At 62.8% G+C, this 55,804-nt stretch carries 58 protein-coding genes (2 of these 58 cut by a window edge); 29 read left to right on the top strand and 29 right to left on the bottom strand.

Going from position 1 to position 55,804, the window contains the following annotated elements; all coding sequences use genetic code 11:
* The 4 genes from IQ26_RS01135 to IQ26_RS01120 form a co-directional block, all read left to right on the top strand.
* Positions 1-627: the 3' portion of a sugar ABC transporter substrate-binding protein gene (locus IQ26_RS01135; protein ID WP_145711489.1), read on the top strand. Its footprint begins 363 nt before the window's first position; only the last 627 of its 990 coding nucleotides appear in the window; its start codon lies off the left edge, out of view; the stop codon is at positions 625-627.
* Positions 624-1,625: an ABC transporter permease gene (locus IQ26_RS01130; RefSeq protein ID WP_145711487.1), complete on the top strand. Its 1,002-nt coding sequence runs from the start codon at positions 624-626 to the stop codon at positions 1,623-1,625. Before IQ26_RS01135 ends, IQ26_RS01130 begins: the two co-directional genes overlap by 4 nt.
* A complete protein-coding gene (locus IQ26_RS01125) occupies positions 1,622-2,386 on the top strand; it encodes an ATP-binding cassette domain-containing protein (RefSeq protein ID WP_145711485.1) in 765 nt (254 codons plus the stop codon). Before IQ26_RS01130 ends, IQ26_RS01125 begins: the two co-directional genes overlap by 4 nt.
* Positions 2,387-2,463: 77 nt before the next feature.
* Entirely contained in the window at positions 2,464-3,549 is a 1,086-nt protein-coding gene (locus IQ26_RS01120; protein WP_145711483.1) for a Gfo/Idh/MocA family protein, read from the top strand.
* A 9-nt stretch (positions 3,550-3,558) separates the two neighbouring features.
* On the opposite strand, the gene IQ26_RS01115 is transcribed toward IQ26_RS01120, so the two are convergent.
* A complete protein-coding gene (locus IQ26_RS01115; protein ID WP_145711482.1) occupies positions 3,559-3,828 on the bottom strand; it encodes a hypothetical protein in 270 nt (89 codons plus the stop codon).
* 233 nt (positions 3,829-4,061) lie between these two features.
* On the bottom strand, positions 4,062-4,598 hold the full coding sequence (locus IQ26_RS01110) for a TetR/AcrR family transcriptional regulator (RefSeq protein WP_145711479.1): 537 nt from the start codon (positions 4,596-4,598) through the stop codon (positions 4,062-4,064).
* A 149-nt stretch (positions 4,599-4,747) separates the two neighbouring features.
* Between IQ26_RS01110 and IQ26_RS01105 the strand changes: the two genes are divergently transcribed.
* Both IQ26_RS01105 and IQ26_RS01100 read left to right on the top strand, forming a co-directional pair.
* Positions 4,748-6,001, top strand: coding sequence for an efflux RND transporter periplasmic adaptor subunit (locus IQ26_RS01105; protein WP_407660300.1), 1,254 nt, complete (start codon positions 4,748-4,750; stop codon positions 5,999-6,001).
* Entirely contained in the window at positions 5,998-9,084 is a 3,087-nt protein-coding gene (locus tag IQ26_RS01100) for an efflux RND transporter permease subunit (protein WP_145711475.1), read from the top strand. Before IQ26_RS01105 ends, IQ26_RS01100 begins: the two co-directional genes overlap by 4 nt.
* A gap of 96 nt (positions 9,085-9,180) precedes the next feature.
* Here the strand turns inward: IQ26_RS01100 and IQ26_RS01095 are convergent, their stop codons facing one another.
* A complete protein-coding gene (locus tag IQ26_RS01095; protein WP_145711473.1) occupies positions 9,181-9,642 on the bottom strand; it encodes a L,D-transpeptidase in 462 nt (153 codons plus the stop codon).
* A gap of 376 nt (positions 9,643-10,018) precedes the next feature.
* Here IQ26_RS01095 and IQ26_RS01090 point away from each other — a divergent pair, with 376 nt between their 5' ends.
* Together IQ26_RS01090 and IQ26_RS01085 are read left to right on the top strand one after the other, a co-directional pair.
* Positions 10,019-10,345, top strand: a complete 327-nt coding sequence (locus tag IQ26_RS01090) for a hypothetical protein (protein WP_240546946.1) — start codon at positions 10,019-10,021, stop codon at positions 10,343-10,345.
* 110 nt (positions 10,346-10,455) lie between these two features.
* Positions 10,456-10,638, top strand: coding sequence for a hypothetical protein (locus tag IQ26_RS01085; protein WP_145711469.1), 183 nt, complete (start codon positions 10,456-10,458; stop codon positions 10,636-10,638).
* A gap of 39 nt (positions 10,639-10,677) precedes the next feature.
* Here IQ26_RS01085 and IQ26_RS01080 read toward each other — a convergent pair whose 3' ends face one another.
* Positions 10,678-11,364, bottom strand: coding sequence for a response regulator transcription factor (locus IQ26_RS01080; protein WP_145711467.1), 687 nt, complete (start codon positions 11,362-11,364; stop codon positions 10,678-10,680).
* A gap of 96 nt (positions 11,365-11,460) precedes the next feature.
* Here IQ26_RS01080 and IQ26_RS01075 point away from each other — a divergent pair, with 96 nt between their 5' ends.
* Together IQ26_RS01075 and IQ26_RS01070 are read left to right on the top strand one after the other, a co-directional pair.
* Positions 11,461-12,189, top strand: coding sequence for a response regulator (locus tag IQ26_RS01075; protein ID WP_162457831.1), 729 nt, complete (start codon positions 11,461-11,463; stop codon positions 12,187-12,189).
* 75 nt (positions 12,190-12,264) lie between these two features.
* Positions 12,265-14,352, top strand: a complete 2,088-nt coding sequence (locus IQ26_RS01070) for a PAS domain S-box protein (RefSeq protein ID WP_162457830.1) — start codon at positions 12,265-12,267, stop codon at positions 14,350-14,352.
* Between the two features lie 74 nt (positions 14,353-14,426).
* Here the strand turns inward: IQ26_RS01070 and IQ26_RS01065 are convergent, their stop codons facing one another.
* A complete protein-coding gene (locus IQ26_RS01065) occupies positions 14,427-14,837 on the bottom strand; it encodes a hypothetical protein (protein WP_145711463.1) in 411 nt (136 codons plus the stop codon).
* Positions 14,838-15,328: 491 nt separating this feature from the next.
* Between IQ26_RS01065 and IQ26_RS01060 the strand changes: the two genes are divergently transcribed.
* Positions 15,329-16,531, top strand: coding sequence for an aromatic ring-hydroxylating oxygenase subunit alpha (locus tag IQ26_RS01060; protein WP_145711461.1), 1,203 nt, complete (start codon positions 15,329-15,331; stop codon positions 16,529-16,531).
* A gap of 55 nt (positions 16,532-16,586) precedes the next feature.
* On the opposite strand, the gene IQ26_RS01055 is transcribed toward IQ26_RS01060, so the two are convergent.
* Together IQ26_RS01055 and IQ26_RS01050 are read right to left on the bottom strand one after the other, a co-directional pair.
* Positions 16,587-18,005: an aminotransferase gene (locus tag IQ26_RS01055; protein WP_145711458.1), complete on the bottom strand. Its 1,419-nt coding sequence runs from the start codon at positions 18,003-18,005 to the stop codon at positions 16,587-16,589.
* 29 nt (positions 18,006-18,034) lie between these two features.
* Positions 18,035-18,286 (bottom strand): hypothetical protein, encoded by a 252-nt coding sequence (locus IQ26_RS01050; RefSeq protein WP_145711456.1) that lies wholly within the window; start codon positions 18,284-18,286, stop codon positions 18,035-18,037.
* Positions 18,287-18,420: 134 nt separating this feature from the next.
* Here IQ26_RS01050 and IQ26_RS01045 point away from each other — a divergent pair, with 134 nt between their 5' ends.
* Genes IQ26_RS01045 through IQ26_RS01035 form a run of 3 tightly spaced genes read left to right on the top strand, consistent with a single transcriptional unit; the run spans position 18,421 to position 21,284 of the window.
* Positions 18,421-19,338, top strand: a complete 918-nt coding sequence (locus IQ26_RS01045; protein ID WP_145711454.1) for an ABC transporter permease — start codon at positions 18,421-18,423, stop codon at positions 19,336-19,338.
* 10 nt (positions 19,339-19,348) lie between these two features.
* Positions 19,349-20,173: an ABC transporter permease gene (locus IQ26_RS01040; protein WP_145711452.1), complete on the top strand. Its 825-nt coding sequence runs from the start codon at positions 19,349-19,351 to the stop codon at positions 20,171-20,173.
* A 37-nt stretch (positions 20,174-20,210) separates the two neighbouring features.
* Complete coding sequence (locus IQ26_RS01035) at positions 20,211-21,284, top strand: ABC transporter ATP-binding protein (protein WP_145711623.1); 1,074 nt, start codon at positions 20,211-20,213, stop codon at positions 21,282-21,284.
* Here IQ26_RS01035 and IQ26_RS01030 read toward each other — a convergent pair.
* From IQ26_RS01030 to IQ26_RS01015, 4 genes are read right to left on the bottom strand one after another with little or no spacing between them, the layout of a single operon-like run.
* Positions 21,248-22,558 (bottom strand): flavin monoamine oxidase family protein, encoded by a 1,311-nt coding sequence (locus tag IQ26_RS01030; protein ID WP_145711450.1) that lies wholly within the window; start codon positions 22,556-22,558, stop codon positions 21,248-21,250. The two genes, IQ26_RS01035 and IQ26_RS01030, sit on opposite strands and share 37 nt — an antisense overlap.
* On the bottom strand, positions 22,555-23,637 hold the full coding sequence (locus IQ26_RS01025; protein WP_145711448.1) for an ABC transporter substrate-binding protein: 1,083 nt from the start codon (positions 23,635-23,637) through the stop codon (positions 22,555-22,557). The genes IQ26_RS01030 and IQ26_RS01025 overlap by 4 nt, the downstream gene beginning before the upstream one ends.
* 30 nt (positions 23,638-23,667) lie before the next feature.
* Positions 23,668-24,375, bottom strand: a complete 708-nt coding sequence (gene betI / locus IQ26_RS01020) for a transcriptional regulator BetI (protein WP_145711446.1) — start codon at positions 24,373-24,375, stop codon at positions 23,668-23,670.
* Between the two features lie 6 nt (positions 24,376-24,381).
* Positions 24,382-25,176 (bottom strand): class I SAM-dependent methyltransferase, encoded by a 795-nt coding sequence (locus IQ26_RS01015; RefSeq protein ID WP_145711444.1) that lies wholly within the window; start codon positions 25,174-25,176, stop codon positions 24,382-24,384.
* 187 nt (positions 25,177-25,363) lie between these two features.
* Between IQ26_RS01015 and IQ26_RS01010 the strand changes: the two genes are divergently transcribed.
* From IQ26_RS01010 to IQ26_RS00995, 4 genes are read left to right on the top strand one after another with little or no spacing between them, the layout of a single operon-like run.
* Entirely contained in the window at positions 25,364-26,983 is a 1,620-nt protein-coding gene (locus IQ26_RS01010; protein ID WP_145711442.1) for a phytoene desaturase family protein, read from the top strand.
* Positions 26,970-28,535 (top strand): phytoene desaturase family protein, encoded by a 1,566-nt coding sequence (locus IQ26_RS01005; protein ID WP_145711437.1) that lies wholly within the window; start codon positions 26,970-26,972, stop codon positions 28,533-28,535. The genes IQ26_RS01010 and IQ26_RS01005 overlap by 14 nt, the downstream gene beginning before the upstream one ends.
* 4 nt (positions 28,536-28,539) lie before the next feature.
* Complete coding sequence (locus IQ26_RS01000; RefSeq protein ID WP_145711429.1) at positions 28,540-29,817, top strand: aminomethyl transferase family protein; 1,278 nt, start codon at positions 28,540-28,542, stop codon at positions 29,815-29,817.
* Between the two features lie 2 nt (positions 29,818-29,819).
* Positions 29,820-30,080, top strand: coding sequence for a hypothetical protein (locus IQ26_RS00995; RefSeq protein WP_145711423.1), 261 nt, complete (start codon positions 29,820-29,822; stop codon positions 30,078-30,080).
* A gap of 4 nt (positions 30,081-30,084) precedes the next feature.
* Here the strand turns inward: IQ26_RS00995 and IQ26_RS00990 are convergent, their stop codons facing one another.
* The 4 genes from IQ26_RS00990 to IQ26_RS00975 all read right to left on the bottom strand — a co-directional run bounded on the left by IQ26_RS00990 (position 30,085) and on the right by IQ26_RS00975 (position 33,299).
* Complete coding sequence (locus IQ26_RS00990) at positions 30,085-31,143, bottom strand: dipeptidase (protein WP_145711418.1); 1,059 nt, start codon at positions 31,141-31,143, stop codon at positions 30,085-30,087.
* Between the two features lie 186 nt (positions 31,144-31,329).
* Positions 31,330-31,629, bottom strand: coding sequence for a GNAT family N-acetyltransferase (locus tag IQ26_RS00985; protein ID WP_145711414.1), 300 nt, complete (start codon positions 31,627-31,629; stop codon positions 31,330-31,332).
* A 3-nt stretch (positions 31,630-31,632) separates the two neighbouring features.
* On the bottom strand, positions 31,633-32,256 hold the full coding sequence (locus tag IQ26_RS00980; RefSeq protein WP_145711412.1) for an alpha/beta hydrolase: 624 nt from the start codon (positions 32,254-32,256) through the stop codon (positions 31,633-31,635).
* A 110-nt stretch (positions 32,257-32,366) separates the two neighbouring features.
* Entirely contained in the window at positions 32,367-33,299 is a 933-nt protein-coding gene (locus IQ26_RS00975) for a VOC family protein (RefSeq protein WP_145711409.1), read from the bottom strand.
* 218 nt (positions 33,300-33,517) lie between these two features.
* Here IQ26_RS00975 and IQ26_RS00970 point away from each other — a divergent pair, with 218 nt between their 5' ends.
* Positions 33,518-35,086: an alkaline phosphatase family protein gene (locus IQ26_RS00970; RefSeq protein ID WP_145711407.1), complete on the top strand. Its 1,569-nt coding sequence runs from the start codon at positions 33,518-33,520 to the stop codon at positions 35,084-35,086.
* Between the two features lie 51 nt (positions 35,087-35,137).
* Here IQ26_RS00970 and IQ26_RS00965 read toward each other — a convergent pair whose 3' ends face one another.
* Positions 35,138-36,610 carry a PRC-barrel domain-containing protein gene (locus IQ26_RS00965; RefSeq protein WP_145711403.1) on the bottom strand — a complete coding sequence of 491 codons (1,473 nt, stop codon included), beginning with the start codon at positions 36,608-36,610 and terminating at the stop codon, positions 35,138-35,140.
* Positions 36,611-36,907: 297 nt separating this feature from the next.
* On the opposite strand from IQ26_RS00965, the gene IQ26_RS00960 reads away from it, so the two are divergent.
* Positions 36,908-37,828: a diacylglycerol/lipid kinase family protein gene (locus tag IQ26_RS00960; protein ID WP_145711400.1), complete on the top strand. Its 921-nt coding sequence runs from the start codon at positions 36,908-36,910 to the stop codon at positions 37,826-37,828.
* A gap of 29 nt (positions 37,829-37,857) precedes the next feature.
* On the opposite strand, the gene IQ26_RS00955 is transcribed toward IQ26_RS00960, so the two are convergent.
* Entirely contained in the window at positions 37,858-38,058 is a 201-nt protein-coding gene (locus IQ26_RS00955; protein ID WP_145711396.1) for a hypothetical protein, read from the bottom strand.
* 163 nt (positions 38,059-38,221) lie between these two features.
* On the opposite strand from IQ26_RS00955, the gene IQ26_RS00950 reads away from it, so the two are divergent.
* Positions 38,222-39,754 carry a sensor histidine kinase gene (locus IQ26_RS00950; RefSeq protein ID WP_145711621.1) on the top strand — a complete coding sequence of 511 codons (1,533 nt, stop codon included), beginning with the start codon at positions 38,222-38,224 and terminating at the stop codon, positions 39,752-39,754.
* 169 nt (positions 39,755-39,923) lie between these two features.
* Here IQ26_RS00950 and IQ26_RS00945 read toward each other — a convergent pair whose 3' ends face one another.
* The 3 genes from IQ26_RS00945 to IQ26_RS00935 form a co-directional block, all read right to left on the bottom strand.
* On the bottom strand, positions 39,924-40,388 hold the full coding sequence (locus IQ26_RS00945) for a hypothetical protein (RefSeq protein ID WP_145711394.1): 465 nt from the start codon (positions 40,386-40,388) through the stop codon (positions 39,924-39,926).
* A gap of 11 nt (positions 40,389-40,399) precedes the next feature.
* Positions 40,400-40,726, bottom strand: a complete 327-nt coding sequence (locus tag IQ26_RS00940) for an ElaB/YgaM/YqjD family protein (RefSeq protein ID WP_145711392.1) — start codon at positions 40,724-40,726, stop codon at positions 40,400-40,402.
* A gap of 131 nt (positions 40,727-40,857) precedes the next feature.
* Positions 40,858-41,610: a Crp/Fnr family transcriptional regulator gene (locus IQ26_RS00935; RefSeq protein ID WP_145711390.1), complete on the bottom strand. Its 753-nt coding sequence runs from the start codon at positions 41,608-41,610 to the stop codon at positions 40,858-40,860.
* A gap of 271 nt (positions 41,611-41,881) precedes the next feature.
* Between IQ26_RS00935 and IQ26_RS00930 the strand changes: the two genes are divergently transcribed.
* Positions 41,882-42,202, top strand: coding sequence for a response regulator (locus IQ26_RS00930; protein ID WP_407660306.1), 321 nt, complete (start codon positions 41,882-41,884; stop codon positions 42,200-42,202).
* A 22-nt stretch (positions 42,203-42,224) separates the two neighbouring features.
* Here IQ26_RS00930 and IQ26_RS00925 read toward each other — a convergent pair whose 3' ends face one another.
* Positions 42,225-42,776: an RNA polymerase sigma factor gene (locus tag IQ26_RS00925; RefSeq protein WP_145711386.1), complete on the bottom strand. Its 552-nt coding sequence runs from the start codon at positions 42,774-42,776 to the stop codon at positions 42,225-42,227.
* A 3-nt stretch (positions 42,777-42,779) separates the two neighbouring features.
* Entirely contained in the window at positions 42,780-42,974 is a 195-nt protein-coding gene (locus tag IQ26_RS00920) for a NepR family anti-sigma factor (protein WP_162457838.1), read from the bottom strand.
* A gap of 238 nt (positions 42,975-43,212) precedes the next feature.
* Here IQ26_RS00920 and IQ26_RS00915 point away from each other — a divergent pair, with 238 nt between their 5' ends.
* The 6 genes from IQ26_RS00915 to IQ26_RS00895 all read left to right on the top strand — a co-directional run bounded on the left by IQ26_RS00915 (position 43,213) and on the right by IQ26_RS00895 (position 46,689).
* Positions 43,213-44,007 (top strand): response regulator, encoded by a 795-nt coding sequence (locus IQ26_RS00915; protein ID WP_145711384.1) that lies wholly within the window; start codon positions 43,213-43,215, stop codon positions 44,005-44,007.
* Between the two features lie 221 nt (positions 44,008-44,228).
* Positions 44,229-44,396: a DUF1328 domain-containing protein gene (locus IQ26_RS00910; RefSeq protein WP_126035236.1), complete on the top strand. Its 168-nt coding sequence runs from the start codon at positions 44,229-44,231 to the stop codon at positions 44,394-44,396.
* Between the two features lie 155 nt (positions 44,397-44,551).
* Positions 44,552-45,583 (top strand): sensor histidine kinase, encoded by a 1,032-nt coding sequence (locus IQ26_RS00905; protein ID WP_145711382.1) that lies wholly within the window; start codon positions 44,552-44,554, stop codon positions 45,581-45,583.
* Positions 45,584-45,729: 146 nt separating this feature from the next.
* Entirely contained in the window at positions 45,730-45,912 is a 183-nt protein-coding gene (locus IQ26_RS39045; RefSeq protein ID WP_240546944.1) for a hypothetical protein, read from the top strand.
* Between the two features lie 127 nt (positions 45,913-46,039).
* A complete protein-coding gene (locus tag IQ26_RS00900) occupies positions 46,040-46,366 on the top strand; it encodes a hypothetical protein (RefSeq protein WP_145711617.1) in 327 nt (108 codons plus the stop codon).
* Between the two features lie 80 nt (positions 46,367-46,446).
* Positions 46,447-46,689 carry a YMGG-like glycine zipper-containing protein gene (locus tag IQ26_RS00895; RefSeq protein WP_126035241.1) on the top strand — a complete coding sequence of 81 codons (243 nt, stop codon included), beginning with the start codon at positions 46,447-46,449 and terminating at the stop codon, positions 46,687-46,689.
* A gap of 93 nt (positions 46,690-46,782) precedes the next feature.
* Here the strand turns inward: IQ26_RS00895 and IQ26_RS00890 are convergent, their stop codons facing one another.
* The 4 genes from IQ26_RS00890 to xylF form a co-directional block, all read right to left on the bottom strand.
* Complete coding sequence (locus IQ26_RS00890; protein WP_145711380.1) at positions 46,783-48,426, bottom strand: CHASE domain-containing protein; 1,644 nt, start codon at positions 48,424-48,426, stop codon at positions 46,783-46,785.
* A 143-nt stretch (positions 48,427-48,569) separates the two neighbouring features.
* Positions 48,570-49,364 carry an ATP-binding cassette domain-containing protein gene (locus tag IQ26_RS00885; protein ID WP_145711378.1) on the bottom strand — a complete coding sequence of 265 codons (795 nt, stop codon included), beginning with the start codon at positions 49,362-49,364 and terminating at the stop codon, positions 48,570-48,572.
* Positions 49,365-49,459: 95 nt separating this feature from the next.
* Positions 49,460-50,791: a sugar ABC transporter permease gene (locus tag IQ26_RS00880; RefSeq protein ID WP_145711376.1), complete on the bottom strand. Its 1,332-nt coding sequence runs from the start codon at positions 50,789-50,791 to the stop codon at positions 49,460-49,462.
* Between the two features lie 159 nt (positions 50,792-50,950).
* Entirely contained in the window at positions 50,951-51,991 is a 1,041-nt protein-coding gene (gene xylF / locus IQ26_RS00875) for a D-xylose ABC transporter substrate-binding protein (protein WP_145711374.1), read from the bottom strand.
* Positions 51,992-52,263: 272 nt separating this feature from the next.
* Between xylF and IQ26_RS00870 the strand changes: the two genes are divergently transcribed.
* A complete protein-coding gene (locus IQ26_RS00870) occupies positions 52,264-53,511 on the top strand; it encodes an ROK family protein (RefSeq protein WP_145711372.1) in 1,248 nt (415 codons plus the stop codon).
* A 294-nt stretch (positions 53,512-53,805) separates the two neighbouring features.
* Here the strand turns inward: IQ26_RS00870 and phoB are convergent, their stop codons facing one another.
* The 3 genes in view from phoB to pstB are tightly spaced (at most 38 nt apart) and all read right to left on the bottom strand, a layout consistent with a single transcriptional unit that may run on beyond the window.
* On the bottom strand, positions 53,806-54,495 hold the full coding sequence (phoB, locus tag IQ26_RS00865) for a phosphate regulon transcriptional regulator PhoB (protein ID WP_126035251.1): 690 nt from the start codon (positions 54,493-54,495) through the stop codon (positions 53,806-53,808).
* 16 nt (positions 54,496-54,511) lie between these two features.
* Positions 54,512-55,219 (bottom strand): phosphate signaling complex protein PhoU, encoded by a 708-nt coding sequence (gene phoU, locus IQ26_RS00860; protein ID WP_145711370.1) that lies wholly within the window; start codon positions 55,217-55,219, stop codon positions 54,512-54,514.
* 38 nt (positions 55,220-55,257) lie between these two features.
* A protein-coding gene (pstB, locus tag IQ26_RS00855; RefSeq protein WP_145711368.1) for a phosphate ABC transporter ATP-binding protein PstB crosses the window boundary here: on the bottom strand, positions 55,258-55,804 show its 3' portion. The gene runs 269 nt beyond the window's last position; only the last 547 of its 816 coding nucleotides appear in the window; its start codon lies off the right edge, out of view — the gene reads right to left on this strand; its stop codon occupies positions 55,258-55,260.

Below are 55,804 nucleotides of genomic sequence, written 5' to 3'. Positions count from 1 at the left end.
GCCGAGCAGGCCAAGGCGGCGGGCTTCGACATCTCGACTTATATCGGCACCGACAATGTCGCCGCCGGTGCGCTGGCCGGCGAGGAAATGTTGAAGCTGGTTCCGAACGGCTCCAAGGTCGCGCTTGTGGCTGGCATCGTCGGCGACGTCGGCAGCAACGCTCGCATCAAGGGCTTCAAGCAGGCCGTCGAAGGCAAGCTCGACGTCGTGGTGATGGTCAGCGCCGACTGGGACCGCGAAAAGGCCCTGACCGCAGCCACCGACATCCTCGCCGCCCATCCCGATCTCGCCGGCTTCTTCGCCGCCAACGACATTATGGCGCTCGGCGTCGAACGTGCCGTGCAGACCTCGGGCAAGGACGTCAAGGTGATCGGCCTCGACGGCATCGTCGACGCGCTGAAATCGGTCGCGGCCGGCGAACTGTCCGCCACTGTCGCCCAATATCCGTACGTCGTCGGCGCCATGGGCGTGGAGGCCTGCAAGGCAGCGGCCATGGGCAAGGAACTGCCCGCCAACGTGCCGGCGCCGGTGCTCTTGATCAACAAGGACAATGCCGAAGCCTCGCTGAAGAACTTCCCGCGCCCGGGCGGCGACTATCCCGATCCCTTCCGCGAGATGTTGAAGTGAGCACTCCTGAACAAAACGCGCCCGTGCATACCGCGGGCGCGGCGGAGGAGAGCCGCCCCTCCCTGTCGGCTCTCCTCCTGGATCCTTCCTTCTGGGCCGACTGGGCATCGGTCGTCGGCCTTGTCGGCCTCGTCATCGTGTTCGGCATCAGCCAACCCATCTTCCTCAGTATCGCCAATCTGCAGGCCCTGCTCCTGGCGGCAACGATCCTGGTCGTGCTGTCGATCGGCCAGACCTTCGTCGTGGCTACCGCCGGCATCGACCTCTCCTTGGCTGCCGCGGTCATGCTTGGCGCCATCATCCTCGGCCTCGTCAACGCCGCCGGCTACGGTATTTTCCTCGCATGCGTGCTCGCCGTCGCCGCCACCAGCGCCGTAGGTTTCCTCAACGGTGTCCTCATAACCGCCGGGAAAATTCCAGACTTCGTGGTGACTCTCGGCACGCTTTCGGGCATCACCGGGCTTGGCTTGATCCTGTCGGGCGGCGAGCCGACGATGGTCGGCTCGACCTTCCTGCTGCGGCTGGCCTCGGGCTCCTTTGGGCCGTTCGGCTATCCCGTCTGGGTGGCGATCGCGGCCGTCATCGTCGCGCATATCGCGCTCTACCACACCCGCTTCGGGGTGCATCTGCTGGCCACTGGCGGCCAGGTCGAAAGCGCCGGCGCGCTCGGCATTCGCACCAACCGGGTCAAGATCGCCGCCTATACGATTTCAGGCTTCTGCGCCGGCATCGCCTCGCTGCTTCTGGTGGCGCGCATCGGCTCGGCCGAACCGCAGATTAACACCAGCCTGCTGCTGAATTCGGTGGCGGCAGTGGTCCTGGGAGGCGTCAGCCTGTTCGGCGGACGCGCCAGCATTCTCGGCCCAGCGATCGGGGCGCTGATGCTCACCGCTCTCGTCAACGGGCTGACGCTGCTCAGCGTTTCGGCCTTCTACCAACCGCTCGCCGTGGGCGCCATCGTGGTGCTGGCGGCGCTGATCATGCGGTATCAGAAATGAGCGCCGTCGATCGCATCCCGCCGTCCGAGGCGATCCTCGCCTGCGACGGGCTGAGCAAGCATTTCGGCGGCATCCGGGCCTTCACCGATGTCGCCTTCCAGGCCCGCCGCGGCGAGGTTACCGCGGTGATCGGCGACAATGGCGCCGGCAAGTCGACGCTGATCCGCTGTCTGGTCGGCGTGCATGTGCCGGATGCGGGAAGGATCTTCTTCGACGGCCGGCCACACCCCTTCGCCAACCCCGACGAGGCGCGCAAGGCCGGCATCGAGACGGTGCACCAGAACCTGGCGCTGATCGACGAACTGACCGTGGCGCAGAACCTGTTCCTCAACCGCGAGATCGTGCGCCGGATCGGCCCCTTTGCCTTGCTCGACCGGGCCGCCATGAAGCAGCGGGCTCGCGCCATGCTGTCACGCCTGTCGATCAACATGCCTTCGGTCAACCAGCGCGTGCGGCGCCTTTCTGGCGGGCAGCGGCAGGCGATCTCGATCTGCCGCGCCGCTGGCTCCGGCGCCAAGTTGGTGGTGATGGATGAACCGACGGCAGCGCTCGGCGTGCAGGAAACGGCCAATGTCGAAGCCCTGATCCGGCGCCTGCGCGAGCAGGAGGTGAGCGTCATCCTGGTCAGTCACAATTTCGATCAGGTGCGGCGGCTGTCCGACCAGATCTGGGTGATGCGGGCGGGACGGATGGTGGCGACAGTGCGTTCGTCGCAGACCACCGGCAACGAACTCGTCGCGCTCGTCACTGGTGCGGCATGACGAACGGCCGGGTCGAGCCGCACCTGTCGTTGAAACGAGCTGTTGGCTGAAGCAATTGGTTTGCAAGGGAGTGTGCCGTGGCGGTGATCCGTGTCGGGCTTGTAGGGCTTGGAGAGGTTGCGCAGTCGATCCATCTGCCGGTGCTGAGCAATCAGCGGGACCGCTGGCTAATCGCTGGCGTCTATGATGTTTCGCCAAGCCTCGTGGCGCTGTGCCGCTCCGAATATCCAACCGCGGCAACCTTCGATTCCGCAGAAGCGCTGATCAGTTCGCCGGATATCGACGCGGTTTTCATCCTCTCATCCGACGAGACCCACAGCCGCTTCGTGCGTGCCGCCATCCAGGCGAACAAGCACATTCTCCTGGAAAAGCCTGCCTGCCTGACGGTGCGCGAGATCGACGAGCTTCTGGCGCTGACGCCGAACTACGCCAAGACGATCTTCATCGGCTACATGCGCCGCTACGCTCCAGCCTATCAGGCAGCGCGAGAGGAACTGCCCGACTCTGCCAACATCACCCATGTCCGTATCTTCGACCTGATCTCGGAAGGCCGTCATTTTCTGAAGAAAAGCCAGAACATTCTCTATCCCACCGACATCGATCCGGCCCTGCTGGCGCGGGGCGCAAAGGAGCGCGAAGCACTGATCCGCGAAGTGGTGGGCAGCGATGCGCCCGCCGATCTGGTTCGCGCTTATCGCGGCCTGACCGCGCTCTCCTCGCACCATATTTCGGCGATGCGCGGGCTCATCGGCGAGCCGGTCCGCGTGCTGGCGGCGCACCGCACCAATGGCGGCGCCAACACCTCAGTGACCTTCGACTATGGCCACTTTGCTTGTCTGTACGACGCGGTCGTCGACGATCTGGGCCTATTCGACGCCATGATCGAGGTGCGCTCGAACAAGAAGCGGGTACGCATCATCTATGACACGCCCTATATCCGCAGCCTGCCGACGCGGCTCGAAGTGACGGAAGCCGGACCGTTCGGCCCGGTGACCAAAGCCTTCGGGCCGCTTTATGGCGATGCCTTCTCCAATGAGCTCGAAACCTTCCACCGCCACGTGACCGAGGGCACGAAGCCGCTGACGGACCTCGCGGACTCTCGCCGCGACCTCGCCCTGATGGCCGAGATCATCGAGCGCATGAAGGAGACCGGCGGCCGCTGAGGCCACTCCCTACTTCCCGCAGTGATGATCGTTGATCTTGTTCAACGCATTCGCGTCAGGCCCGACCCTGTGGTAGGAGCAGGCTCCCGCGGCCGTAGTGACTAATTGCTGGTCATAGTAGCGCGGTCCGCCGAACAGGATGTCGATGATATCGCCATCTGCGGGAACGTAGCGTTCGGATTGGGCCTTGTGGTCGCGACTTCCAGCGAAAGCCGAGGCGGATATGCTCCAGACCACCCCGAAAACAAGGGCGCGGATCGCAAAGCTTTTTCTCGTCATCGGCAACCCTCCTGGCCATACAGATTCCCAGTATACATCCAAAAGCGCCAGCCGGACAAAAGTTTCCTGAGCGGCGCCTTGGGCAACCGGCTCAACCACTTGGCCGGCCAGTCATGGCAATCAACCCGGGATGGAGCTACGCGCGCTTTCGTTCAGCCGCCGCCACCAGCAGGTCAACGAAGGCGCGCACCATGGCCGGCCTGAAGCGCGCCGGCCCAATGGCTCCCGGCAATCTATCCCGCAATCTCCAGCAAAGAGGATACCAGCAACCGACGCTCGTCCTGTGAAAGGACGTCTGAGTCGAAGAGGTTCATACTGCGAAGCCCTTCGATGGCGAGATAGCAGACCAGCAGCGCCTTGAGGTCCGGCGTCTCTTCCTTGAGCCGCTCGAAAACCTGCCGCCTGAACGATTTTATCGGTGTCAGGAAATCGGGATCCTCGGCGATCGCCGAAAATATCCAGGAAGCCGACGGTTTCGATTCCTCGGCACGTTCGGCCGAAAGCCTGATATAGGCCGCAAGCGGGCTTTCGTCGCTGGCGCCGCTCGTGCGGGCGGACTCCAGCGCCCGCTCGAACTCGCGCAAGTAGTCCTCCACCAACGCCTGCATCAGTTTCGCCTTGGTCGGAAAATTGTACAACAAGCCGCCTTTAGACACGCCAGCACGGCTGGCGACGGCGTCCAGCGACAGGCTGCCGGGCCCTGTCTCGCGTGCCACGTCGGCGGCGGCCGCGAGTATCCTGTCGCGCGAATTTGCTCTGCGAACTTTCATCAATCCCTCCCAATACATTAGCCTAGGCCCAATTGACAAGACCGTCCAGACGGTACAGTAAGACCGCCGTCATTTGAAATCGGAACCCAGCATGGATATGTGTTCCGATACCCGACCGTTACACCGGTCGCCGGCCGAGGGGATTGTTTGTGATCAAGCGCTTCATCATCGCCTTCATTCTGCTCGTACTAGTGTGCGGCGGCATCGTCGGTTTCAATCTGTTCCGCGACAATGCGATCCAGCAATTCTTCGCTACGATGAAGCCGCCGGCCGCGACCGTGTCGACGACAATCGTCAAGCCGACGGACTGGACGCCGGGCGTCGAGGCGATCGGCACGGTCAGCGCGGTCCGCGGCGTCGATCTGACAGTCGAAACCGCCGGCATCGTCAAGGACATCCTGTTTCATGCCAATCAGAAGGTTGAAGGCGACGCGGTTCTCCTTCAGCTCGACGATGCCGTCGAACGCGCCGATCTCGAGGCGGCGAGGGCGCAAGCCGCGCTCGACCAGACGGCGCAGGCGCGCGCCATCGAACTGCAGCGACGCGGCGTCGGCTCGGATGTGACGCTCGACACGGCGCGGGCGACGGCCACGGCCTCCGCCTCGCAGGTGACAAAATTGCAAGCGGTGCTCGATCAGAAGCAGCTGACGGCGCCCTTCGGCGGCACAGTGGGCATTCCCAGGATCGATCTCGGCCAGTATCTCACACCCGGCACTTCCGTGGTAACCCTGCAAGACCTGGAGACGATGCGGGTCGATTTCTCGATCCCCGAACAGCAGCTTCCGCTGCTGAAGATCGACCAGACGGTGCGGCTGGGCATCGGCGACGGCGAGATGCCGTTCGCCGGCACCATCCGCGGTATCGACCCCAAGATCGACCCGACCAGCCGGCTGGTGACGATCAGGGCCGAGGTCGCCAATCCCGAAGGCAAGCTGACCCCTGGCCAGTTCGTGCAGGTGCGCGTCGAATTGCCCGAGGAAAACGACGTACTGACGGTGCCGCAGACCGCGCTGACCTCCAGCCTATACGGTGATTTCGTCTTTGTTGTGCGTCCGGCGAAGCCTGCCGCGGCCAATGGCGCGACCCCTGCTGCTGCAAAGCCGGAAGAAAAGCCGGCCACGGATGCAGCGAAGCCCGCAGCGGAAGCGCCCGCGGCAAAACCCGAGGAAAAGCCGGCGGCAGCACCGACAGCGGAAGAACAGAAGCCGCAGCTCGTGCTCGCCCAGGTGTTCGTCAGGCCCGGCCGCCGCAATGCCGGCCTGGTTGAGATTCTGGAAGGCATCGCGCCCGGCGACGAAGTCGTTACCGCCGGTCAGAACCGGCTCTCCAACGGCATGTCCGTCGCCGTCGACAACACGATCGACCCGACCAAGCCGGCGAACCAGCAGGCGGCCCAGCAATGAGCTTTTCCGACATCTTCATCCGCCGCCCGGTCCTTTCGACCGTGCTCGCCTTGATGATCCTGCTTCTGGGTTTCCAGGGCATCTTCAACCTTTCGATCCGGCAGTATCCGGAGGTTGAAGAAACGGCCATCACGATCACCACCGCCTATCCCGGCGCCAGCGCCGACCTGATCCAAGGGTTCATTTCCGCGCCGATCGCCCGTGCCGTCGCTTCGACCGAAAACATCGATTATGTCACGTCGGCAAGCCGGCCGTCCTCCAGCACCGTCACGGTGCAGATGAAACTCGGCTCCGACCCGGACGTCGCACTGAACGAGGTCCTGTCGAAGGTACAAGGCGTACGCGGCGATCTGCCGGACGAGGCCGAAGACCCGGTGATCGTCAAGGGCACCGGCGAGCAGTTCGCGATGATGTACATCTCGATGCAGAATCCGAACATGACGCCGGAGCAGCTCACTGAATATATTGAGCGCGTCGTGCGGCCGCGCATGTCGACGGTCGAGGGTGTCGCCGACGTGCAGATCTTCGGGGCCGCCGAATATTCGATGCGCGTCTGGATCGACCCGATCAAACTGGCGGCGCGCGGCGTGACGGCGGCGGAAGTGCTGACCGCCATCAACAATTCGAATTTCCTCTCCGCGCCCGGCAATACCGAAAACGAGTATGTGGTTTCCTCGATCACCGTCCGCTCGACGCTGCAGACGCCGGAGGCTTTTGCCGCCCTTCCGCTCCGTTCGCAAGACGGCAACGTGGTGAGACTGCGCGACGTGGCGCGCGTCGAGCTCGCCGCGGCGAACACCGACACCAGGGTCAGCTTCAACGGCAAGCCCGGCATCTTCCTCGCCATCTTCCCGACGCCGGCCGCCAATCCGCTGTCGACAGCGGAGGCGATCCACGAAATTGTGCCGACGATCCAGGAGACGCTGCCGCTCGGTATGACGATCGAGATCGTCTACGATTCGACAGAGCAGATCAGCGCGTCGATCGAGGAGGTGTTCAAGACCATCGGCGAGGCTGTCGCCATCGTCATCGTCGTGATTCTGCTCTTTCTCGGCTCGTTCCGCTCGGTGCTGATGCCGATCGTGACCATTCCGCTGTCGCTGATCGGCGTCTGCTTCCTGCTGTTTTCGGTGGGCTATTCGATCAACCTTTTGTCGTTGCTGGCCATGGTGCTGGCGATCGGCCTCGTCGTCGACGACGCCATCGTGGTAGTGGAAAACATTCACCGCCACATGGAAGAAGAAAACATGTCGCCAATGCAGGCGGCCTTCAACGGCATGCGGGAGATCTCGTCCGCCGTCGTCGCCATGACGATAACGCTGGCCGCCGTGTTCGCGCCGCTGGCCTTCACCGGCGGCCTGACCGGCGCACTGTTTCGCGAATTCGCGATGACGCTTGCCGGCTCGGTGGTGCTTTCGGGTGTCGTCGCCCTCACCATCACGCCGATGATGTCGGCGCGCATCCTGAAGGCCGGTTCGCATAGCCGTTTCCAGCGCATTGTCGACAATACGTTCGGGCGCGTCGAAAACGTCTATGAACGGCTGGTCACCGGCTCGCTGAAATATCGCCCGGTTACGCTGATGATCGTCATCGCATTGGTCGCCACAACCGGCTTCATGTTCACCAAGACCTCGAGCGAACTGGCGCCGGAAGAAGACCAGGGCTTCCTGCTTTCGCTGGTGACCGCGCCCCGCTACGCGACGTCGGACTATACCGAGAGCTACGTCAATCAGATACTCGGCCTGGTCAAGGACCTGCCTGAGACGCGGGCGCAGTTCTCGGCGGTCGCCTTCGGCGGCGGCCAGACGAACAGCGCTTTCGTCGGCTTTGCCTTCAAGGACTGGGCCGAGCGTACGCGCAGCTCGAAGGAAATCCAGGAGGACATCACGGGTCGCCTCAGCAAGGTGGCGGGCGTCGAAGCTTTCGTCTTCGCACCGCCGACGCTGCCCGGCTCCGGCGGCGGCCTGCCGATCACGATGGTCGTTCGCTCTACCGGCGACGCCTCCCAGGTGTACGAGGCGGCCGAGGAGATCAAGAACAAGGCGCAGGCCTCCGGCCGCTTCATTGTGGTGCAGAATTCGATGACCTTCGACGCGCCACAGGTGACGGTGACGATCGACCGCGACCGCGCCGCGGCGCTCAACCTGCCGATCGCCGACATCGGCCGGACGCTGACCCTCTTGGTCGGCGGCAACAAAGTGGCGCAATTCGATCGCGAATCCAACAGCTACGACATTATCCCGCAGGTGCCGCAGCAATTCCGCGACAATCCCGAAAAGCTGGCCGAATATTTCGTGCGCAGCGCGTCGGGCGAGATGGTGCCGCTCTCGGCGGTGGTGACGATCTCGACCAACGCATCGCCGGCCGCGATCGAGCAGTTCAACCAGTTGAACTCAGCCACGATTTCCGCTCTGCCATTGCCCACCGTCACCACCGGCGAAGGGCTGAAGACCATCGAGGACCTCGCCAGGGAAAGTCTGCCCGAGACGTTCTTCATCGACTATACCGGCCAGTCGCGGCAGGAGAAGGAACAGGGCAACACGATCCTCATCGCCTTCGCCGCCGCCGTCCTCGTCATCTACCTGGTGCTGGCGGCGCAGTTCGAAAGCTTCCGCGATCCCTTTATCATCATGATGTCGGTGCCGCTGTCGATCTTCGGTGCGATCGTACCTCTCAATCTGGGGCTGGGAACGCTCAATATCTACACGCAGGTCGGCCTGATCACGCTGATCGGACTGATCACCAAGCACGGCATCCTGCTGGTCGAGTTCGCCAACCAGCAGCGCGAGCTCCACGGCATGCGCCGGCGCGATGCGATCATCGCGTCGGCCAAGGTGCGGCTGCGGCCGATCCTGATGACGACGGCGGCGATGGCGCTCGGCGTGGTACCGCTGATCATCTCCAGCGGCGCGGGTGCCGCAGCGCGCTATTCGATGGGCCTGGTGATCTTCACCGGCATTCTGGTGGGAACCGTGTTCACCCTGTTCGTGGTGCCGATGTTCTACACCTTCATCGCCAGCAAGGACCTGCCGCATCACGCCGAGAAACCGGACCCGAAGCTGATGCCGGTGCCGATTGATTGATTGACAAAAAAGGCCGGAAATTCCGGCCTTTTTCTTGGGCAGTGATGTCCGACCCGGAATGTATTTATATTCGGCAGGCGGATCGTCTTTGGTTATCTACTTGACGATGACGATCCGGGTGTTGGCCGGGCCGAAAACCTCGACAAGCTGGTAGAAATCGGCGGCATTGTCCGGATGCAGTCGCACGCAGCCATGCGAGGCCGGTTGGCCGAGACGCTTGACGAAATTGGTCGCATGCACGGCGTAACCACCCTTGAAGAAGACCGAATGCGGCATCGGCGCATTGTCGTATTTCCTCGAATACCACATCTGGTGCATGCGGGTCGGCTTGAACGAGCCGGTCGGCGTGACATGCGCCTTGTCGCCGGTCGAGACCTTCCACGCGAAGGTCGGTCGCCCGTCGACCAGGACTTCCATGGTCTGCTGCGAGAGCGAAACCCGCGCCACGATCTGATTGCCGGCATGAGCGCCACCATTGCCGAGGCCGAACAGAACAACCGCACCCGTGAGGGCGGCGGCAGCGATGTTGATGAGCTTGGTGGAAATGGCAGTGTACATTGTTATCCCCCCTGTCTGCCGGATATGGCCGGCTCCAATGCGATGACCGGCTTATCGTTGCGTTATGTTTCGAATGTATTTCGCAGAGAGCGCGCTTTCGTTTCGAACACGTTTCCTCCGGTTAACAACCGGGGAAGCCGTCCCCGCGCAGAACCTCGGGGCAAGACCAAGAAATGACGCCGTCAACCCACAGAACAGGGCCGGCGGAAGTCCCAAGCCATGTCCAAACGAAAGTGCGATCTTCCTCCATATGAAAGAATTTGACTTGCTTCGAAACCAATCTGCAACAAAGCGCGGGCCCTAGCGGCATGCTCTGGATACAGGCCAACCGCAGAGTTGACCCAACGAAAGCAGCCGGCACCAAACGAAGATGAGCATGCAATCGAACGCGACGTGCTGGCTTCTCAGGGCAAGCATGACCGCAGCGATCATTGGCGATGTCGGCACCGCCGCTGGCGCTCCGGTGACGAGGCTCGCGGGAATGACTTCAAGCGAGGGTTCGACCCTGCATGCCGCACTGTTTTTCGCCGCGGTCTGGATCGTGTCCAGCCTGCGCATCTACCGGTTCAAGACCTTCTGGCGGGTCGGTTTTGGGCTGAAGAGGATGCGCGGCCCCTCCGGCAACTTGCAGCCGAGAGGACCGAAGGCCCGCGCCGCGACGGGGGGCTCCGCTGGCGGCGCGGGCACTTCGGGGGTGTGCTGAGGACCCGAACCGGAACACCGCGTAGCGACAAATGGGTGCTGGTTTTCGGAACAAGATCATGCCCCGAAAACGGGCACACGCAGCAGATGTGAATTTGGGGAGCGGATAGGATGAACACGAAATTTGCAGCTTCGGTGCTTACCGCACTGCTCTACGCACAGGGCCTGCTCGGCTTTGCCGGCCTCGCCACGGTGCTTCTCAGGGATCGTGCCCATGCAAGCGAACTCGTCACAGCCAGCGAGATGGGGGCCAGCGAAATGCCGTCAGGCCCATCGCTTCTCGTGGTGCGCTGAGCGCCTGGGCCGGTGGACAGTAAGGTGACGGCCCAGCCGTCAGTCGGCGAACTGCGTCGGCGGATCGAACCGGTAGCCCGCACCCCGTATGGTGGTGATGGTTTCGGTGTCGAGCTTGCGGCGCAGCCGCACAATCCGCGAATCGATCGAGCGATCGAAGGCATCGGCATTTTCGGCGGGCGCGGCGGCAATGATGTCGTCGCGCGTCAAGACCTTTCGCGGACTCGCCAGGAACAATCTGAGCAGCGCCACCTGGCCCGGCGACAACTGTTCTTCCGTACCGGAGCGATGCATGACCATGGCCGACCGCAGGTCGACCGTCGCATTCTCCAGCACCACCAATTCCCCGGCATTCCTGCCGCGCCGTGTCAGCAGGCCGCCGATACGGGCGGCGAGTTCCCTGACGTTGAGCGGGCTCTCGACGACGTCGGCGGCGCCGAGTTCGAGCGCCAGCACCTTGTCGACGAGATCGGCCGGCCGGCAGATCAGGATGAAATCCGGCCCGCCCTCGCCGCCATGGCGCCTGAGCAGGTCACGCCCTTCCGCCTGACTGAGGCTATCGCCAACGACGACGACATCGATGCCCTTTTCGGAAAGCAGGGATTCGGCCTCCCACGGCTGCCGCACCGCGCGCACGTCATGACCGCGCCGTTCGAGATGGTCGGCGAGATCGGCCGCAACCACTTCGGCGACCGAAATAAGCGCGATGACGGATCGTGCAGCCATCTTTTTCCATCCCCTGCAACCGGCAACCCAAGATGAGTGCTGGACATGATGTTTATACCCAATCTACTTTCCGCTGAAAGCGGGAGCGAGAGCATAGTGCAGGCACGAATTGTCGTCGTCGAGGACGAGCCCGATCTGAGGGACGCGGTCGCCGAATATCTCGGTGCCAGCGGCTACGATGTCGCTACGGCCGAAAGTGCCGCCGCCGCGCGAACCTTGCTGGAAACGCAGTCCTTCCATTTGGCCATCCTCGACATCGCGATGCCCGGCGAGGACGGCCTGTCGCTCGGCCGCTGGCTGCGCTCGAAAATGCCGATCGGCATCATCTATGCCACGGCCGCCGGCACCGCGCTCGACCGTATCGTCGGGCTGGAGCTTGGCGCCGACGACTACATTGTCAAACCTTACGAATTGCGCGAGGTGCTGGCGAGGGTCCGCAGCGTATTGCGTCGCGTTCCGCAGCCAACCGTGCCGCAGGGCGCTAAGGTCGAAACTGCCAAGCGCCGTTTCATGAGCTTCGGCTCCTTCCATGCAGATCTCGACGGCAGGTTTGTGACCGGCGCCAACGGGACGGTCGTCGACATGGCCAAAAGCGAATTCGACGTGCTGGAAGTTTTCCTGACGCGCGCCAACCGGCTGTTGACGCGCACGGCGATCTCCGAGGCGATCGGCTTCGTGGAGGACTCTGAATCGTCGCGCGCCGTCGACATCCGCATCATGCGGCTGAGAAAGAAGATCGAGACGGATCCGGCCAATCCGAAATTCCTGCGCACGGTGCGCGGCGAAGGTTATATCTTCTCGCTGCCTACCGGCGAAAGTAACTGAGCCGGGCGACCGCCTGGTATCAGTCCAGCCCGGGTGTCACTCTGGCTTGGTATGACTCTGAAATAACGGCTGATCATGAAGGCTGAAGCAGCACGCACCGAGATGCAGAGCGTCAGGCAGGGCGCGGCGATGGCGGCCGTCCGTATCGTTCGCCAGCTCCGGGAAGCTGGCGACTGGCAGCGCGAGATGGACAGCATCCTTGAAACGCTCTGCGGGGCTATGGATTGTCAGCGCGGCATTCTGTTTCGGCTGCGCGAGCTGCCCGGCCAGGGCTTTGCCCAGTCGGTCGCGGCCTACTGGATCGACCCCAGATTTGGTGGCGAGTTGGCATCGCCGACGGTCATCATGCAGTCGATCGTCAATTCGGATCCGTTGCTGGAACGGTTGGCGGAGGACGAGCGGCAAGGCAAGATCTTCGCCGGACACACGCGCGACCTCGAAGGCTTTCTGAGAACCGACTTCGAAAAGCAGAACATCAAGTCGTTCCTGTCGGTGTCGGTCTTTGCGCATGGCCATCTGTGGGGCACGTTGGCGGTCAACGACTGCGTGAACGAGCGTGAATGGACCGACGAGGAAGAGGCGACCCTCCACATCGTAGCACTGGCCATCGGCGACGCCATCGAACGATCGCTTTCCGACGCCCATGCCAGCGAAGTCATCCGCCGCACCATGCTGCAGGCCTCGCTCGACGCGATCATCGTCATCGACGAGACCGGCTCGATCATCGAATTCAATCCCGCCGCCGAAAAGATGTTCGGCTATCAGCGCAGCGACATCCTCGGCAAGGACCTGCTCGACACCGTCGTTCCGGAATATTATCGCAAGGGCTATGTGTCCGGTGCTGAATACATGTCGGGCCGCGGCGCGCCGATGGTCGGCCAGCGGCTGGAGACTGTCACCCAGAACGCGGCCGGCGAGGTCTTTCCGATCGAACTGACGGCGACCGAGATGCGGGTCGCCGACCGCCGCCTGATCTTCGGCTCGATCCGCGACCTGCGCGACAAGCTCCGCGCCGAAGAGGAGATCGGCCGCCAGCGCGAAAAGCTGCATCAGAACGAGAAGATGGCCGCTATGGGCTCGCTGCTCGCCGGCGTTTCACATGAACTCAACAACCCGCTCGCGGTGGTCGTCGCCCAATCGACGCTGTTGCATGAATTCGCTTCCGACCCGCAGACCAAGGTGCGGGCCGAAAAGGTGCGAGCTGCCGCCGAGCGCTGCGGCCGCATCGTCAAGAGCTTCCTCTCGATGGTCCGCCTGCATCCCGCCACGCAGGCCGAGACCGACCTCAACCACGTGGTCCGCGCGGCGCTCGAAGTGACAGCCTACGGCGCCAGGTCGAGTGGCATCATCATCGACACCGATTTCGCCAGCGGTCCGCTGCTGGCCCTGGCCGATGCCGACCATGTGACGCAGGTGGCCGCCAATTTCCTCATCAACAGCCAGCACGCCTTGGCCGGGGTTGCCGGCGACCGGCTGATCAAGGTCCGTACGTTTCGCAGCGACCGGGGCAACCCCGGATTCTCGGTCGAGGACAATGGGCCGGGCGTGCCGGAAGCGATACGCTCCCGTATCTTCGAGTCCTACTTCACCACCAAGCCGGTTGGCGTCGGCACAGGCATCGGCCTGTCGATCTCGAAATCGATCATCGAACGGCACAACGGCAATGTCTGGTTCGAGGAGGTTCTGCCGCGGGGCGCGCGTTTCGTCGTCCAGTTACCGGCGATCCCTGCCGCCGCCGCCACCGCCGGAGACAGCCCGGTGCGCTCGAGCGGATTGCGTCACGCGCTGATCATCGACGACGAGCCGGATGTTGCCGCGTCACTCTCCGACATTTTGGAGTTGATGGGCATCAAGTCACGGATCGTGCCAGCTTGGGAATCGGCTGCCGCAACCTTGACCGGCCACATGCCGCCGGACATCGTCTTTTCCGATCTGCGCATGCCCGGCACCAGCGGCATCGCCATTTATCACGAACTGCTCGCCGAAAAGCCGGATCTGGCGCGGCGCTTCGTGCTGGTCACCGGCGATCTGATCGGCGCGAAAGCCGAGATCGAGGCATTGCCCGCGCCACAGCGGCCGCAGATCCTGGAAAAGCCGTTCAGCACGCTGGACGTGCGCGGCGTGCTCTCGGCCATTGCCGACCAGATCGCGTTGGGCGGGTAGAGCCCAAAGAAAAGGCTCCCGACCGACGATGCGGCGGGAGCCTGACCCAGCGCTGGAGGACGCTCGGGAAAGTCTCAAAAAACGTTCGGCGTATCGGTCAGCGGTGCGGCGTTGGCGATGGTGCGGACCGCACGAGCCTTGTGAATGCCGGATTGCTCGGCGATGACGCGCAGGCATTCCGCGCTCTCGGCGCCCCAGGCTTGCCCCTTGCAGACAAAATCGATCTCCGGCATCGGCAGGCGCGCGGTCTTGGTCGTGGTCGGCGCGCCGTCGACGATGTTTGCCGGCGGATTCAATGAAACGAAAGCTGGACCAACCGTCGGCGCGAACGCCATGCCGACGAATGCGGCGGCGCCCAGCGCCACGAACAGCGCCATCGGATGGTCGTTTGCGCTCCGGCGCAGCGCCAGCCTCGGCCGTCGGTTGTTGCGTTCAGGCGCCTGCAGGCGGCGGTCATTGTAGGCAGTCTGGGTCTTTGTATACATCACCGTCCCCTTCGTTCGTTTTCTTTTGCATTTGAAACGAACTTAGTCGCACCTTGTAACAGGCCAGCGATGCTGCGTATCCAGCCATGTAACAGGCAGGAAACCAACCTTTTGTGGGGCTCTCGGTCAAAACCGGTCACAAATCGGGCAAGGGGATCGTGCCTCGCTGACTGTGGCGAGGAAAGCGGGCCGGCTCGCGCATCGGCCCGCATCGTCAGATCTCCGAAACAGGGCAAGTCCCAGGCGTTTGTTTTCCACCTGAGAGTTCTATTTCCACGCAGCCTTCCAAGGCTCAAGCCGAGATGGGACGCCAATGCGAACCTTGGCTAACACACGGAATTTTTGGGGATTTCTCAGGCCCTTAGCATCTGGACTCCGACCAAAAGCGCTTGACGACTTTGCGCAAAGAATCACTAATATTCCCACAAGCCGTTGCATTTAAATAGGAAATATGGTTTTATTGAATGAGTATTCAACAAAGAAGACCGCTCATGAACCCGCACTTCCGTGACGTTGCGATCCCCGCCGAATGGGACCGGCGGGGTCTGCCGGGCTGGAGTTACCATTCCAACGCCCTGCTCGAACTCGAGAAAGAATACGTCTTCCGCAACCACTGGCAGATCGCCGGCCATGTCTCTGACCTGCCGGATGCCGGCGACTATCTGACCATGGATGTGGTCGGCGAGCGGGCGCTGATCGTGCGCGGCAAGGACGGCGTCGTGCGCGCCTTCAACAACATGTGCCGCCATCGCGGCAGCCGCGTCGTCGCCGACAGCCAGGGCACCTGCAAGAACGCTCTGGTCTGTCCTTTCCATGGCTGGGTCTACAACCTCGACGGCACGCTTCGCGGTGCTGCCCGTCCACGCTCCTTCCCCGATCTCGACAAGACCGAATTCGGCCTGACGCCGCTCGATCTCGAGATCTGGATGGGCTTCATCTTCATCCGCTTCCGCATGGGAGGCCCGCAGCCGTCGGTGGCCGAGCTCTTGAGGCCGATCGAGGCCGAGATCGCCCACTACGGTGTCGCTGAGATGGTGCCGTCCTGGGGCGTCTGGACCCAGAAGAGCCCGGTCAATTGGAAGTCGGTGCGCGACGTCGACAATGAAGGCTACCACGTCGCCATGGCGCATCCTGCGTTGCAGGATCTTTACGGCGCGACCTATTTCGACGAGCCGTTCGTCAACGGCGTGTCACGCTCCTTTGCCACCTACAATCCACATGCCGGTCGGCGCTGGAGCGTCAGGCAGTACATCAAGGTCGCGCCGGAAGCGGCGCACCTGCCGGGGCACCTGCGCAAGGCCTGGATCTACTACGGCATCTTCCCAAATAACGTGCTGTCGGTCATGCCGGAATCCGTGCAGTTCTATCAGGAATTCCCGCTGTCGACCGGCGAGACGCTGTTGCGCGGCGCCATCTACCGCTATCGCGACGAAACCAGGGAGCAGGCGGCGGCACGCTATCTCTCCTACCGCATCGATCGCGACACCATGAACGAGGACGTACAGCTTTCCGTGTGGTCGAACGAATCCATGCTGTCCGAAGCCTTTGAGGGTTTTTATCTCTCGGACCTCGAATATGGCGTACGCACCCACCACGACCATTTGCGCGAGCAAATCCCCGTGCTCGGGTTAGAAACGGCACCGGAGGAAAAGGACATGTGGGCGCTGAACGACGCGCTGCGGTCGAGGTCGTAGAGAGCAGGACGGCGAAGCTGCCGATCTCCCACAAGAGGGAAAATCGGCCGTCATCTCATCCCCGCCACACGCCCTCTTTCCGCAAATCGTCCATCGTCCGTGAAATGCCCTCGCGCAGGATCGACACCATGTCGTCGATCTGGTCGCGCGTGATGATCAGCGGTGGCGACATCACGCACATGTTGATCAGCGGCCGGACCAGCAGGCCAAGCTCGTGGCAATGCGCATCGATGCGCTTGCCGACGTCCTTGTCGAGCTGCATCGGATCCTTGCTTTCGCGATCGGCGACGCATTCGACACAGCCCATCAGCCCCAGGCCGCGCACCTCGCCGACCAGCGGCAGTTCCTCGAGCGTCTTCAGTTGCGCCTGGAAATAGGGCGAGACTTCGCGTGTGTGGGTCAGCACGCTTTCTTCCAGGATATCAAGATTCTTCAGCGCCACCGCGCAGCCGACCGGATGGCTGGTGTAGGTGAGCCCGTGGCCGAACATGGCGTCCGGATGGTTTGAGCGGCGCAGCTCCTCGAGCAGCCGTTCCGAAATGATGACGCCGCCAAGCGGGAAATAGCCCGACGTGACGCCCTTGGCGAAGGTGATCATATCCGGGTCGATGCCGAACATGTCGCCGGAAGCAAAGACATGGCCGAGCCGGCCGAAGGCGGTCACCACCTCGTCGGAAATATAGAGGATGTCGTTGTCGCGGCAGACCTCGCGAATCCGCTTAAGATAGCCGTCCGGAGATACGACGACGCCCCCCGATGCCTGCACCGGCTCACCGACGAAAGCGCCGATCCTGTCGGCGCCGACGCGGGCGACCGTATCGCGGAATTCATCGACCAGGGCATCGGTGAATGCGGCAATGCTGATGTCTTTCGGGCGGCGGAACGGATCGGGCGACGACAGCTTGACCACCAGATCGTCGGTGCCGTCCATCCAGTCGCGATCTCGCGGACGCCCGTTGAGCGAGGCCGACAGATAGGTCGAGCCATGATAGGCGCCGCTCCTGCTCACAATCAGCTTCTTCTCCGGGCGGCCACGCACATTGTTGTAGAACTGCATGAAGCGCAGCGCCGTCTCCACGGCCGAGGAGCCGCCCGTGGTGAAGAAGACATGGCTGAGATCACCAGGCGCATGACCGGCGATGCGCATGGCGAGTTCCGCGGATGGCGCGTTCATCGTATACCACGGCGTGTTGTAGGACAGCGCCATCGACTGGTCGTACATCACCCGCGCCAGCTCCTCGCGGCGGTGGCCGATATTGATGCACCACATGCCGGCCGGCCCGTCGATCAGCTTTTTGCCGGTGCCATCCGTGATGTAGATGCCGTCGCCTTCGCCGATCAGGGTGCGCGCCTCGCTGCCGACCGAACCGGCGAACGGCCAGGGCTGAACGAGGTGGCGTTTGGCCATCTCGACCGCATCGGCATCGCCAAGCCCAGCCGCTTCAGTCGCCCTCAAATCTCTTGCAGTCGCCATCATCGCCTCGCATCGTTTCGTCGCAAATTTCATCGGACATGAAGCTCAGCGCCAAATACCGGAAACATCGGCTTTCTTCGCATCATTTTGAATGTCCGTTCAATCAATATTACAGAAATAGCGCTTGATTTCAATCGGCGGATGCGCGCATGATGAAAGAAAGCTGGCAAGCTCGGAGAGCGATCGGCAGAGTTATCATCGGCTTTGCGTTCGATCGCGCTCCAGGCATAAAATCGGGAACAAGCGCCGGCACTGGAGCGACGTGCGTCCAATTCGATCACAAGGTACGCTCCGGCATTTTGAATCTACGCATCGTGCTTTTCGGGCCGACGCGCTAGCCAATGGGACGTCGCATGGCAGGACAATCCGCGCCAGCAACCGAGATCACGCCCGGGGCCCTGCCCGAGGGCCTGCAATGACGGCAGCTGCGGAAGGGGCGCCCGCGTTCGGCATGACGCGGGCCAGGCGAAACGCCCTTCTGCAGTCCGAATCCGTCCAAGGCTTTGCCCTGATCAGCCCGACCTTTCTCTATGCGCTCATACTTCTGGTCCTGCCGATCCTGGTGGTCATCGCGCATTCCTTCTGGACGCAGAACTACCTCACCATCGATCGCACCTTCACGCTGGAAAACTACCGCGCCGCGCTGACCGAGCCGATCTATCGCGACCTGCTCTGGCGCTCGCTCTATATCTCGCTGATGGTGAGCTTCTTCACCGTGGTGCTCGCCTATCCGATCGCCTACTTCATTTCGTTCCATGGCGGCCGACACAAGAGCCTGTGGCTGTTCCTGATCACCATCCCGTTCTGGACCAGCTACCTGCTGCGCGTCATGTCGTGGAAGGTCATCCTCGGCTACAATGGCGTGCTCAATTCCGGCCTGATGGGCCTTGGCCTCATCGACGAGCCGTCGACAGCGCTGCTTTATAACTCGAGCGCCGTCATCATCACGCTGACCCATGCCTGGGCGGCCTTCGCCATACTGCCGATCTTCGTGTCGCTGGAAAAGGTCGACCGCACGCTGGTCGAGGCGGCCACGGACCTCGGCGACGGTCCCATCCGTTCCTTCCTGCGCGTGACCCTGCCGCTGTCGGCGCCCGGCATAATCTCGGCGGCGCTGATCGTCATGATCCCGACGGTCGGCGACTATGTCACGCCGAAACTTGTCGGGGGCAAGGACGGCGTCATGATCGCCAACGCGATCCAGGCGCAGTTCGGCAAGGCCTCGAACTGGCCGCTGGGTGCAGCACTTTCCGTCACCACCATGCTGATCGTGACGCTGATGGCTGGCGCCACCGTGGTGATCATCCGCGCGGCCCAGAGGCTGGCGCGATGAGGCTGGCGCGATGATTGCGATGCGGCGCTTCCTGGCCAGCGGCTGGCTGTCGGCCTACGCGTTCCTCTATATCATGTTCCTCTATCTGCCTGTCGTCTTCCTGCCGATCTTTTCGGTCAACACCGCCGCGACACCGAAATTCCCGCTCTCCGGCTTCACGCTCAAATGGTACGAGGACCTGCCGCGCACGCCGGCACTGCTTGACGCGACCTGGAACAGCCTGGTCGTCGGCGTGTCGGCCTCCATCCTGTCCACCGTGCTTGGCATTCTCGCCGCCCGCTCGATCACCCGCTACCGCTACCCCGGTCGCCGCGCCATTAACGGCCTGATCATGGCGCCGCTGGTGCTGCCCGAAATCATCGTCGCCATCTCCCTGCTTTTGGTGATACTGCAACTGGGTTTGAGCCTATCGCTGTTCACCATCGTGCTCGGCCATGTCCTGGTCTGCATTCCCTATTCGATCACCGTGCTGACCGCCGGCTTCGAGGGCTTCGACCGCAGCCTGGAGGAGGCCTCCGCCGATCTCGGCGAGAGTGCCTTCGGCACGTTTCGGCGGGTGACGCTGCCGATGGTGGCGCCGGCGATCATCTCCAGCCTGCTCGTGTGCTTCACCATTTCGCTCGATGAGTTCATCATCGCTTTCTTCCTGACCGGCACTGACGCGACGCTGCCGATCTACATCTGGGGCCAATTGCGATTTGCGTCGAAGCTGCCCGGCGTGCTGGCGCTGGGCACGCTCTTGCTGGTTGCCTCTTTCCTGCTGTTGACTATCGCCGAAATCCTGCGCCGCCGCGCGGCCAGACGCACCCAGAACGAGGGAGGCCTCCATGCCTGAGCGGCCCCGATCCGAACGGCCCCAACTCGAACGACCAATGATCGAGATCCACAACGTCACCCGCAGCTACGGTTCGTTCAAGGCGCTGGACGACGCCTCGCTCACAATCAAGGAGGGCGAATTCTTTTCCCTGCTCGGCCCGTCCGGCTGCGGCAAGACCACGCTGTTGCGCATGATCGCCGGCTTCGACAATCCGACCAGCGGTTTGATCTCGGTCGACGGCCAGTCGATGCAGGGCATCCCGGCCAATCGCCGGCCGACCAACATGGTATTCCAGAGCTATGCGATCTTCCCGCATCTCAATGTCGAGCAGAACGTGGCCTATGGGTTGAAGCGGCTAAAGCTGGCAGGATCGGAAGAAAAACGCCGCGTCGAGGAGGCGCTGGCCCAGGTCTCTCTGACCGGCCTTGGCAAACGCCTCGCCACCGAGCTTTCCGGCGGCCAGCGGCAGCGCGTGGCACTGGCCCGCGCGCTGGTGATGCGCCCCAAGGTGCTTCTGCTCGACGAGCCGCTGTCGGCGCTCGACAAGAAGCTGCGCGAGCAGATGCAAGTCGAGCTGCGCCGCCTGCAGCAGGCGGTCGGCATCACCTTCGTCCTGGTCACGCACGACCAATATGAGGCGCTGGCGATGTCGGACCGCATCGCCGTGATGTTCGGCGGCAGGATCGCGCAGGTCGCCTCGCCCAAGGAGATCTACCAGCGGCCGGTCAACCGCCAGGTCGCCGACTTTCTCGGCGGCATGAATTTCGTCAAGGCCGAGATCGTCGAGGAGAACGGCGCTTCGCTCGTCGTCGACACGCTGGGCTTCGGCCGCGTCAAGACCGACAAGCCGAAAGCTTTCGTCCGCAATGGCGGGGCCGCCACGCTCGGCATCCGTCCAGAGCGTCTGCGCGTGTTGTGGGACAACGCCACGGCGAAATTCGAGGTCGCCGGCAAGGTGGTCGAGCGCCATTATTTTGGCGAGATCACTCACCTGATCGTTGAGATACCGGGATTGGAAAAGCCGCTGTCGGTAACCGAAACCAACGATTTCGGCGCCGATGACATCCCCGTCGGCACCTCGATCCGCCTCGCCTATGACCCCGATGCGCTGGTGGCGATGGCGGATTGAAATCCCTGGATGATCTTTCGTGCAGCGATGCCCCCCGCCGCAACAGCGCCTTCGATATAGCCCGGGAATGACGGCGACAGTTCGGACGCGGCGAAATGCACTGGCGGTGCGCCGGCCAGGATGATGCGTTCGGCGCCGGTCGCCGTCGCATCGACGATAAGATCGCTGTAGCCGCCGCCGCTCCAGCGATCATCCGTCCAGTCGCGATAGCTGAAATCGAGCATGTTGGCGGCCTCCATACCGAGCGCGTCCTCCAGCCTCGTCGTCACCTCAGCGCGTAACGCCGCGTCGCCGAGCTCACGCCAGCGCAGGGCCAGAGGCCCGCCGACGAAGACGACCAGCGCGGCATGGTCGCTGTCCTTGCTGACGTCGCAGGCAAACAGCCCTGGAAGATCGCGCCACATCACCACGCCGCTCAGGCCCTTGTCGCGCCAGAAGGCACTGGGATAACGCACCAGCGCCTTGATCACCGCGCCGCTTTGCCAAGCGCCGAGCGCCCTTCCCAGGCCAGCCGGCAGCGGCGGTGCAAAATCCAGTTTCGAGGCCGTCATCGGCGGTACGGCGACCAGTGCCATCCGTGCTTCGATCGAGCCCGTCGCCGTGACCAGGCGAACCCCTTCCGGCCGGTGCTCGATGGTCTCAACCGGTGTGCTTAGCCGCACACGATCGCCGAGATCGTTGGCCAGGTCGTCCGCCAGCGACTGCATGGTTTCGCGAACGAAATATTGCAGCTCCGACCCCTCGTTGGTGATGCGGCGATCATTGTCGATCAGGTGCCACAGCGGCAGTTCTTCGAGCCCTTGGCACCACAGTCCCTCGATCATCGAACGGAAAGCAGCTTTGGCCTCGTCAGGATCGGTCTGGCGCTCGAGCCAGGCGGCGACGGTCAATCCGGCGATGCCAGGATCATCCGGGGCGATCATGTTCATGCGGTCGCGGATCGCCATCGATCCGAAATAGGTTCGGTCGGCTTGCTGTGCACTCATCCACGGCTGGGTGACGAATTCCCCATAGACATAGGTCTCGACCAGTGTCTTGCCGCGCGCCTGCAGCAGCCCCATCAGTTCCGGCATCTCCTCGCACAGGAACTGGCCGCCGCTGTCGATCCATTCGCCGAGCCCGTTCCGCCCGGACTCCACGCGCCCGCCGACACGATCGCGCGCTTCGAGCAGCACGAAATCGATACCGGCCTCCCTCAGTTCATGCGCAGCCGACAGGCCGGTAAAGCCGGCTCCGACGATGCCGACGTCGGTTCTTTCGATCCCGCTCTTCAATAGCCGGCCTTGATCTTCTCGAACTCCTCGATCATCCGCTGCTTGAGATCCGAGGGAACCGGCGCCTGGAACAGCGTCTTGTCGATGAATTTCTGCACGTCGTCGTAGCCCTTTTCCTTCAGCACGGCCTGGTCGACACCGGCCATGCCCTTGGCGTTGGCCTGGCCGTAGCCCCAGTCCGTGACCAGCACCTTGGCGACTTCGGGATCGTTGATTGCGTTCAGATAGTCATAGGCCCTGTCGGTGTTGCCCGGTGCGTCCTTGAACAGCACGTAGCCGCAGACCCAGGTCGAAATGCCTTCGTCGGTGTCCTTCTTGGCCTTGATCGGCACGCCTGCGGCGACCGACTGCACCGTCGCGTCGTTCCACGCCCAGGCAAGGTCGACCTCTCCGCCGCCCAACTGCTGAACGATGTCGGTGCTGTCGGTCCAGTAGGCGCGGACATTCTTGTGCACCTGGCGCAGGAAGTCGGACGCCTGCTTGAACTGGTCGTCCGTCATCTTGGTCCAGTCCTTGAGCCCGATCGCCAGCGAGGCCAGCGCATAGGCGTCGTCGACATTGTCGCCGATGGAGACCCTGCCCTCGAACTTGGGATCGGCGAAGGCCTTCAGCGAATGGATATCCTTCTCGTCGACCTTGTCGGAATTATAAGTGAGCTGCGTGTTGCCCCAGTCCCAGGGCATGAACCAGGCCTTGCCGTCAGCGGTGGTGGCGAGATCCTTCATTGCCAGAATGCCGGGATTGAGGTCGCCCCAACCGGTGATTTTCGAGGTGTCGAGCGGCTGCAGCAGACCCGCCTCGCGCCATTTCACCACGCTCTGCGAGCAGGGATGGCCGAGATCGGCCTTGAAACCTGAGCGGGCTTTTTCGAATGCCTCGTCCTCGTCGCCAAAGAAGGTGAAGGTCGGCGAGTCGCCGTTTTTCTCGACGTATTTCGGGTGGAAACCGGGGTCCTCGTAGCCGGACCAGTCGAACACGATCAGGTCCTTGTCCGCGGCAACCGCAAGCGCTGCGACTGAGGCCGCCAGCGTTCCTGCCAGCGCCAATGTCAATGTCAGGCGTCGGATCATGTTCTTCATTGCTGTTCCATCCTCCTTTTTTTGGTTGTTTCATGCCGTCTTGGGGCCGCTGGCCCACGGATAATGCTTTGGAAATGCCGCCGACAGGAATTCGTTCGCCGCTTGCAGCGCAGTCTCGCGGGTGGTGTCTTCGGTGCCCATCATCAGGCGCAGCCACAGACCCTCCAGCAAGGCACAGAGCGCCAGCGCCATGACGTGCGGCTCGAAGGCATAGCCACCGCTTTGCTTGAGCGTCGCGCAAAGGTCGATGAAGACTTTCTGATAGGCCGCGTCGCGCGCACCGCACAGCGCCTGATAGGTCGGGCGCGACTTGGCCTCGCCCCAGAAGGCGCACCAGGCGGCCAGCTTGCGCTTGTTGCAGATTGAACGGTCGAAATCGGCGGCGACCAGAGCCCTCAACTGGCGGGCGGGATCATCGCCAGCCTTGGTGAGTGCAGCGCGCCAGTGTGCGGCATATTCATCGGCCATATATTGCAGCGTGGCGACGAGCAGCTTCTCCTTGCTCTCGAAGTGGAAATTGACGATCCCGCGCGACAGGCCGGCGCCATCGGCGACATCGGCCATCGTCGTCTCCGAATAGCCGCGCTTGGCCAGCGAATCGATTGTCGCCTCGATCAGCTGAAGCTGCCTGACTTCCTTCGACGCCTTGCGGCCGCGTTTTTCGGGCTCGTTTTTCCGCGTTGATTCAAGGAGGGCGTCCCTGGCTTCTGCTTTCATGGGCGTGATGGTCTCCAGCATCGCCGGCTATCCAACCGGCTTTCGACCGCGAAGATGAGTGGGGCGGTGCTCGCCGCTGTCAAGAACCTTCTGCATGGCTTCCCAGGTTCGTATGTTCTTGTCGACATAGGCCGCTCCGACCGCAGCCGCGACTGTCGGGTAGAGCGGTCCTTTAAGGCGCCTCAATTCCTCTCGCGCGACGTCGCGATACCAGGGATTGCGGTCGCGCACGGTGACGTCCGCAAAACCTGCCTGGCGCATCGCTTGCGTGTAGCGCACCGGCGACGCCATGGCGAAGGAAAGGCCCTCGGCGGCGATATAGGCCTTCATGTCAGGTGAAGGTTCGCCATCATGCGAGATCATCCAATTTGATGCCGCGAAGACCCCGCCCGGCTTCAGCACACGGAAGATCTCGGCAAACAAGGCATCCTTGTCGGACACATGCAGCAGCGCATCCTTGGAGAACACGACGTCGAAGGAGCTGTCGGCGAAGGGCAACGGCCCTGGTGGCGTCTGGACGAAATTGGCGCGATCGGAAAGCCCGCGTGCAGCCGCCCTTTGCCTGGCCGTCTCGATCACCGGCCGCTCGACATCGAAGCCGGTGGCGTGGGCAGCACCGTGACGCTCGACCAGATGCAGCGTGATGCCGCCGGAGCCGCAGCCTATATCGAGGATCGCCCTGCCGTTGAGCGCGAGCCCTTCGACCACCCGGTCGACCTCATCCGGGCCGCCGGGCGACAGATAGCCGTCGCCCCACAGCGCCTCGAGGAAGCGGATGGCGGTATCGTCATATTCCGGCTCGGCGTCCGCTGTTTCGACCATCAGACCTCAGTCCCAAGCCCTTACCGAATGTCGGCAAAGCCTAGCGCATACACGCGAAAATGCAACACCATTTGTTGAACATTCATTCAATATGGCTGGACATAGCGGCCGCTGCCATGCAAAATTTCACGCACCTCGCAGCAGATCGGCGAAATCAGGGTCGGGCAGAAATGAGGGTTGGGCCAAAATGAAAGCCTGGGATGCGATCGTCATCGGCGGCGGTCATAACGGGCTGGTCAATGCCTGCTACCTGCAGCGCGCCGGGCTCGACGTGCTGGTCGTCGAAAAGAACGGTTGGGTCGGCGGCGCTGCCACCAGCAGGGAATTGACGCCCGGCTTCCTCTATTCCAACTGCTCCTACGTCTGCTCCTTGTTCCGTCCCGAGATCATGCGCGACCTCGAACTGCCGCGTTACGGGCTGCAGGTGATCTCCTACGAAGGTGGCGCGGTGTTCACCCGCGACGGCGACTATCTCGCCAACTACCGCGATCACGATGCCCACCGGCGCGAATTCGCCCGCTTTTCCAGGCGCGACGCCGAAGCCTATGACCGCTATTCCCGCGACGTGACGCGGCAGTGCCGTTTCATCCAGCCGTTGCTGATGCGCACCGCACCCGACCCGACCAGTTTCCGGCCACGCGACATCGGCGAGCTCCTCTATCTCGGCAGAAAGTTCGCCGGGCTTACGCCTGAGGAAATGGCGCTGACGCTGCGCTTCTGGACCATGTCGATCTCGGACTTCCTCGACGAGTATTTCGAGACCGATGTCATCAAGGCGAATTTCGCGCTGTCCGGCATCATCGGCACCGCGCTGGGCCCGATGTCGCCGGGCACCGCCTATGTGCTGCTGCACCACTATATGGGCGAGGTCGATGGTTCCGTCGGCGCCTGGGGTTATGCGCGCGGCGGCATGGGCGCCGTTACCAAGGCGCTCGCCGCGAGCTTCCAAGCCTCCGGCGGAACCATCCGCACCGGCGCCAAGGTCGACCATGTGCTGGTCCGGCGCGGCAAAGCCAGTGGTGTGGTGCTGGCCGGCGGCGAGGAGATTTCCGGAAAGCTCGTCGTTTCCAATGCGGACGTGAAACGCACCTTCCTCAAACTGGTCGAGGAAAAGGAACTGCCCGACATCTTCCTGCGCCGGGTCAGGAACTTCAAGATCCGCGGCTCGTCGGGCAAGGTCAACTTCGCGCTGGATTCGCTGCCCGAATTCCCGGCGCTGCCGAAGGATTCGCCGGTCTATCGCGGCGATATGCATTTCACCGACTCGATGGAACGCATGGAGCGCGCCTATGACGACTGGAAGGCCGGGCAATGGTCGGCCGACCCTTTCCTCGACATGGTGATCCCGACGACGCTCGACCCGACCATGGCGCCGCCCGGCAAGCACTTCATGAGCTGCTTCGTGCAGTACGCACCACCGAAGGTGAACGGCCGCGAGTGGACCGACGCCGACCGCGATGGTTTCGCCGAAAGCGTGATTGCCCAGATATCCGATTATTCGCCGGGCTTTCGCGATCGCATCGTCCATATGGAGGTGCGCACGCCGCGTGAGATCGAGGTCGAGGTCGGCCTCACCGAAGGCAATATCTTCCAGGGCGAGCTGACCTTCGACCAGCTTCTGTTCAACCGCCCGGTGCCGGGTTACGCACAGTATCGTTCGCCGGTCGGCGGGCTCTATATGTGCGGCTCCTCGACCCATCCCGGCGGTGGCGTCATGGGGGCGCCTGGCCGCAATGCGGCGGCAGAAATCCTGCGCGACCTCGCCAAGCCAACCACCCATATGAGCCCGGCCCATGATGTCATTTGACGCAGTCGTCATTGGCGGCGGCCACAATGGCCTCGTCTCGGCCGCCGTTCTGGCTAAGAGCGGCCGCAAGGTGCTGGTGCTGGAAGCCGCCGACGATGTTGGCGGCGCGGCGCGCACCGAGGCATTCGCACCGGGCTTTCGCGTCTCATCCATCGCTCATCTGCTGAACCGCCTGCATCCCGATGTGGTGAAGACGCTGGAGCTGGAAAGGCACGGGCTGGACATTGCGCGCGGCGACTTCGTGCCATCCATAGCGCTGTCGAAAGACGGCCCGCCGCTTGTCCTGCATGGCGCCTATGGCGAGGTGCTGACCGGCGCGATTGCCTCGGAGCAGACCGCCTGGAAGGGGTTGCGCGCCCAGCTGCTGCGCTACGCCGGCATCCTGAAGCCGTTCCTCGCACGCCGCCCGCCTGATCTTGGCGGCATGTCGCTGCTTGAGACGGCGTCGCTCGGCCAGACAGCTCTGGCGTTGAAGAGGCTCGGCAAGGAGGACATGCGCGACTTCCTGCGCGTTCTGTTGATGAACGTCGCCGACCTGCTCGATGAGCAGCTTGCCGACGACCGGCTGAAGGGCCTGCTCGCCTTCGATGCCACGCTCGGCAGTCATCTCGGCCCGCGCTCGCCGACCTCGCTGCTTGGTCTGTACTATCGGTTGGCCGGGGAAACTGGTGGTGTCGCTGGCGCCCAGACGCTGCCGAAGGGCGGCATGGGCGCGGTCATTTCAGCCATCCGCGCAGCGGCGGAAAAGGCCGGCGTGGCTGTCCGCACGTCGACACCGGTGGCAAGGATCATCGTCGAGAAAGGCCGCGCCGTCGGCGTCGCACTCGACAGCGGCGAAGAAATCCGGGCGAAAACGATCGTCTCCGCCATCAATCCGGCGACCACTTTTTTCGACCTCGTCGGGCCGCGCGAGATCGATACCGGTTTTGTTCGCAAGGTCGGCAACATCCGCATGAAGGGCGATGCGGCAAAGTTGCATCTCGCGCTCGACCGGCCGCCGCAATTCGCCGGTGTCGATGCCGCGGGCCACAAGGGTCGTCTGGTCATCGCGCCCTCGCCCGATCATGTCGAGCGCGCCTTCAATCCATCGAAGTACGGCGCGTTCTCGCCCGAACCGGTGATGGAGATCACTCTGCCCAGCCTTGCCGATCCGTCGCTGGCGCCCGACGGTGCGTGTGTGCTGTCGGCCGTGGTGCAATACGCGCCCTATGTACTCAAGGAAGGCTGGAGCGACGGCAAGCCGAAGTTCCTCAAGGCGATCATGGCTCAGTTCGAGACCTATGCGCCGGGGATCGGCAAGACAGTGCGCCATGCCGAATTGCTGACACCGCCCGACATCGAGGCGCGCTACCGGATGCCGGGCGGTCACTGGCACCACGGCGAATTGCAGGCCGACCAGATGCTGATGTCGCGGCCCGTCTCCGGCTGGTCGGGCTACGACACGCCGGTTGAGGGGCTGTTCCTCGCCAGCGCCGGCTCGCATCCGGGCGGCGGCGTCTCCGGCGCGCCCGGCTTGAACGCCGCGCGGCGCATCATCGCGATGAAGGGGTGATATGATGATCCAAAGAGCTAAGGCCCTGCTCTACGACGCCCCCCCTCAACCGAGCATCGACACCGCCCGCACCACAGCCCAATCGCACTTCCGCACCTTGCGGTGCGGCACACCGTTTCAGCCACGCATCGATGCGCTGGCCAGGACCAATGACTGGTACAATTGGGCCGGCTACCGAGCCCCGCATTCGCTGTGGGACGAGGAGCTCGAATATTTCGCCATCCGCAGCCAGGCGGCCTTGTTCGACATCTCGCCGATGACGAAATACCGCGTCGAAGGCCCGGATGCCGAGGCCTTCCTCAATCGCGTCACGCTGCGCGACGTGACCAAGCTGAAGTCGGGCCGCGTCCACTACACCGCCTGGTGCGACGACGAAGGTTTCGTCCTCGACGACGGCACGCTGTTCCGCCTGTCGCCGACGCGGTTCCGGCTGTGCTCCCAGGAACGGCATCTGCCCTGGCTGCTCGACAGCGCCATAGGTTTCGATGTGACGGTCGAAGAAGAAACCGCGGCCGTCGCCGGTCTGGCCTTGCAAGGACCGACCGCCTTCGCCGTGCTGCACGATGCCGGTTTCGCCGGCGTCGAAAATCTGAAGGTTTTCGACCTCGCCGACTTCCCACATGATGGCGACCCCCAGGGAAACAGCCAAGTCACCATTTCGCGCACCGGTTTCACCGGCGATCTCGGCTACGAGCTGTTCGTGCCATCTGAGCAAGCACTAAGCCTTTGGGACCGGCTGATGGCGGCTGGTGAATTGCGCGGCATCCGTGCCATCGGCTACACGGCACTCAATCGCGCCCGGCTCGAAGCCGGCTTGATTGTCGCCAATTCCGACTTCGTCACCTCCGAGCACGCCATCCGCGCCGACCGCTTGCGCATGCCGGACGAAATCGGTCTCGGTTTCATGGTCGACCTCGAAAAAGGCCATTTCAACGGCCGCCGCGCCATTCTCGACGCGCGGACGAAGAAGCGTCTTCGTCATGTGCTGGTCGGGCTGGAAATCGAAGGCAGCATTCCGGCCGAGCATGCCATCGTCTACTATAGGAAAGGCCAGGAGGTCGGGCTGATCAGCGCCGCCATGTGGTCGCCGATGGCCAAGCGCAACATCGCCATCGCCTCGCTGGCGCGGCCGTTTGGAGATACGATGGTCGACGACCTCTGGGTCGAGATCTACGCCATGCGCGAGCTGCAATACCAGAAGCTGATGAAGCGGGCCAAGGTGGTGCCGCGACCCTTCATCAGGCTCGACCGCCGCACCGCCAATCCACCGGCGGGTTTCTGACCATGACCGACAAGACAGACAAGTCCGACGTCGATGGGGAGGCCACCGAACAGTGGGAGCTGGTCAATACGCCGCTCGGCGAAAAATGGTCGGGTCGCACGCGCTACGCAGCCGCCATGTTCTTCTACAAGCGCGGCGAGATGAGTGCCGAAGCACTGGAAGTCTACCGTATCTGCGCCCGGCTGGATTCGGAAAATCCGCTGCCGATCATCCGTGACCGCGGCGTTGGCCAGGACTGGCTGAGGCGTATGGGTTTCGAGTAGTACCCTACCCGATCGTTTTCTCCAGCATGCTGATCCAGTTGCGATAGGCGATCTTCTCGATCAGCGCGCGACCAAAGCCGCGCGCGGCGAACGCATCGAGCAGCTTCGGCAGGCCGGCGACATCGCCGATGACAGCCGGGATCATGGCGCCGTCGAAATCCGAACCCAGGCCGACGCCGTCTTCGCCCAGTGCCTGCAGCAAGGAGTCGACATGGCGCACCATGATGTCGAGGCTGGTATCGGCATTCATCCTGCCGTCGTCGCGCAGGAACCCGGTGGCGAAATTCAAGCCGACCATGCCACCCGACTCGCGGATCGCGCCGAGCTGCCAATCGGTGAGATTGCGGGAATGCCCGCAGATCGCATGGACATTGGAATGGGTCGCGACCAGTGGCGCGTCGCTGATCTCGGCGACGTCGCGAAACCCCTTTTCATTGAGGTGCGAAAGATCGACCATGATGCCGAGTTGGTTGCAGGCCTTGATCAGCGCCTTGCCGGCATCGGTCAGGCCCGGCCCGGTATCGGGCGTCGACGGAAAGCGGAACGGCACGCCGTGGCCGAAGGCGTTCGGACGGCTCCAGACGATGCCAAGCGAGCGCAGGCCCGCAGCGTGCAGCACGTCGAGCATCGTCAGCTCTGGATCGATCGCCTCGACGCCTTCGATGTGGAACACCGCCGCGATCGACCCTTGTGCCATTGCGTTTCGCACGTCGCCGGCGCTCCGGCAGACGGTGAGCGCCGACGCTCGCTCCAGCCTGAACAGGATCGAGGCCATGGCGATGGTGGAGGGAAGCGCGTCGACACGGGCAAGTTCGGACGGCAAGGGCTCGTTGTCGCTTGGCGCCGGCGGCACCGCGCTGCGCCTGGATTTCTCGACCGGCGGCGGGAAGATTGCGAACATGCCGCCGGCAAAGCCGCCCTTCTTCGCCCGCGGCAGGTCGATGTGGCCACCCGGCGTTCCCTCGATGAACAGCTTTTCGACATCCGCGTCTTTCGACTGATAGAGCCTGAGCAGCGTGTCGTTGTGGCCGTCGAAGACGGGAACGCGATCGGTTTCGGTCATCAGGGGGTCATTCGGTTCGATTGGTCGGGCAGGCGGCGGCAAGCCAGCAGCAGGCAAGATACCTACTTAGGCAAGACACTACCCACTAGGCAAGACTGGCGATCTGCGCAAATGCCACGCCGATGCATGCTCTGGCGGCTGCCCGACCTCAACCGTGATCGCACGCCAAGGCACGTGGGTAGGATCCTATTGCTTCAGCACGTCGGCCCATTCCTGGTGACGACGGAACTGGGCGTTGGCGAACGGGCAGAGCGGGATGATCTTCTTGCCCGCCGCGCGCGCGTCCTCGACGGCGCGGGTGACGAGGCGAAGCCCCGCACCCTGGCCGCGAAACGCATCCGGCACGTCGGTATGGTCGATGATGATCTGGTGCTCGCCGATCTTGGTGAAGGTCATCTCCGCCTCAGCGCCGTCCGGCCCGCGCAAGAGATAACGACCCTTGGAACCGCGGTCCTCGAGTTCGATCTCCGGAAGTTGGTCCGTCATTGCTTACGCTCCTTCTACCGGCGTGGCGGATAGGAATCGCCGCGCCGCCTCTATCTCGTTCGACTGCACCTCATGGCCGCCGTCGTGCCACTCCACTGTGACATCGGCGCCATCGGCACGCAAATAGGCCTCCAGCCGCGACGTCAGGTTGGGCGGGCAGATCGGATCGCGCCTGCCTGCCGTGACCATGATGCGGCGGCCGGCGAGACTTCCCTCGATCTCCGGCTCGAACGGGATCAGCGGGTGCATCAGCACCGCCGCGTCGAACAGCGAGGGCGCCGCGAACACCACCGAGGCCAGGATGTTGGCGCCGTTGGAATAGCCGAGGCCAAGCACCGACGAAGGCTTTGCCGCTTCGACATGCGATGTGACGAAGCCAACCATCTTGTTTGTCGCGCGCGCCAGGTCGCCCATATCGTAGACGCCCTCACCGGTGCGGCGGAAGAAGCGCGCAGCACCTTGTTCCGAGACATCGCCGCGCGGCGAGACGATGGTCGCTTGCGGCGCAAGATCGCGCCCGAGCGACAAAAGCTGGCCCTCGTCGGCGCCGGTGCCGTGGAAGACGAAGAGCAGCGCGCCGCCCGGCGAACCGGGCAGCACCTTGTGGATGTAAGCGTCCTTGCTCATGACCTGATCCTTAATGCATGCCGCGCGAAAGTGCGCAGCGGTTTTGCGATAACGATATGCACAAAACTAAACTGAAGCGCGTCGCCCAATCTCATCAAACGCGATGCGCTTCAGTCTTCCAGCTTCTGCAGATGCTGTTCGAGATAGGGCCTGAGATGCTGGTGCTGCGACGGCAGCTTCAGCGCCTCGCCGAGATGGGCGGTGTCCTCGTCGCGGTCGAAGCCCGGTTCGTTGGTGGCGACTTCGAACAGCACGCCGCCCGGCGTGCGGAAATAGATCGCCCAGAAATAATCGCGGTCGATCACCGGCGTCACCTGATAACCCGTCTCCATCAGCGCCTTGCGCACTTCGAGCTGCTTGGCGCGGTTTTCGACGGCGAAGGCGACGTGATGAACGGAGCCGGCACCTAGATCGGCAAAAGCAGCGCCCGGCAGCGATTCGATGTCGACGACATTGGCGCCATTGCCGTTCTTCACCGCTAGCCGTTTTACATCGCCGGATGTGTCGGCTTCCTCATAGCCCATGAATTTCAGCAGCTCTTCCGTAGCGCCGCCATCCCTCAATCTGAGCGATACCGAATGAAAGCCGCGGATCGCCTCGTCGGAGGGCACGCCGCCTTTCGCCCATGGCGCTCTGGTGTCCGCCTTGTCCTCGACCAGCGCAAAACCATCGCCGTCGGGGCCGACGAAAGCGAGACGCTTCTCGCCGAAGGTCTCTTCGCGCGAGAGGCCGGCCACGCCCTCGTCGGCAAAACGCTTTTCCCAATAGGCGAGCGTGCCTTCGGGCACCGAATAGACCGTGGTGCCGACTTCGCCGACGCCGTGGCGGCCCTTGCCGATGTTGGGGAACGGAAAATAAGTCATCACCGAACCGGGCGTGCCGATCTCGTCGGCATAGTAGAGATGATAGACATCCGGTGCGTCGAAATTGACGGTTTTCTTGACCCGGCGCAGGCCGAGTTTTTTTGTGAAAAATTCATTGTTCTGGCGCGCATCCCTGGCCATCGAGGTGACATGATGCAGGCCTTTGATCTGGTTGAGCATTTTTCCTGCTCCTTCCTTGCCCTGTGCGGCCCATGCCGCTGTCCACGCAAATATGAGGACCCGCCAGCCGGCGTCAAAGGCCACAAACACAGAATAGACTGTGCTCTATGAGTGAACAATAAAACGGCCTTCGTTCACTATCTGGCGAAACCCTCTGGCTTGCGTCGCCGCAAAAATTCGGCTCCATGAGCGGCACGCTACAATGAAGGATACAGCGATTGACCGGAAAAGGCAGGCGCCCGAACATTCTCCTGATCACCTGCGACCAGTGGCGCGGCGACTGCCTGTCGGCTGTCGGTCATCCGGTGGTGCGGACTCCGAACGTCGACGCGCTCGCTGCCGAGGGCGTGCTGTTCAGAAAACATTATGGTGGGGCGGCGCCCTGCTCCCCGGCGCGCGCCTGCCTCTACACCGGCCTTTACCAGATGAACAACCGCGTTTGCCGCAACGGCACGCCGCTCGACGCCCGCCACGGCAACATCGCGCTTTCGTTGCGCGGCCTCGGCTATGATCCGACGCTGTTCGGCTACACCGACATGTCGCCCGATCCGCGCGCTTTGGCGCCAGGCGACCCGCGGCTGAAAAGCTACGAAGGCGTGCTGCCCGGCTTCACCGTGCGCCAACTCCTGCCGGAGCACCAGAAACCATGGCTGTCCTGGCTCAAGGCGCGCGGCGTCGATAGCGGCGCCGGTTTTCCCGACATCCATCGCCCGGCGAACGAGATCCATGGCGGCGCGGTGACCGACGCGTCGCCCGTCTACTCGAAGGACGAAACCCCAGCCGCTTTCCTGACCGGCGAATTCGTCCGCTGGCTTGGCGAACAGGAGCGCGACACGCCATGGTTCGCGCATCTTTCCTTCCTTAGCCCGCATCCGCCCTTCATCGTGCCGGAGCCTTACAACAGGATGTATGATCCCGCCGACGGTACAGCCTTCCGCCGCGCCGCGAGCTGGCGGGCCGAGGCGGAAAGCCACCCTTACCTTGCCTATGATCTTGACCAACAGGAGCGGGCAAAATTCCGCCCGGGAGCCGAAGGCAAGGTGCGCGACTGGAGCGACGACGATTTTCGCCGCATCCGCGCACTCTATTACGGCATGATCTCGGAGGTCGATGCGCAGCTTGGCCGCATCTGGCAAGCGGTCAAGGCAGCGGATGCTTGGGATAACACCATCATCGTATTGACCTCCGACCATGGCGAGATGATGGGCGACCATTTCATGCTGGGCAAAGGCGGCTTCTTCGACGGCAGTTTTCATATCCCGCTGATCATCCGCGACCCGCTCCGTCGCAGAGCGGCTGGCGCCGGCGTCCACCGCTTCACTGAGGCGGTGGACATAGCGCCGACATTGCTCGATCTGCTTGGCGAGGAAACGCCGCCGCATCTCGACGGACAATCGCTGAAGCCGTTCCTGGATGCCAGGGAGCCGGACAATTGGCGCGAGGCCGCGCATTGGGAGTTCGATTTCCGCTCGGTTGCCGACGGTCATGCCGAGCGCCATTTTGGCATCGGTCCGCGCCAGTGCAACCTCGCCGTCATCCGCACGAAAGAATTCAAGTATGTCCATTTCGGCGGCGGCCTGCCGTCGCTGCTTTTCGACCTCGAAAGAGATCGAGACGAACTGACCAATGTCGCTGCCGACCCGGCCTATCTGCGCGTCCGGCTGGAGCTTGCCGAAAGGCTGCTTGCCTGGCGGGCCGAACATCTCGACCAATCACTGGCGCTTGCCGAACTGACCGAGGATGGCGTCGCCGGCCACGTCGCGGGCCTGCTACCTTTCCAGCCATGAAAAAGGCCCACGCCGTTGCCGGCGCGGGCCTTTTTTCGTCGGTGGAGCGAACTACCGCATGATCATGCGCTGCTCGTCGCGCTTCTCGGCATAGCTGCCCTTGTCGTAGACGACCTGCGCCTCGAGCTGCTCCTTGGTGAAGGTCGTGTACAAGTACTTCTTGCCATCCTTGTCGGTCATGAATTTGAGGTTGTCCATGCCGACCGCCACTTCCTTCTCACCAACGCCGAGGAAGCCGCCGACGTCGATGATGACGGCATCGACCTTCTTGTCGCCCGTCAGCACGACGTCGCCAATCTCACCGACATTGACATCATTGGCGCCATAGACGGTGGTTCCAACCAGGTCCTCCGACCGGATCTCGTCGACCGGCATTTCGGTCAGTGCCGACTTGTCGATCGCCGCGGTCTGCGTCTGGTCGGGGGCGTCAGGCGTTCCGGCAGCCGGAGCCTCGGCCGTCTGGTCCGTTGGGGCCGGAGCAGCAGGATCAGGCGTTGCCGCCGGGGCCTGCGCCGTCTTATCCGCAGGCGCTGGAGCCGGAGCCTCGGCTGTCTTGTCCATAGGCGCCGGAGCAGCGGTGTCAGGCGTTGCCGTCGGGGCTTCCGCCGTCTGATCCGCAGGGGCTGGAGCCGGGGTGACAGCAGGGGTTGTCGTCACCGGCTGAGGCGCCGCCGCGTCAGTGGATGCGGTGGTTGCCGGGGCCGGATCATAGGGCTTGCGGTCGAAATCGGGCTGCGCCTCCAGTTCCTCCTTCGTGGTCTGGGCGACCAGCCAGCGATCGCCATTCTTCTCGGCCCACTGGGCCTTGTCGAACTGATAGGCTACGTTCTTTTCGCCGATGCCAAGGAAGCCACCGACGCCGATCACCAGCGACTCTGCCTTGCCGTCCTTGGCCAGGACGATGTCGTTCACGTCGCCGATGTTCTGAGCGTCGTCGGCAGTGCCGTTGTAGACGGTTTCGCCGACGATGTTGGTGGCAAGGTTGCCGTCGGAGCGCTTCACGGGCTCGGCCGGGGCCGCCGGAGCGTTCTGTGCGGTGGTATCGGTCGACCCAGAAGGGGCGGCAGGAGCCGCAGCCGTGGTGTCAGTGGCCGCAGGAGCCGGATCGTAAGGCTTGCGGTCAAAGTCCGGCTGAGCCGTCAACTCATCCTTTGTCGTTTGGGCGATCAGCCAACGATCGCCGTTCCGTTCGGCCCATTCCAGCTTGTCGTAGTCGAAAGCGACGTTCTTGGCGCCGACGCCAAGGAAGCCGCCAACGCCGATGACGATGGATTTTGCCTGGCCGTTTTCATCGAAGACGACATCGCTCACCATGCCAATGTTCTCGGCGTCGTCGCCTGTGCCGTTATAGACCGATTCACCGATGATGTTGGTGACAAGGCTGCCCTCGGCGCGCTGCACGTCGACCGGTTCGGCTTCCTGGGTGGCAGGCGGCGCCGGGGCCGGAGTTGTCTGCGACTGCGCGTAAGCGCCTGTTGCGATCAGCATTGTGAGTGCGGTCGTGGCTAGAAGGGTGCGTACCATGATCATCTCTCCTCGTGATTTCGTGTACGCCGCGTCCAATTGAGCCATGGAAAGATCGGACGCAGCGTCTTCACATGTCACAACGCTGTGACCACGCCGTTGTTCCGAAACACCATGGCGAACGTCGTAAAAATCCGTCTAAATCGCGCTTATGCATGCGTTCCATCGGTAAACCGCACTCCTGTATTTTCGTCAGAGCTTACGGAACCTTTTTTTAACCGCCCCGTTTCAGCCTGTGGCTGGGTCTGTCCCGGCCAATGGTTGCCCATGGTTGCCAAGAAAGAACGGAGTGGGGGCATGCGATTTGCGGCGGTGCTGAACCAGGAGGGCGGCACCTTGCGAACGATTGATCTTTTCGCCTTCTCGGACCAGATGCGCCGGACGTTGGAGGCAGCTGGTCATTCCATCGACATCGACGTCGTTGCCGGCAAGGATATCGTCGCAACGCTGGACAGCGTCGCCTCGAAGCCCGGCATCGACATCGTGCTGGCCGGCGGTGGCGACGGCACCATTTCGGCCGCGGCGGCCCGGTTGATGGGCAGGAAAACGGCGCTTGCCATATTACCGGCCGGCACGATGAACCTGTTCGCGCGCGGGCTCGGCGTCCCGCAGACCCTTGACGCGGCAGTGAAGTCCTTTGCCGACGGCGAGGTCATCGCAGTCGATATGGCAACCGCCAACGGCCGACCCTTCGTGCATCAGTTCTCGATCGGCATGCATGCCAAGATGGTGCAGCTTCGCCAGAACATGGAGTTTGGCTCGCGGCTGGGAAAGATGCAGGCCTCCGTGCGGGCTGCCTGGGCGACGATCAAAAACCCGTCGGCAATGAAGGTGACGTTGACAATCGGCGAAACCGAAATCGTGACGCGCACCACCGGCATCGGCGTCACCAACAATCTGTTCGGTGAGGGTCACCTGCCCTATGCCGACAATCCCGCCGGCGGCGTGCTCGGCATTTATATCACGGTGGCGCGGCAGCGTGGCGAACTGGTCCGGTTCCTTTTCGATATGGCGCGGGGCAAATGGCGCGACAGCGGACATGTCGAAATCCACCAGGCCGACCGGGTCGTTTTGAAAATCCACTCGGCAGCCAAGAGATTCCGCGCCGTCTTGGATGGCGAACTGATCAGGCTTGACCGCGAAACGACGATCGAAATCCATCCTGGCGCGCTCAACGTTCTCGTCCCGGCGCGCGCTGCCCAAGCGAAGGCCGCGTGATGCGGCCCGCCACGGTCAATCGGCGGGCTTCAGCCCTGGGGAAGCTCGCCCTGTTCGTTCCTGGGAAGCTCGCCCTGTTCGGTTGGCGGCGTCTTGTCTATCATGTTGCCGTAAATCTCCGCGACGCCCCAGGCGATAAACGCCAGAAGCAGCGCGGCGATCAGGATACGGAGGGTGTGCCACCCCCAGCGTCCCTGGCGGGCTTTGTCTTCAGGAACGATCTTGGGCATGATCGGCCTCCATGTCGTTTGGCGCTGGCATGTCGTTTGGCGCCGGCGGGCGCGGCTGGCAAAACGTGGTTGGGTAACGGTTCCTCAAGGCGAAGGTTCCGGTTTCGGAGCCAGGCAGCCGGCCTGGCGCGAATGGCTGCAAGCCGATGAATTTGGGGGCCTTGTGGATAGCCGGGTAGAGAAAAAGCCGAATCTGCCGGTCGATGTCCTTAGCGTGCTAAGGGCGCAGGATCGGCTTGCCGTACTCCACGGTCTCGATGCACTCGACACCGCGGCCGATCCCGACTTCGACCATATTAGTGGGCTCGCCGCCGCGGTCATGCAGGTGCCTATCGCGCTGGTGACACTGCTCGCCGTCGAACGGCAATGGTTCAAATCCTGTGTCGGCCTGGACGAGACCGAGGCCGCCACCGATACATCTTTCTGCGCCTATGCCATTGCTGCCGGCGACGAGCCGATGGTGGTGACCGATGCGGCCGCGGATACACGTTTCAGCGCCAGCCCGCTGGTCATTGGCAAGCACCATGTCCGTTTCTATGCAGGTGTGGCGATTGTGGTGGCCGGCGCCCGGATCGGCACGCTCTGCGTCTTCGACCGGAAGCCGCGCGCGTCGCCGTCTGCCGCCAAGCTCGGACAGTTGACGGCGCTCGCCAGCCTCGCCGCCAGCCTGTTCGCATTGAAGGACGCCACCCGCAACGGCGCCAGCGCCGCTGCGGCGCTGGCGCGCGAACAAAAGCGGCGCGCCATCGCGCTCGATGCCGCCTCGCTCGCAAGCTGGGCGTGGGATATCCACACCGATATGATCGAATGCGATGTCCGGTTGTCCGAACTGTTCGGCCTGCCGCGCTCGAACCGGCTGAGGGCGCGCGACATCGTTGCCGCCATCGACCCGCGCGATGTCTACCAGACCGAGACGCGCTTTCGCGACGCGCTGACCAGCGGCGACGACTATTTTGGCGAATACCGCGTCAAGGGCTTCAGTCCGCCGCGCTGGGTCGCTACGCGCGGCCGCGTCATCGAGCGCGACGGCGACGGCAAGCCGACGCTGATCTTCGGCGTCAATTACGACGTTACCGAACGCAAGCTCGGCGACGAGCGGCAACGGCTCTTGCTGCGCGAGCTGAACCATCGCGTCATGAACACGCTGGCGACCGTGCAGGCGCTGGCGACGCAAACCGTTCGCCATGCCCACCGGCCGAGCGAGTTCCTCGAAGCCTTCAGCGCCAGGCTTCAGGCGCTGGGCGCCGCTCACAGCCTGCTGTCCGACCGCGAGTGGCGCGGCATCGGCATTCGCGAACTCGTGCAGGTCGAGGTCAAACCGTTCGACACCGCCGAACAGCCGCGCATGACGATCTCAGGCGCGGACCTCCTGCTTTCACCCGACCAGGCTGTCGGGCTTGGCCTGATCCTGCATGAACTGGCCAGCAACGCGCTGCAATACGGATCGCTGTCGGCGGCCGCGGGCAAGGTCGATCTCGACTGGAAGGCACGGGGCCGGAAAGGCGCACGGCGGCTGGTGCTGACCTGGCGCGAAAGCGGCGGGCCTGAAGTTGCCTCGCCCGAACGCTATGGCTTCGGCTCTATCCTGATCCGCCGCAGCCTGGCCAAGGTCATCTCCAGCGAAGTGATCCATGAATTCCGGCCGGAAGGCGTGTTCGCCGAAATATCGATGCCGCTGGAGGACCTGTCGAAGTGACGGCGCAGCGGTCTTGGGGTATGCATTAAGACAGGAACTTAAGGCGCGTCGCATGACGCCTTCAGACGCGGCGCGCTTTAGAATCATGCCGAACCGAAGGTCCGCTTCCGCGAAAAGTGGCGCCCGGATTCGGGCAAGAACATGGTCAAACAAGAAGAACGGTTTCGAGTTATTTCGCTTCGCCGGCGTCCGGATCGTCGGCGTCGGGCTTCATATTCTCGCGGTAGATGGCGTAGGCGGCGAGTGCAATCGCCGGGCCGAGAATCGTGCCCAGGCCGCCTTTCCCCTTGAGCAGCGTCGGCAGCACGGCGAGCGCGGCCGCGATGCCGATTGCCTTCATGTCGGCATTGCGCCTCTGCGCCCGACGTCGGGTTCGGGCACCGGCCGACAGTTGATGGATGAGCAGGAGGAGCGCTGCGATCACAAGGAAGCCGATCCCGAAACCGAGGCAGGCTGCCATCGGCCCATAGCGGCCCGCCGCCCAGACATAGGCCGCTCCGACGAGGAAACCGAGGCCGCACAGTGCTGCAAGTGCTGCGAGTGCATAAACCACAGCAGCCGAGCGCGCGCGGCGCGCGGCTGCAATCATTTCACCCGAGGCCAGGCCCGAGATCAGCGATGCCAGCATTGCCATCTGGGTTGAGGCTAGCGGCGCGCGAGAAGCGCGAACAGAAAGCCGACGCCTGCCGCGATCGCCAGCGACGTCACCGGCTTTTCGCGCACGCTCGCCGCCACTTGCGCCTCGATATCCTTGGCGTTGCTGCGCACGGTGTCGAAGGCTGCTTCGCCCTGGGTGCGCAATTGCTCGACACCTTCAACGGCAGCCCGGCGGGCCGTCCCATAGCCATGTTCGCCGGTCTTGGCCAATTGCTTGGTGAGTTTTTCGATATCGGCTTTCAATTGCCTGATGTCAGCCTCGAGGTCCGAATTCGCCCGGCTTTCGTTTGCGGTCTTTCCTGCGGCAGTCGCCATTGCTTAACTCCTTGCGTTCGCTTGATTTCAAACGCCCGATACACGCCAAGGTTCCTAAATCGGAACACGGTCCATGAAAGGGTGTTTCCGCAGGCGAGTCCAGCCCGGCGCGAACGTATTTGGCCGGGCCTTCAAATCAGTGGTCGGCGATCTTCGCTCAACCCCTCCCAGCGGGCGAGTTCCTTGAGCCTTTCGTTGTCGACCACCTCGCAGCCTCCGCCGCGCCAGAAGATAAGCTTGCGGTTCATCAGCTTCCGGATCGTCTTGTTGGTGTGGACCAGCGACAGGCCGAGCGTATCGGCGATGTGCTGCTGCGGGATCGGAATCCGCACGGGCGTCCCGCCATTGAGCCCGACCGCCTTGGCACGGCTGGATATGAAGGCGATGAGGCAGGCTGCACGCTCGAGCGCGGTGCGTCTGCCGATACTGAGCAGGTTCTCGTCCAGCATGCGCTCCTCACGCGAAGCGATCCAGGTGATGTCATAGGCGAGGCCCGGATGGCTGCGGTAGAGATCGGGAAGGGCCTCCCGCTCGAAGACGCAGAGCAGCATCGGCGACAGCGCTTCGACGGAGTGTTGCATTTCGCCCATCAGGCTGCCTTGCAAACCGATGAGATCGCCTGGCATGGAATAGTTCAGAATTTGGCGGCGCCCGTCGGACAGCAATTTGTAGCGGAAAGTCCAACCCGACTGCACCGTATAGAGGTGGGCGCTGTGGCTCCCTTCCACCAAAACCGTGGCCCCCTTGTCGACGGCCAGTTCGCCTTTCTTGAACGCGTCGACGAAGACGAGTTCCTGCTTCTCGAACGCCGGCAACGGCCGCAACGGACAGTTCCCGCATGAATACCGGCGACTGGGAGAAGAACGGCCGTTCTGGCCAGGCATTTCGATCCCCGCTTTGAAAGCGTTGCCCTCTTTGAAAGGGCGATAGCAAACGCCCTGCAGGCGTCGAGGTTCCGCCATCCGCGATGGGCATGTCTTTTTTAAATGACAGGATGCCAAATAACTTTAAATGACAGGATGCCAAATAGAGATCATGACTCCTCTATACCCTGCGCTCCCCCCTGATCCCTGCGCTTCAAGGAGACATTGCCACGTGCCCCGACTGCTTGACGGATTGCGGATTCTAGTTCTGGAGGATGAATTTCTGATCGCCATGGATGTCGAGCAGCTTTGCCGCGACTATGGCGCCGGCGACGTGGTCATCGCCCGCGATCTGACTGAAATCGATCGCAAGAGCGTTGCCTCGCAATTTGACGCGGCCATCGTCGACCTCATGCTGGGCGGCGCTTCGACGCTCGATTTCGCTTCGCGGCTGCGTGAATCGGGCGTGCCTTTCGTTTTCGCCTCGGGCTATTCGGACATGGATGAAATCAAGGTGTCCTTTCCGGATATCCGATTGGTCACCAAGCCCTATTCGGGAGACGATCTCGTGGAGGCGGTGGCGGCAGCGTGCGGGCGCGGACCTCTTGTTTGAAATCCGGAAACGGGGCCTGTATTCAGGCGGCGTTCGACCCCGTCACCTGAGCCGAGATCGCGTCCGGGCCAAACTCGTCTTCGCCGGAAATCTTCAGGATTTCCTGTAGCCGGGTGCGGGCGCGGCTGACGCGGCTCTTGATCGTTCCGACCGCGCAGCCGCAGATTTCGGCGGCTTCCTCATAGGAAAAGCCCGAAGCGCCGATGAGGATGATGGCCTCGCGCTGGTCCTCGGGCAACTGCTCGAGCGCGCCACGAAAATCCTTGAGGTCGAGCTGGCCGTGCTGGGCCGGGTGGACGGCTAGCCTGGCCGTCATGATGCCGTCGCTGTCCTGCACCTCGCGGCCGCGCTTGCGCATCTGCGAATAGAATTCATTGCGCAGGATGGTGAACAGCCATGCCTTCAGATTGGTGCCCGGCTCGAAACTTTCATGCTTGTCCCACGCCTTGACCAGCGTTTCCTGCACCAGATCGTCGGCCTTGTCGGCGTTTTGCGTCAACGACACGGCAAAGGCCCGCAGGCTCGGAATCGAGCCGAGCAGATCGGTCTTGAAGCTCTGGGAGACGGCCGCCATGCCTCAGTCCTTTTTCCGTGCGGGTTGGGCCTGTTCCAACTGGCTGAGCAATTGGGCGAAGCGATCCGGCACATTGTCAGAGACCAGCTCGTCATAATATTGTTTGAGTTTGCGGCCGATTTCCGAGTTTGGCCCGAGAGGGTCGCCGGAAACGGCCCGGCGCCCGTTTACAGCGCCAGCCGTGGTATCTTTAGTCATGTCTTCATTTCGCCCTTTTGTTCCCAGCACCCTGCCGCCCTTCAACACACGACGCAAAGCAAGCGGCACCCTCGTCTGGTTGCCCATCCCGACCTCAAACGCCGTCCCCTTATATTAGTTCCACAACCATCGGAACTTTTTCGGAAAGCCGGCGTTTGTGTTTTCAGGGCTTATTTCGGGACTTGTAGTCGGCTTAGCCTGCAATCTTATGCAATTACGTCAGAGGGAGACGTCCATCATGAGCCTATCCGCAACCATCGCTCCGCACCTGCCGTTCTTGCGCCGCTTCTCGCGGGCCGTTTCCGGATCGCAGGAGAGTGGCGACGCGCTGGTCGCCGCGATGCTCGAAGCCATCATCGCCGACGTCGACATCTTTCCGGACGCATCGAACGACCGCATCGCGCTCTACAAGGTCTTCGCCAGGCTGTTCACCTCGGTCGCCATCCGCGTTCCGCAAGAGCAAGCGCAGTCGGCGTGGGAACAGCGCGCCGCCGCCAACCTGAACGCGATCTCACCCCGCCCCCGCCAAGCCTTCCTGCTGGTCGCCGTCGAAGGTTTTAGCGAAGACGAGGCGGCGGAAATTCTCGATGTCGACGATCAGGAGTTCTCCGAACTTCTCGCCGAGGCCAGCAACGAGATTTCCCGCCAGGTGGCAACCGATGTGCTGATCATCGAGGACGAGCCGCTGATCGCCATGGACATCGAACAGATGGTCGAAAGCCTGGGCCATCGCGTCGTCGGAACTGCGCGTACCCACGCCGAGGCGGTGGCGATGTTCGGAAAGACGCGACCAAGGATGGTGCTGGCCGACATCCAGCTTGCCGACGGCAGTTCGGGCATCGAAGCAGTGAACGAGATCCTGTCGTCCACGCCGGTGCCGGTGATCTTCATCACCGCCTTTCCTGAGCGCCTCCTGACCGGCGAGCGGCCAGAGCCGGCTTTCCTCGTCACCAAGCCGTTCAATCCGGACATGGTCAAGGCTTTGATCAGCCAGGCGCTGTTCTTTGACCGGCATGCGAAAGCGGCTGCATAGCAAACCGGGGTAAGCGCAACTTCACCGCGCCGCTCGTTTTTTCGCAGATCTAATGACGCTGGCTCCTTGCGGCCGGCATACGTCTGCGCGCCTCGAACGTCCCCTGCGCGTGACGATTCAATTCGGGCCGGAGAGCTTTCTAGGGATCGTCTTTTTCGGCAAATGGTGGAACAAACGGCAGCGAACGGCGTTTTTGCCGTACCATTCGAAGGAGATGGATCATGCTTTACTGGGCGCTCGTATTTCTCGTCGTAGCGATCATTGCCGGCGCTCTCGGCTTCGGCGGCATTGCCGGGACCTCGGCCGGTATAGCGCAGATATTGTTTTTCGTCTTTCTCGCTTTCCTGGTCATTTCCCTTATCGCTGGCTTGTTCAAACGGGCGTCGTGAACGCCAGTGCGATCGAACACTGGGAGCCGCACCCCTCAAGCGGTTTCCAGCTACCGCCGGGCGATGTCCCTCAACGGACGTCGCTCGGCGGACCTCTTTTGGGAACCCATTTTTCCGTCAGCCGTTCAGCTTAGATTGGGTGGGTGAAGTGACCGATGCAATCCAGAGCTGGAGACATGAAAGACAGCGGCCGGAGCGATGAGATCATCGCTCCGCATTCCGCTGAGAGCGGAATGCAGCTTGGCCGGGCCCTTCTCCATGCGCTGCACAATGCCGGCATTTCGGTTCTCTATCAGGATCGCGAGATGAAGACCGTCTGGGCCCGCAACATGCGCCCGCCATGGGCTTCCGATACGGCCGACAGCGGCATCTTGCCGCCGGCGCAGGCGGAGCGCATCGGTACGGCCAAACGCAACGTCGTCGCATCCGGCAATCCGGAACATCTTGAGCTCAGCATTCCCGCCGACGATGGCGTTCGCTGGTTCCAGGTGTGGGTAGACGCGGATCACGACGACGGCGGCGCCGTGCAGGGCGTCGTCACCACCATGGTCGAAACGACCGAGCAGAAACGTCGCGAGCAGACCCTGAAGACGCTGCTGCGCGAGGTCAGCCACCGTTCGAAGAACCTTTTGGCCATCATCCAGAGCATCGCCACCCAGACCAGCCGTTATTCGGACACGCTCACCGACTTCCTGACACGCTTTCGCGGCCGGCTGCAGTCGCTTGCCTCGTCCCAGGATCTGGTGACTTCGTCCAACTGGCGGGGAGCGGCACTCCGCGAACTGGTGTCCGGGCAGGTCGGCCGCTATGGGGCCGATCCCCTGCGCAGCCTGCGCTTCCGGGGTGCAAATCCGTACCTCAACCCCAATGCCGCCCTGCATATCGGCTTGGCCATGCACGAGCTTGCCGTCAATTCGGTCAGCTATGGCGCTCTGTCGCGAGCCGACGGATTCGTCGAGGTGACGGCCGACCTCACGGCCGCTTCCGCTGGCGAAACCGCCCTGTCGCTGGTATGGGCCGAAGCCATCGGAACCAACGACAATCAGCCCAGCGAGAAGCGTTTTGGCAGTGTCGCGCTCGAGCGCGTCGTGCCTGCGTCGTTGAACGGTACGGCGACACTCGAAATCACCGGGGGCCGTGTAGAGTATCGCCTTGTCGTTCCTCGCGGCAACTTCGAGACGGATTGAACGGACAACAGCCGAGCCAAAGAGGCCGGGATTGATACCGGCCGCGCCGGCTTTAACCACCTGTTCACCATAAAGTCCGATGCTGTTTTTCCCAGACCGCTCCACATGACGTTTTCGGTCGCAGTTCGCTGCGCAGTACGGGAGGAATGGCTTTGACGGTTGCCGATATCAACAGGCTGGAACAGGCCGCACGTATTTCGATGGGCGGGTTTCAGGACCTCGAAGCATCCGCCATGCCGTCGCATATTGCTTCTCAGCCGTTCCCCCGCTTTGCTGCCTTTGCGCTGGTGATGCTGACAGCCCTGATCGTCGCGCTCCAGGTAATCTAGAGCACCAAAATGGCCGGCGGCTGCGCTTGCCTCATGTCGACGTGTTTCTCCAAATGATCGCGCGCCAGCCTGCCTCGCAGGAACTTTGGCGGATGTGGCCCGTTGCTATGGCGAAAGGACCGTCGCCATGGAACATATCGCTGCCGTGTTGCTGGTCATCGGCTGTTCGAACACGATGACCGAGTGCCGTGAACTTCCCGTACCGGTGAGCGTTTTCGAAACCGCTCAGGAATGCACCGCCGAGCGGCCGTTCGCCTTGGGCGACGTGCAGGACCAGGCTCCACGTATAATTGCCGAATGCCTCTCCGTCGATCCGGCGCTGGAGGATGATTACGACCGGATCGTCTGGAATGTACGTCCGGACGGCACGCTCGACGCTTCCGTGGAGATTTCCAATCTTGTGGTTGCCTCGAACGGCGCGCCTCGCGAAAAAGATTCTCTTAGCCAACAGTGAAATCGAGCAGGCAAAACCCTTTTTCGCATGATAAATGACGGATCGGACTACAAGTGAGGACAAAAGCGAGGAGTAACTCTATGCGGAAGATGATTATTGCGATGGTTGCCGTGGTGGCGGTCAGCGGTTGCAGCACCACCGAGCAGGATGTCGGCGTCGGCGCCGGTGTCGGCGCTCTGGCCGGCGGCCTGATTGGCGGTGGCAGGGGTGCGCTCGTCGGCGCAGCCGTCGGTGCCGGTTCCGGCCTGCTGGTGCGCAACCTGCGCAACGGCTATTGCCAGTATCGCGACAACCGTGGCCGCCTCTATACGGCTCGCTGCTGATTCCCGTCAAAACGCATGGAGCAATTTAAGCGGAGGCCGGCTCGCCCGGTCTCCGCTTAGTGCCTTCGAAAACTGCCGGTTTGCGGCAGCATTTCAGTCAGATAGTGGCATCCTGATTTCCACGTTCAATCCGCCATCGTGAAAATCACGATTGATCGTACCGCGCAATTCGCGCGTGACGTTCAAATCGATCAGCTTGGTGCCAAACCCGGTTTTGACGGGAGCCTCGAGCTTCTTCTGGCCCGCTTCGCGCCAGTTGAGAACCAGCGTCCTGTCGCGCCTGCGGCCTTCGACCGACCAGTCGACCTTGAGCGCCCAGTCGCCCTTTCGGTTATTCGCCGAATTGCCGGCTTCGCCATACTTCAGCGCGTTCGTCGCCAGTTCGTGAAAGGTCAGGCCGAGCGCTTGCGTCGTCGTCTCGTCGAGCAACACCTCTGGCCCCGACAATATCCCCTCGGGAAGCTCCTTGCCGAAGACCTGGCCAAGCTCGATGCGCAAGAGATCGCCGAGATCGGCCTTCTGCCAGCGCGAGCGCGTCAGGATGTCCTGGGAAGCCGCCATTGCTTGCAGCCGCGCCGAAAAAGAGGACGAGAACTCGTGGACGTCGGTGGCCTGCGACGCGGTCTGGCGCGCGATCGCCAACACTCGCGTGATCGAGTTCTTGATACGGTGCTTCATCTCCTGCAGCATCAGGTCTTTTTCGAGCAGGCTCTTTTCCGTCGTCTCGTGAAGCAGAGAGACCGCGTCATAAGCCCGCTCCTGATAGCGCGCCACCAGCGCGATGGCGCCCGCGAGCAGCAGCCCGAACAGGCCGAGCATCACCGGAATGGCGCGCGACGAGGGTTGCGAGAAGGCGCTTGTCGGCCTGAACAGGATGGTCCACGGACGCCCGGCGACAGTGATCTCGCGGGAAACCACCAGTTTTTCGCCGAAGGTCGACACCGGCGGCGTCTCCGACTGGAATAAGAGATTGTTGGCGTCCACCTTGCCATCATAGATTTCGATGTTGACCGGCAGCAGCGGCGTCCGGCTGAGCGCGGTCTGGAACAGGTCGCGGGCGCGGAAGGCCGCATAGAGAAAACCTGATGTCGAGGATGTGGATGCATTGACGCCGTCCGGCGCGGTTTCAACGTTGAGCCGCACGAAGACCAGGAAGCCGGTGAAGGTCTGCGCAGCACCCGTTTCTTGGCCAAGTTGCACGCGCCCGCTTGCATGCTGCTGGTCGTCGGCCATCGCCTTTTCGATCGCCTCGCGCCGCACCGGTTCGGTGAACATGTCGTAGCCGATGCTGGATTGGCTGGACGTGTCGAACGGCTCGAACTGCACGATGGGCGTGCGCCATGACAGCGTCGTCGTAGACGGATAGATCACATGGCTGGCGCCATAGTCGTGCAGGAGGGCACGCTCGACCGCCACCTCGTCGCCTGTTTTCACCAAACGGAGAAAGCCGATGCCGCGCAGGCCGGCGAAATTGCCGTCAATATCGAGCGCGCTGAAGAATGCCTTAAACTCGCCCCGCGAAATGCCGCCATTGCGGGCGTTGAACAGCGCCTGCGTCGATCGCAGCAGCGACAGATGCAGGTCGATGCGGCTATCGATGCGGTTGAGCGCGTCGTCCGCCGTCGCCTCGAACTTGATGCGCGCCGCTTCCTGCGTGGCGAAATAGGCGAATCCCGCCATCGTCAGGCTGATCAGCGCGACGGCGATGAAAGCGACGATCGGAAAGAACTTCTTCAATTGCTGCCGCGGCCCGTGAATGGTTTTCGACCTTTATGGGCAAGTCCCCGCGCCAACACAATGGCGCGGCCAAACCATCGTGATGGCTGGCATATCACGTGGCCCGGCCACACAGCTGGTATTTAGCCGGCTTACTTGAAGCTTCAGGCGGCGATCTTCAGTGCACCTGGTCCCGGAATGGCGCCAGGCGGACACTTGCCCAGGATGATCATGCCGAGCACCTCGTCCTGGGTCACGTCGCTCGTGCGCGCCGTGCCGACGACCTGACCGTTCTTCATCACGCAGACGCGGTCGGCAAGCTCGAACACATCATGGATATCGTGGCTGATCAGGAAAATGCCGATGCCGTCGGCCTTGAGCTGCATGACCAGTTCGCCGACCTGCGCCGTCTCCTGCGGCCCCAGTGCCGCCGTCGGCTCGTCCATGATCAGGATACGGGCGTTGAACAGGATGGCGCGCGCGATCGCCACCGACTGCCGCTGACCGCCCGAAAGCTTGATCACCGGTTCCTTGAAGCGCTGGAAGCGGGGGTTGAGCCTGCCCATTACCTTGCGCGCCTCGGCCTCCATGGCGCCATCGTCAAGCGTGCGCCAGCCGGTCATCAGCTCGCGGCCGAGGAAGAGGTTGGCGGCGGCGTCGACATTGTCGGCGAGCGCCAGCGTCTGATAGATCGTCTCGATGCCGTATTTCTTGGCGTCGCGCGGGTTGGAGATCGAAGCCTCTTCGCCATCGACGAAGATCTGGCCCGCATCGCGCTTGTAGGCGCCGGACAGGATCTTGATCAGCGTCGACTTGCCGGCGCCGTTGTGGCCGAGCAACGCCACCACCTCGCCCGGGAACAGGACTATCGACGCATCGTCGACGGCGCGAATGCCACCGAAGGCAATCGAAATGTTGCGCATATCGATCAGTGGCGTGGGAGCAGTTGTGTCAGCCATGATCGTTCCTCCCTAAGGTTTTTGCTTGAGCATGAGCCTGCCCGTATACCGGTATCCACTTTTCGCTGACGCGGACCTTCGGTTCGGAATCATGCTCAGACCCGCTTGCGGTAGACGGTGTCGAGCCAGACGGCGACCACCAGTACGGCGCCGACGACGACGCTCTGAAGCGGTGAATCGATGCCGAGCAACACCATGCCGGATTGCAACGATTGCATCAGGAGTGCGCCCAGCATGGCGCCGAGCACCGTGCCGGAGCCGCCGGCAAGCGACGTGCCGCCGATAACGGCTGCGGCGATGACCAGCAACTCGTCCAACGTACCCAGCGCATTGGTCGACGCATTGAGGCGGGCCGACGCAATCGCCGCGCTGATTGCGGCCAGCACGCCCATGATCATGAACACCTTCATGGTCACCCAGCGCGTGTTGATGCCGGCGAGTTCCGCCGCTTCCGGGTTGCCGCCGATGGCAAAGACGTAGCGGCCAAAACGGGTACGCCTGGTGATGAAGGTCATGACGATGCCCACAGTGACCGCCATCAGCACCGGTATGGCGATCCCATGGGCAATGAACAGGCCGCCTTCGGGGATGGTGATGCCGTTCTGCTGGGCGTAGCGGCGCACGATGCCGACCGGCCAGGGATAGGAGTTGGCGATCCGGACGGCGCCAAGGATGGCGGCGCAAGCAACCACGCCGAGAAAGATTTCCGCCCAGACGGGGCGCAGTGGAAATTTGAACCGTTTGCGCTGCGACCGGCCGTTGAGCAGCATGAAGGCGACGGCCACACAGGCGAGAGCGCCGACGATCCAGCTCGCGGTTGCCCCGATCGAGCCACGCGGCCCGCCACCCATGAGCTGGAAGGTGGCGTCCAGCGGCGCGACGGTGCGCCCGCTCGTCATCAGCCACGCCATGCCACGCCAGATCAGCAGCCCACCCAGCGTCACGATGAAGGCCGGAACCTCTAGATAGGCGATGATGAAGCCCTGGAGCGCGCCGATCATGAGGCCGAGCGCCACACCGGCAGCCAGCGCGATGATCCATATCCAGGGACTTCCAAGCTGGAATCCCATGACGCGGATGAGGAATTCGGCCTGCGCCACGCCCATCACCATGCCGATCACGCCTTCGACGGAGCCGACTGAAAGATCGATGTTGCGCATCACGATGACCAGCACCATGCCGGTCGCCATGATCGCGACCGAGGAGGTCTGCACCGACAGGTTCCAGAGATTGCGCGGCGTGAGGAAAAGTCCGCCCGACAGGATGTGGATTCCAAACCAGATGACCAGCAGCGCGCCGACCATGCCGAGCATGCGTATATCGAGCTCGGTTGCCTTGAGGAACCGTCCGACGGTGCTGAGTTCGGATTCACGCGCCCGGTCTTCGGCCGTTCTGGCGGCCGGTGGGTTGGATGCCGTGTCGGTCATGAAGTCCTCCCACCGGGTTGCCGTCTGGCGCGGATGCCGGAACACGATGCTATCGGCTTTCCCCAATCATTTGAAGCGGAAGCCATTTGAAGCGGAAAGCCTTTGAAAACGCCGCGACCTCACAGCCGCGGCGTTCGTTTCCTTGCGAAGTGGTCGAGATCAGTTGCAAGCCGCCACGCTGCCGGCGGCGACACCCGCGCAGACCGCGTCCTTCGTGATCCAGCCGGCGTCGATGACGACGTTGAGATTGTCCTTGGTGATGGCAATCGGCGTCAGGAACAGCGACTTGACGGCATTGCCGCCCGGCGTGGTGAAGTCCTTTGCGCCCGCAATGTCGGTCATCTGTTTGCCGTCGGCAAGTTGCGAGGCGATCTCGGCAGCGTTCTTGCCGAGTTCGCGCGCGTCCTTCCACACCGATACGGTCTGTGTGCCGAGCGCGATGCGGTTCAGCGCGGCATGATCGCCGTCCTGGCCCGACACCGGGACGGATCCGGCCAGGCCTTGCGCCGTCAGCGCCGCGACGACGCCGCCGGCCGTGCCGTCATTGGCGGCCACCACCGCATCGACCTTGTTGTCGTTGGCGGTCAGGAACTGTTCCATGTTCTTCTGGGCGTTGGCGGGAAGCCAGCCGTCCGTATAGGCCTCGCCGACATTCTTGATCTTGCCGCTGTCGATGGCTTCCTTGAGCACTTCCATGGAGCCGGCGAACAGGAAATCGGCATTCGGATCGGCGCCCGAGCCCTTGATGAAGACGTAATTGCCTTCCGGCGCCACCTTGAACACTTCGCGGGCCTGCATGCGGCCGACTTCCTGGTTGTCGAAGGTCAGATAGAACACGTCCTTGTTCTCGATCAGCCGGTCATAGCCGACGACCGGAATGCCTTCGTCCAGCGCCTTCTGCACCGCAGGCCCAATGGCCGAAGCATCCTGCGCAAGGATGATCAGCGCGTTGGCGCCCTGCGAGATCAGGCTCTCGACATCGGTCAACTGCTTGCCGGGATTGGATTGCGCATCGGCGGAAATATACTTGTCGCCGGCGGCCTCGATCGCCGCCTTCATGGCGGCTTCGTCGGTTTTCCAACGCTCTTCCTGGAAGTTCGACCACGAAACGCCAATGACCTTGTCCTTCGCCTGTGCGACCGACGCGAGCGCCAGCGACATAGCGACCCCCGCCAGGATGGCGGCTGCGAATCTCTTCATGATATTCCTCCCTGCACCACGTACGGCGCGACCAAACTGGCCCGAAGGCCGGCACAAAAGGCTTTATTTTTTCGAGCCTCGAAAAAATACTGATCCAACGCCGAAGCGCTGTCAACATCAATTCTGATGGATTTTGATATCCTGCCCGGCGTTTTTTCGCGTCTCGGAATAAATAATGACAGGGCTGTCGGCTTCTGCCAATATTTGCTTGGTGTCGCCGACGGCCTTCGACGTCACGAGAGGCCGCGAGGACGACCGGGAGAAAGCAAGACATGTCGGTCGGAATCCGCCACGACGATTTGCGCCGGCGCAACCGGGCGATGGTGATTTCGGCCGTGCGCCGGGCCGGCCATCCGTCGCGGACCGAGATCGCGGCGACCACCGGCCTCAGCCATTCGACCATATCGGCGATCTCTTCAGACCTGATCCAGGAGGGCATCCTGGCCGAGAGCAGGGCAAGCGAGAGCGTTTCGCTGAAACGCGGCCGGCCGCAGGTCGGCCTCAGCCTCAATCCGGAAGCGGCTGCGGTGTTGGCCGTCGTGCTGTCGCTGAATTTCCTTTCGGTCGCCGTCATCGACTATGCCGGACAAGTGGTCGCCGAGGAACAGCGCCGGCTGGACACGCTGACCATGTCGCGTGACGAGCTGATCGGCGAATGCGTCGCCATCGTCCGGCGCCAGCTCGAGGATCCCGACCTCGATGTCCAAAGCGTTGCCCGCATCGCGCTGGCGATCCAGGGCATCACCGATTCCAGTGCGCGCGCCATGCTGTGGTCGCCGATCACGCCGCAGACGAACATCGCTTTCGCCGACATTCTGGAAGACGAGTTCGGCATCCCGGCCACCATGGAGAACGACTGCAACATGATGGCCGTGGCGCTGCGCTGGCGCGACCCGGATCGTTACCGCGACGATTTCATCGCCATCCTGCTCTCGCACGGCATCGGTATGGGGCTGGTGCTGAAAGGCGAACTGTTCACCGGCACCCATTCCTCGGGCGGCGAATTCGGCCACATGATCCATCGCCCGGGCGGTGCGCTCTGCCGTTGCGGGCGGCGCGGCTGCGTCGAGGCCTATGCCGGCAACTACGCGATCTGGCGCAACGCAAGACAGTTGAGCGAGAACGCCGAGCCGGTCGCCGATGTCAGCGACGCCGACATGCGGGCGCTCGCCACCCGGGCGCGCGAGACGGACGGACCGGAGCGCGAAGCCTACCGCAAGGCCGGCGAAGCGCTCGGCTTCGGGCTCGGCAGCCTGTTCGCGCTGATCGATCCGGCGCCGGTCGCCATGGTCGGCGCCAGCGCCGCCGCCTTCGACCTGATCGAGCCGGCCCTGCGCGAAGCCATCGCCCAAACTGCCGGCGGCCAGCATTCGGGTTCGATTTCCTTCGACACCGAGCCGAACGAGCTGCCGCTGATCCGCGAAGGCTGCGCCATGCGGGCGCTGAGCTTCGTCGACCAGGAGATTTTCGCGCCGGGCGTGCAGGCGAGAGGGGGCTCAGCGGGGAAGAACGTAGCTTGAGTTTGACCCGGAGAGCGCGGTCCAACTTCGTCATCCCTGGGCGAAGCAGGAGCGAAGCTCCGTCGCGGAGACCCTAGGATCCACGCCGTGACCTTAGCCGAAGAGTGCAGCGGAGCGGAATTCTGCATCGCAGCAGCGCTCTGAAGTCGCGGCATGGACCTGGGGTCTGCGCCGCGTCGCTTCGCTCCTTGCTCCGCCCAGGATGACGAAGCAATGGGCGTTTTCGCTAGTCGCCAAGACATGCGATCCGCCAACGCAAGCACATCCGACTGTCAGAACTTCCGCGCCGTGGAGCTAGTCTTCCCTGATCGCATAGCCCGCACCGCGGATGGTGCGGATGACATCAGGCATGCGACCATTGTTGACCGCCTTGCGCAGCCGGCCGACATGGACGTCCACCGTGCGTTCGTCGATGTAGATCGTCTCGCCCCAGACATTGTCGAGCAACTGGCTTCGCGAGAACACCCGCCCCGGGTGCCGCATCATGAATTCGAGCAGCCGGAACTCGGTCGGCCCGAGCCGGATCTCGCTCTTCTTACGATAGACCCGGTGCGATTCGCGATCGAGCACGATGTCGCCGACCTTGAGAACGCTGGACAGCACTTCCGGCTTGGCGCGGCGCAGCAGCGCCTTGACCCTGGCCATGAATTCCGGTGTCGAGAACGGCTTGACCAGATAGTCGTCGGCCCCGGTGGAAAGGCCGCGCACCCGGTCGCTCTCCTCACCGCGGGCGGTCAGCATGATGATCGGCAGCCGCTCGGTTTCCGGACGCACCCGAAGACGCCGGCAAAGCTCGATGCCGGAAATCGCCGGCACCATCCAGTCCAGCACCAGAAGATCGGGCACGTTCTCCTGCAGCCGGATCTCGGCCTCGTCGCCGCGTGTCACCACCTCGACCTGGTAGCCTTCGGATTCCAGATTGTAGCGGAGGAGGACGCCCAGAGGCTCTTCATCCTCCACCACCATGATGCGCGGCGCGATCATCGGCCGGTTACCCCTGTCATGTCGCCGGCGCCGACATCGTCGTTTCGTCGAGCTTCGGGCGGTCCGCCGGCAATTGCTTCCCGGTCACGACATAATAGGAGTTTTCGGCAATGTTAGTGACATGATCGCCGATACGCTCGAGATTCTTGGCGCAGAACAGAAGATGCGTGCAGGCGGTTATGTTGCGCGGATCCTCCATCATGTAGGTCAGGAGCTCGCGAAAAACCGCCGTGTATTTCACGTCGATCCTCTCGTCGGCGGCGCGCAGTTCTTTCAACGCGTCGGCGTTGCGCGAGACATAGTGCTCGACCACGCCGCGGAGCTGCTCGAGAACGAGATCCGCCATGGCGTCGATACCGTGCGAGAGATTGCGTGGCGTGGCGCTCTGCCCAACGGCGCTGACCCGCTTGGCTATGTTCTTGGCCAGGTCGCCGATGCGCTCGAGATCGCCCGCCATGCGGATTGCGCCGACCACGGCGCGCAGATCCTGCGCCATCGGCTGCCGCTTGGCGATCAGCGTGATCGCACTATCGTCGAGTTCGCGCTGCCGCGCATCCATGATCGTGTCGTCGGAGACGACGCGCTGCGCCATCGCATTGTCTGACGCAAGCAACGCGCGAATCGCCGCCGCGACCATCGCGGCGGCGAGCTCGTCCATGTCGCGGAGCAGCCGGTCGATGTGCTCCAATTCCTCGTCGAAAGATGCGACGGTGTGTTCACCCATGATACTGTCCTCGTGTTCGAAATTCGCCGCCGGACCGCTCAACCGAACCGGCCGGTGATGTAGTCCTGGGTGCGTTTGTCGTCAGGGTTGGTGAACATCTTGTCAGTCGCGCCCTCCTCGACCAGATAGCCGAGGTGGAACATGGCGGTGCGCTGCGACACACGCGCTGCCTGCTGCATCGAATGAGTGACGATGATGATAGTATAGTTTGCCCGCAGCTCGTCGATCAGTTCCTCCACCTTGGCGGTGGCGATCGGATCGAGGGCGGAACACGGCTCGTCCATCAGGATCACTTCCGGAGAGACCGCGATGGCGCGTGCGATGCACAGCCGCTGCTGTTGCCCACCCGAAAGGCCGGTGCCGGACTCCTGCAGGCGGTCCTTCACCTCGCTCCAGAGCGCTGCTTTCTTGAGGCTGGATTCGACGACCTCGTCGAGCTCGGCCTTGTTGCGCGTCAGTCCGTGGATACGCGGACCGTAGGCAACATTTTCGTAGATCGACTTCGGGAACGGGTTCGGCTTCTGGAATACCATGCCTACCCGGGCGCGCAATTCGACCACGTCGATCTTGGGATCATAGATGTCT

It is taken from the genome of Mesorhizobium tianshanense, assembly GCF_007830515.1.
Taxonomy (GTDB): domain Bacteria; phylum Pseudomonadota; class Alphaproteobacteria; order Rhizobiales; family Rhizobiaceae; genus Mesorhizobium; species Mesorhizobium tianshanense.
Note: the sequence above shows the minus strand (reverse complement) of the source record. Positions and strands in the feature narration are given on the sequence as shown.

Coding starts and splice junctions, on each gene's coding strand:
- IQ26_RS00955 (WP_145711396.1), bottom strand. CDS start 38,058: ATGCCCAAGATCGTTCCTGAAGACAAAGCCCGCCAGGGACGCTGGGGG.
- IQ26_RS01080 (WP_145711467.1), bottom strand. CDS start 11,364: ATGGCTGCACGATCCGTCATCGCGCTTATTTCGGTCGCCGAAGTGGTT.
- IQ26_RS01125 (WP_145711485.1), top strand. CDS start 1,622: ATGAGCGCCGTCGATCGCATCCCGCCGTCCGAGGCGATCCTCGCCTGC.
- IQ26_RS00915 (WP_145711384.1), top strand. CDS start 43,213: ATGAGCCTATCCGCAACCATCGCTCCGCACCTGCCGTTCTTGCGCCGC.
- IQ26_RS00940 (WP_145711392.1), bottom strand. CDS start 40,726: ATGGCGACTGCCGCAGGAAAGACCGCAAACGAAAGCCGGGCGAATTCG.
- IQ26_RS00885 (WP_145711378.1), bottom strand. CDS start 49,364: ATGGCTGACACAACTGCTCCCACGCCACTGATCGATATGCGCAACATT.
- phoU (WP_145711370.1), bottom strand. CDS start 55,219: ATGGGTGAACACACCGTCGCATCTTTCGACGAGGAATTGGAGCACATC.
- IQ26_RS00935 (WP_145711390.1), bottom strand. CDS start 41,610: ATGCCTGGCCAGAACGGCCGTTCTTCTCCCAGTCGCCGGTATTCATGC.
- IQ26_RS01115 (WP_145711482.1), bottom strand. CDS start 3,828: ATGACGAGAAAAAGCTTTGCGATCCGCGCCCTTGTTTTCGGGGTGGTC.
- IQ26_RS00945 (WP_145711394.1), bottom strand. CDS start 40,388: ATGGCAATGCTGGCATCGCTGATCTCGGGCCTGGCCTCGGGTGAAATG.
- IQ26_RS00925 (WP_145711386.1), bottom strand. CDS start 42,776: ATGGCGGCCGTCTCCCAGAGCTTCAAGACCGATCTGCTCGGCTCGATT.
- IQ26_RS39045 (WP_240546944.1), top strand. CDS start 45,730: ATGGCTTTGACGGTTGCCGATATCAACAGGCTGGAACAGGCCGCACGT.
- IQ26_RS01015 (WP_145711444.1), bottom strand. CDS start 25,176: ATGGTCGAAACAGCGGACGCCGAGCCGGAATATGACGATACCGCCATC.
- IQ26_RS01035 (WP_145711623.1), top strand. CDS start 20,211: ATGATCGAGATCCACAACGTCACCCGCAGCTACGGTTCGTTCAAGGCG.
- IQ26_RS01010 (WP_145711442.1), top strand. CDS start 25,364: ATGAAAGCCTGGGATGCGATCGTCATCGGCGGCGGTCATAACGGGCTG.
- IQ26_RS01000 (WP_145711429.1), top strand. CDS start 28,540: ATGATCCAAAGAGCTAAGGCCCTGCTCTACGACGCCCCCCCTCAACCG.
- IQ26_RS01095 (WP_145711473.1), bottom strand. CDS start 9,642: ATGTACACTGCCATTTCCACCAAGCTCATCAACATCGCTGCCGCCGCC.
- IQ26_RS01100 (WP_145711475.1), top strand. CDS start 5,998: ATGAGCTTTTCCGACATCTTCATCCGCCGCCCGGTCCTTTCGACCGTG.
- IQ26_RS00975 (WP_145711409.1), bottom strand. CDS start 33,299: ATGCTCAACCAGATCAAAGGCCTGCATCATGTCACCTCGATGGCCAGG.
- IQ26_RS01055 (WP_145711458.1), bottom strand. CDS start 18,005: ATGGCGACTGCAAGAGATTTGAGGGCGACTGAAGCGGCTGGGCTTGGC.
- IQ26_RS00920 (WP_162457838.1), bottom strand. CDS start 42,974: ATGACTAAAGATACCACGGCTGGCGCTGTAAACGGGCGCCGGGCCGTT.
- IQ26_RS00895 (WP_126035241.1), top strand. CDS start 46,447: ATGCGGAAGATGATTATTGCGATGGTTGCCGTGGTGGCGGTCAGCGGT.
- IQ26_RS01070 (WP_162457830.1), top strand. CDS start 12,265: ATGAAGGCTGAAGCAGCACGCACCGAGATGCAGAGCGTCAGGCAGGGC.
- IQ26_RS00870 (WP_145711372.1), top strand. CDS start 52,264: ATGTCGGTCGGAATCCGCCACGACGATTTGCGCCGGCGCAACCGGGCG.
- IQ26_RS00995 (WP_145711423.1), top strand. CDS start 29,820: ATGACCGACAAGACAGACAAGTCCGACGTCGATGGGGAGGCCACCGAA.
- IQ26_RS00960 (WP_145711400.1), top strand. CDS start 36,908: ATGCGATTTGCGGCGGTGCTGAACCAGGAGGGCGGCACCTTGCGAACG.
- phoB (WP_126035251.1), bottom strand. CDS start 54,495: ATGATCGCGCCGCGCATCATGGTGGTGGAGGATGAAGAGCCTCTGGGC.
- IQ26_RS01065 (WP_145711463.1), bottom strand. CDS start 14,837: ATGTATACAAAGACCCAGACTGCCTACAATGACCGCCGCCTGCAGGCG.
- IQ26_RS00905 (WP_145711382.1), top strand. CDS start 44,552: ATGCAATCCAGAGCTGGAGACATGAAAGACAGCGGCCGGAGCGATGAG.
- IQ26_RS00880 (WP_145711376.1), bottom strand. CDS start 50,791: ATGACCGACACGGCATCCAACCCACCGGCCGCCAGAACGGCCGAAGAC.
- IQ26_RS01085 (WP_145711469.1), top strand. CDS start 10,456: ATGAACACGAAATTTGCAGCTTCGGTGCTTACCGCACTGCTCTACGCA.
- IQ26_RS00965 (WP_145711403.1), bottom strand. CDS start 36,610: ATGGTACGCACCCTTCTAGCCACGACCGCACTCACAATGCTGATCGCA.
- IQ26_RS00980 (WP_145711412.1), bottom strand. CDS start 32,256: ATGAGCAAGGACGCTTACATCCACAAGGTGCTGCCCGGTTCGCCGGGC.
- IQ26_RS01025 (WP_145711448.1), bottom strand. CDS start 23,637: ATGAAGAACATGATCCGACGCCTGACATTGACATTGGCGCTGGCAGGA.
- IQ26_RS01110 (WP_145711479.1), bottom strand. CDS start 4,598: ATGAAAGTTCGCAGAGCAAATTCGCGCGACAGGATACTCGCGGCCGCC.
- xylF (WP_145711374.1), bottom strand. CDS start 51,991: ATGAAGAGATTCGCAGCCGCCATCCTGGCGGGGGTCGCTATGTCGCTG.
- IQ26_RS00985 (WP_145711414.1), bottom strand. CDS start 31,629: ATGACGGACCAACTTCCGGAGATCGAACTCGAGGACCGCGGTTCCAAG.
- betI (WP_145711446.1), bottom strand. CDS start 24,375: ATGCTGGAGACCATCACGCCCATGAAAGCAGAAGCCAGGGACGCCCTC.
- IQ26_RS01040 (WP_145711452.1), top strand. CDS start 19,349: ATGATTGCGATGCGGCGCTTCCTGGCCAGCGGCTGGCTGTCGGCCTAC.
- IQ26_RS01090 (WP_240546946.1), top strand. CDS start 10,019: ATGCAATCGAACGCGACGTGCTGGCTTCTCAGGGCAAGCATGACCGCA.
- IQ26_RS00990 (WP_145711418.1), bottom strand. CDS start 31,143: ATGACCGAAACCGATCGCGTTCCCGTCTTCGACGGCCACAACGACACG.
- IQ26_RS00910 (WP_126035236.1), top strand. CDS start 44,229: ATGCTTTACTGGGCGCTCGTATTTCTCGTCGTAGCGATCATTGCCGGC.
- IQ26_RS00900 (WP_145711617.1), top strand. CDS start 46,040: ATGGAACATATCGCTGCCGTGTTGCTGGTCATCGGCTGTTCGAACACG.
- IQ26_RS01005 (WP_145711437.1), top strand. CDS start 26,970: ATGATGTCATTTGACGCAGTCGTCATTGGCGGCGGCCACAATGGCCTC.
- IQ26_RS01060 (WP_145711461.1), top strand. CDS start 15,329: ATGAACCCGCACTTCCGTGACGTTGCGATCCCCGCCGAATGGGACCGG.
- IQ26_RS00930 (WP_407660306.1), top strand. CDS start 41,882: ATGGATGTCGAGCAGCTTTGCCGCGACTATGGCGCCGGCGACGTGGTC.
- IQ26_RS01045 (WP_145711454.1), top strand. CDS start 18,421: ATGACGGCAGCTGCGGAAGGGGCGCCCGCGTTCGGCATGACGCGGGCC.